The 56,608-nt window shown below is 69.3% G+C and carries 56 protein-coding genes (1 of these 56 cut by a window edge); 32 read left to right on the top strand and 24 right to left on the bottom strand.

What is annotated here, in order from left to right; translation table 11 throughout:
• From IEY87_RS00280 to IEY87_RS00265, 4 genes are all read left to right on the top strand, one after another.
• Positions 1–3,281 carry the 3' portion of a multifunctional oxoglutarate decarboxylase/oxoglutarate dehydrogenase thiamine pyrophosphate-binding subunit/dihydrolipoyllysine-residue succinyltransferase subunit gene (locus IEY87_RS00280; protein ID WP_189136414.1) on the top strand. The gene continues 388 nt to the left of window position 1, outside the view, so only the last 3,281 of its 3,669 coding nucleotides appear in the window; the start codon falls outside the window, past its left edge; its stop codon occupies positions 3,279–3,281.
• Positions 3,282–3,512: 231 nt separating this feature from the next.
• A complete protein-coding gene (locus IEY87_RS00275; protein ID WP_189136413.1) occupies positions 3,513–3,692 on the top strand; it encodes a DUF6104 family protein in 180 nt (59 codons plus the stop codon).
• A 139-nt stretch (positions 3,693–3,831) separates the two neighbouring features.
• Positions 3,832–4,587, top strand: a complete 756-nt coding sequence (locus tag IEY87_RS00270) for a DUF4097 family beta strand repeat-containing protein (protein WP_225276874.1) — start codon at positions 3,832–3,834, stop codon at positions 4,585–4,587.
• Positions 4,584–5,300: a PadR family transcriptional regulator gene (locus IEY87_RS00265; RefSeq protein ID WP_189136411.1), complete on the top strand. Its 717-nt coding sequence runs from the start codon at positions 4,584–4,586 to the stop codon at positions 5,298–5,300. Before IEY87_RS00270 ends, IEY87_RS00265 begins: the two co-directional genes overlap by 4 nt.
• Positions 5,301–5,573: 273 nt before the next feature.
• On the opposite strand, the gene IEY87_RS00260 is transcribed toward IEY87_RS00265, so the two are convergent.
• The 5 genes from IEY87_RS00260 to IEY87_RS00240 form a co-directional block, all read right to left on the bottom strand.
• Complete coding sequence (locus IEY87_RS00260; RefSeq protein ID WP_189136410.1) at positions 5,574–6,530, bottom strand: zinc-binding dehydrogenase; 957 nt, start codon at positions 6,528–6,530, stop codon at positions 5,574–5,576.
• 162 nt (positions 6,531–6,692) lie between these two features.
• Entirely contained in the window at positions 6,693–7,655 is a 963-nt protein-coding gene (locus IEY87_RS00255; RefSeq protein ID WP_189136409.1) for a hypothetical protein, read from the bottom strand.
• A gap of 42 nt (positions 7,656–7,697) precedes the next feature.
• Positions 7,698–8,123, bottom strand: a complete 426-nt coding sequence (locus IEY87_RS00250) for a type II toxin-antitoxin system VapC family toxin (protein WP_189136408.1) — start codon at positions 8,121–8,123, stop codon at positions 7,698–7,700.
• Entirely contained in the window at positions 8,110–8,367 is a 258-nt protein-coding gene (locus IEY87_RS00245; RefSeq protein ID WP_189136407.1) for a hypothetical protein, read from the bottom strand. Before IEY87_RS00245 ends, IEY87_RS00250 begins: the two co-directional genes overlap by 14 nt.
• 99 nt (positions 8,368–8,466) lie before the next feature.
• Positions 8,467–9,906 carry a TLP1 C-terminal extension domain-containing protein gene (locus IEY87_RS00240; RefSeq protein ID WP_189136406.1) on the bottom strand — a complete coding sequence of 480 codons (1,440 nt, stop codon included), beginning with the start codon at positions 9,904–9,906 and terminating at the stop codon, positions 8,467–8,469.
• 324 nt (positions 9,907–10,230) lie between these two features.
• Here IEY87_RS00240 and IEY87_RS00235 point away from each other — a divergent pair, with 324 nt between their 5' ends.
• The 5 genes from IEY87_RS00235 to IEY87_RS00215 all read left to right on the top strand — a co-directional run bounded on the left by IEY87_RS00235 (position 10,231) and on the right by IEY87_RS00215 (position 18,279).
• On the top strand, positions 10,231–11,322 hold the full coding sequence (locus IEY87_RS00235; protein ID WP_189136405.1) for a trypsin-like serine peptidase: 1,092 nt from the start codon (positions 10,231–10,233) through the stop codon (positions 11,320–11,322).
• A gap of 203 nt (positions 11,323–11,525) precedes the next feature.
• Positions 11,526–12,689 carry a trypsin-like serine peptidase gene (locus tag IEY87_RS00230; protein WP_189136404.1) on the top strand — a complete coding sequence of 388 codons (1,164 nt, stop codon included), beginning with the start codon at positions 11,526–11,528 and terminating at the stop codon, positions 12,687–12,689.
• A gap of 407 nt (positions 12,690–13,096) precedes the next feature.
• Complete coding sequence (locus IEY87_RS00225; protein ID WP_189136403.1) at positions 13,097–14,632, top strand: trypsin-like serine peptidase; 1,536 nt, start codon at positions 13,097–13,099, stop codon at positions 14,630–14,632.
• Positions 14,633–15,063: 431 nt separating this feature from the next.
• Positions 15,064–16,605, top strand: a complete 1,542-nt coding sequence (locus tag IEY87_RS00220) for a trypsin-like serine peptidase (protein WP_189136402.1) — start codon at positions 15,064–15,066, stop codon at positions 16,603–16,605.
• Positions 16,606–16,785: 180 nt separating this feature from the next.
• On the top strand, positions 16,786–18,279 hold the full coding sequence (locus IEY87_RS00215) for a trypsin-like serine peptidase (protein ID WP_189136401.1): 1,494 nt from the start codon (positions 16,786–16,788) through the stop codon (positions 18,277–18,279).
• Between the two features lie 49 nt (positions 18,280–18,328).
• Here IEY87_RS00215 and IEY87_RS00210 read toward each other — a convergent pair whose 3' ends face one another.
• Positions 18,329–19,681 (bottom strand): NsdA family TPR-like regulatory protein, encoded by a 1,353-nt coding sequence (locus tag IEY87_RS00210; RefSeq protein WP_189136400.1) that lies wholly within the window; start codon positions 19,679–19,681, stop codon positions 18,329–18,331.
• A 154-nt stretch (positions 19,682–19,835) separates the two neighbouring features.
• Positions 19,836–21,008 (bottom strand): NAD(P)-dependent malic enzyme, encoded by a 1,173-nt coding sequence (locus IEY87_RS00205; protein ID WP_189136399.1) that lies wholly within the window; start codon positions 21,006–21,008, stop codon positions 19,836–19,838.
• Positions 21,009–21,292: 284 nt separating this feature from the next.
• Here IEY87_RS00205 and IEY87_RS00200 point away from each other — a divergent pair, with 284 nt between their 5' ends.
• From IEY87_RS00200 to IEY87_RS00185, 4 genes are all read left to right on the top strand, one after another.
• A complete protein-coding gene (locus IEY87_RS00200) occupies positions 21,293–22,144 on the top strand; it encodes an ABC transporter substrate-binding protein (RefSeq protein WP_189136398.1) in 852 nt (283 codons plus the stop codon).
• A 3-nt stretch (positions 22,145–22,147) separates the two neighbouring features.
• Complete coding sequence (locus tag IEY87_RS00195) at positions 22,148–22,975, top strand: amino acid ABC transporter permease (protein ID WP_189136397.1); 828 nt, start codon at positions 22,148–22,150, stop codon at positions 22,973–22,975.
• Positions 22,972–23,718: an amino acid ABC transporter ATP-binding protein gene (locus tag IEY87_RS00190; RefSeq protein ID WP_189136396.1), complete on the top strand. Its 747-nt coding sequence runs from the start codon at positions 22,972–22,974 to the stop codon at positions 23,716–23,718. Before IEY87_RS00195 ends, IEY87_RS00190 begins: the two co-directional genes overlap by 4 nt.
• Positions 23,719–23,847: 129 nt before the next feature.
• Positions 23,848–24,261 (top strand): CGNR zinc finger domain-containing protein, encoded by a 414-nt coding sequence (locus tag IEY87_RS00185; protein ID WP_189136395.1) that lies wholly within the window; start codon positions 23,848–23,850, stop codon positions 24,259–24,261.
• Here IEY87_RS00185 and IEY87_RS00180 read toward each other — a convergent pair.
• Positions 24,237–24,572: a S24 family peptidase gene (locus IEY87_RS00180; protein ID WP_189136394.1), complete on the bottom strand. Its 336-nt coding sequence runs from the start codon at positions 24,570–24,572 to the stop codon at positions 24,237–24,239. The genes IEY87_RS00185 and IEY87_RS00180 overlap by 25 nt on opposite strands.
• 89 nt (positions 24,573–24,661) lie before the next feature.
• Here IEY87_RS00180 and sodN point away from each other — a divergent pair, with 89 nt between their 5' ends.
• The 3 genes from sodN (at position 24,662) to IEY87_RS00165 (ending at position 26,414) form a co-directional block, all read left to right on the top strand.
• On the top strand, positions 24,662–25,063 hold the full coding sequence (gene sodN / locus IEY87_RS00175) for a superoxide dismutase, Ni (protein ID WP_225276875.1): 402 nt from the start codon (positions 24,662–24,664) through the stop codon (positions 25,061–25,063).
• Between the two features lie 128 nt (positions 25,064–25,191).
• The gene (locus IEY87_RS00170) at positions 25,192–25,617 is read left to right on the top strand and encodes an ATP-binding protein (RefSeq protein WP_189136393.1); all 426 of its coding nucleotides are present in this window, start codon (positions 25,192–25,194) and stop codon (positions 25,615–25,617) included.
• A 17-nt stretch (positions 25,618–25,634) separates the two neighbouring features.
• Positions 25,635–26,414: an RNA polymerase sigma factor SigF gene (locus tag IEY87_RS00165; RefSeq protein WP_189136392.1), complete on the top strand. Its 780-nt coding sequence runs from the start codon at positions 25,635–25,637 to the stop codon at positions 26,412–26,414.
• Here the strand turns inward: IEY87_RS00165 and IEY87_RS00160 are convergent.
• Complete coding sequence (locus IEY87_RS00160; protein ID WP_189136391.1) at positions 26,411–26,797, bottom strand: hypothetical protein; 387 nt, start codon at positions 26,795–26,797, stop codon at positions 26,411–26,413. The genes IEY87_RS00165 and IEY87_RS00160 overlap by 4 nt on opposite strands.
• Before the next feature lie 111 nt (positions 26,798–26,908).
• On the opposite strand from IEY87_RS00160, the gene IEY87_RS00155 reads away from it, so the two are divergent.
• Both IEY87_RS00155 and IEY87_RS00150 read left to right on the top strand, forming a co-directional pair.
• Positions 26,909–27,874 (top strand): diacylglycerol/lipid kinase family protein, encoded by a 966-nt coding sequence (locus IEY87_RS00155; protein WP_189136390.1) that lies wholly within the window; start codon positions 26,909–26,911, stop codon positions 27,872–27,874.
• 265 nt (positions 27,875–28,139) lie between these two features.
• Positions 28,140–28,394 (top strand): WhiB family transcriptional regulator, encoded by a 255-nt coding sequence (locus tag IEY87_RS00150; protein WP_189136389.1) that lies wholly within the window; start codon positions 28,140–28,142, stop codon positions 28,392–28,394.
• Positions 28,395–28,582: 188 nt separating this feature from the next.
• Here IEY87_RS00150 and IEY87_RS00145 read toward each other — a convergent pair whose 3' ends face one another.
• Positions 28,583–30,052: a PAS domain-containing sensor histidine kinase gene (locus tag IEY87_RS00145; protein WP_189136388.1), complete on the bottom strand. Its 1,470-nt coding sequence runs from the start codon at positions 30,050–30,052 to the stop codon at positions 28,583–28,585.
• A gap of 582 nt (positions 30,053–30,634) precedes the next feature.
• On the opposite strand from IEY87_RS00145, the gene IEY87_RS00140 reads away from it, so the two are divergent.
• From IEY87_RS00140 to IEY87_RS00110, 7 genes are all read left to right on the top strand, one after another.
• Positions 30,635–31,354 (top strand): GntR family transcriptional regulator, encoded by a 720-nt coding sequence (locus IEY87_RS00140; protein WP_189136387.1) that lies wholly within the window; start codon positions 30,635–30,637, stop codon positions 31,352–31,354.
• 30 nt (positions 31,355–31,384) lie between these two features.
• On the top strand, positions 31,385–32,107 hold the full coding sequence (gene bioD, locus IEY87_RS00135; RefSeq protein ID WP_189136386.1) for a dethiobiotin synthase: 723 nt from the start codon (positions 31,385–31,387) through the stop codon (positions 32,105–32,107).
• A 61-nt stretch (positions 32,108–32,168) separates the two neighbouring features.
• Positions 32,169–32,750, top strand: a complete 582-nt coding sequence (locus IEY87_RS00130) for a helix-turn-helix domain-containing protein (RefSeq protein WP_189136385.1) — start codon at positions 32,169–32,171, stop codon at positions 32,748–32,750.
• A gap of 119 nt (positions 32,751–32,869) precedes the next feature.
• On the top strand, positions 32,870–34,030 hold the full coding sequence (locus IEY87_RS00125; RefSeq protein ID WP_189136384.1) for a sensor histidine kinase: 1,161 nt from the start codon (positions 32,870–32,872) through the stop codon (positions 34,028–34,030).
• Positions 34,021–34,674 (top strand): response regulator transcription factor, encoded by a 654-nt coding sequence (locus IEY87_RS00120; RefSeq protein WP_189136383.1) that lies wholly within the window; start codon positions 34,021–34,023, stop codon positions 34,672–34,674. The genes IEY87_RS00125 and IEY87_RS00120 overlap by 10 nt, the downstream gene beginning before the upstream one ends.
• Complete coding sequence (locus IEY87_RS00115) at positions 34,671–35,438, top strand: DUF4097 family beta strand repeat-containing protein (protein ID WP_189136382.1); 768 nt, start codon at positions 34,671–34,673, stop codon at positions 35,436–35,438. The genes IEY87_RS00120 and IEY87_RS00115 overlap by 4 nt, the downstream gene beginning before the upstream one ends.
• A gap of 52 nt (positions 35,439–35,490) precedes the next feature.
• Entirely contained in the window at positions 35,491–37,137 is a 1,647-nt protein-coding gene (locus IEY87_RS00110; protein ID WP_189136381.1) for an acetolactate synthase, read from the top strand.
• Between the two features lie 6 nt (positions 37,138–37,143).
• Here the strand turns inward: IEY87_RS00110 and IEY87_RS00105 are convergent, their stop codons facing one another.
• Complete coding sequence (locus IEY87_RS00105; protein ID WP_189136380.1) at positions 37,144–38,730, bottom strand: serine/threonine-protein kinase; 1,587 nt, start codon at positions 38,728–38,730, stop codon at positions 37,144–37,146.
• Positions 38,731–39,002: 272 nt separating this feature from the next.
• On the opposite strand from IEY87_RS00105, the gene IEY87_RS00100 reads away from it, so the two are divergent.
• The gene (locus tag IEY87_RS00100; RefSeq protein WP_189136379.1) at positions 39,003–39,383 is read left to right on the top strand and encodes a thioesterase family protein; all 381 of its coding nucleotides are present in this window, start codon (positions 39,003–39,005) and stop codon (positions 39,381–39,383) included.
• 100 nt (positions 39,384–39,483) lie between these two features.
• Here IEY87_RS00100 and IEY87_RS00095 read toward each other — a convergent pair whose 3' ends face one another.
• From IEY87_RS00095 to IEY87_RS00070, 6 genes are all read right to left on the bottom strand, one after another.
• Positions 39,484–39,696: a biotin/lipoyl-binding carrier protein gene (locus tag IEY87_RS00095; protein WP_189136378.1), complete on the bottom strand. Its 213-nt coding sequence runs from the start codon at positions 39,694–39,696 to the stop codon at positions 39,484–39,486.
• A 91-nt stretch (positions 39,697–39,787) separates the two neighbouring features.
• Complete coding sequence (locus IEY87_RS00090) at positions 39,788–41,047, bottom strand: HD-GYP domain-containing protein (protein WP_189136377.1); 1,260 nt, start codon at positions 41,045–41,047, stop codon at positions 39,788–39,790.
• Positions 41,044–42,399 (bottom strand): HD-GYP domain-containing protein, encoded by a 1,356-nt coding sequence (locus IEY87_RS00085; RefSeq protein WP_189136376.1) that lies wholly within the window; start codon positions 42,397–42,399, stop codon positions 41,044–41,046. The genes IEY87_RS00090 and IEY87_RS00085 overlap by 4 nt, the downstream gene beginning before the upstream one ends.
• Before the next feature lie 222 nt (positions 42,400–42,621).
• Positions 42,622–43,560, bottom strand: coding sequence for an NAD-dependent epimerase/dehydratase family protein (locus IEY87_RS00080; protein WP_189136375.1), 939 nt, complete (start codon positions 43,558–43,560; stop codon positions 42,622–42,624).
• Positions 43,561–43,569: 9 nt separating this feature from the next.
• A complete protein-coding gene (gene rsrA / locus IEY87_RS00075; protein WP_189136374.1) occupies positions 43,570–43,836 on the bottom strand; it encodes a mycothiol system anti-sigma-R factor in 267 nt (88 codons plus the stop codon).
• Entirely contained in the window at positions 43,833–44,438 is a 606-nt protein-coding gene (locus IEY87_RS00070; protein WP_189136373.1) for a sigma-70 family RNA polymerase sigma factor, read from the bottom strand. The genes rsrA and IEY87_RS00070 overlap by 4 nt, the downstream gene beginning before the upstream one ends.
• Before the next feature lie 232 nt (positions 44,439–44,670).
• On the opposite strand from IEY87_RS00070, the gene IEY87_RS00065 reads away from it, so the two are divergent.
• On the top strand, positions 44,671–45,411 hold the full coding sequence (locus IEY87_RS00065; protein ID WP_189136372.1) for a class I SAM-dependent methyltransferase: 741 nt from the start codon (positions 44,671–44,673) through the stop codon (positions 45,409–45,411).
• A 46-nt stretch (positions 45,412–45,457) separates the two neighbouring features.
• Here the strand turns inward: IEY87_RS00065 and IEY87_RS00060 are convergent, their stop codons facing one another.
• Entirely contained in the window at positions 45,458–45,790 is a 333-nt protein-coding gene (locus IEY87_RS00060) for a TraR/DksA family transcriptional regulator (protein WP_189136371.1), read from the bottom strand.
• A gap of 151 nt (positions 45,791–45,941) precedes the next feature.
• Positions 45,942–46,688 (bottom strand): SOS response-associated peptidase, encoded by a 747-nt coding sequence (locus IEY87_RS00055; protein WP_189136370.1) that lies wholly within the window; start codon positions 46,686–46,688, stop codon positions 45,942–45,944.
• Between the two features lie 82 nt (positions 46,689–46,770).
• On the opposite strand from IEY87_RS00055, the gene aroA reads away from it, so the two are divergent.
• Entirely contained in the window at positions 46,771–48,051 is a 1,281-nt protein-coding gene (gene aroA / locus IEY87_RS00050; RefSeq protein WP_189136369.1) for a 3-phosphoshikimate 1-carboxyvinyltransferase, read from the top strand.
• A 34-nt stretch (positions 48,052–48,085) separates the two neighbouring features.
• Positions 48,086–49,120, top strand: coding sequence for a ribosome small subunit-dependent GTPase A (gene rsgA, locus IEY87_RS00045; RefSeq protein ID WP_189137243.1), 1,035 nt, complete (start codon positions 48,086–48,088; stop codon positions 49,118–49,120).
• Positions 49,121–49,265: 145 nt separating this feature from the next.
• Here rsgA and IEY87_RS00040 read toward each other — a convergent pair whose 3' ends face one another.
• Positions 49,266–49,721: a DUF4442 domain-containing protein gene (locus IEY87_RS00040; protein WP_189136368.1), complete on the bottom strand. Its 456-nt coding sequence runs from the start codon at positions 49,719–49,721 to the stop codon at positions 49,266–49,268.
• A 100-nt stretch (positions 49,722–49,821) separates the two neighbouring features.
• On the opposite strand from IEY87_RS00040, the gene hisN reads away from it, so the two are divergent.
• Complete coding sequence (hisN, locus tag IEY87_RS00035; RefSeq protein ID WP_189136367.1) at positions 49,822–50,616, top strand: histidinol-phosphatase; 795 nt, start codon at positions 49,822–49,824, stop codon at positions 50,614–50,616.
• Here the strand turns inward: hisN and IEY87_RS00030 are convergent.
• The 4 genes from IEY87_RS00030 to IEY87_RS00015 are packed head-to-tail and all read right to left on the bottom strand — an operon-like array spanning position 50,594 to position 53,733.
• Complete coding sequence (locus IEY87_RS00030; protein WP_189136366.1) at positions 50,594–51,379, bottom strand: fructosamine kinase family protein; 786 nt, start codon at positions 51,377–51,379, stop codon at positions 50,594–50,596. The two genes, hisN and IEY87_RS00030, sit on opposite strands and share 23 nt — an antisense overlap.
• Positions 51,376–51,861, bottom strand: a complete 486-nt coding sequence (locus IEY87_RS00025; RefSeq protein ID WP_225276876.1) for a low molecular weight protein-tyrosine-phosphatase — start codon at positions 51,859–51,861, stop codon at positions 51,376–51,378. Before IEY87_RS00025 ends, IEY87_RS00030 begins: the two co-directional genes overlap by 4 nt.
• 18 nt (positions 51,862–51,879) lie before the next feature.
• A complete protein-coding gene (locus IEY87_RS00020) occupies positions 51,880–52,812 on the bottom strand; it encodes a serine hydrolase (protein WP_225276877.1) in 933 nt (310 codons plus the stop codon).
• Positions 52,813–52,845: 33 nt separating this feature from the next.
• A complete protein-coding gene (locus IEY87_RS00015) occupies positions 52,846–53,733 on the bottom strand; it encodes a phenylalanine 4-monooxygenase (protein ID WP_189136365.1) in 888 nt (295 codons plus the stop codon).
• A gap of 127 nt (positions 53,734–53,860) precedes the next feature.
• On the opposite strand from IEY87_RS00015, the gene IEY87_RS00010 reads away from it, so the two are divergent.
• Complete coding sequence (locus tag IEY87_RS00010; RefSeq protein ID WP_225276878.1) at positions 53,861–54,313, top strand: Lrp/AsnC family transcriptional regulator; 453 nt, start codon at positions 53,861–53,863, stop codon at positions 54,311–54,313.
• 573 nt (positions 54,314–54,886) lie between these two features.
• The gene (locus tag IEY87_RS00005) at positions 54,887–56,281 is read left to right on the top strand and encodes an outer membrane protein assembly factor BamB family protein (RefSeq protein WP_189136363.1); all 1,395 of its coding nucleotides are present in this window, start codon (positions 54,887–54,889) and stop codon (positions 56,279–56,281) included.
• Positions 56,282–56,608: the final 327 nt, after the last annotated feature.

The raw sequence follows: 56,608 nt of genomic DNA, 5'->3' as shown, positions 1-56,608 counted from the left end.
CGACCAGTGTCCGGGCCATCCCGGCCAAGTTGCTCATCGACAACCGCATTGTGATCAACAACCACCTCAAGCGGGGTCGCGGCGGCAAGGTCTCCTTCACCCACCTGATCGGTTACGCGATCGTCCGGGCGCTGCGGACCATGCCGGAGATGAACTTCTCCTTCACCGAGGTCGACGGCAAGCCGACCCTGGTCAAGCCCGAGCACGTCGGTCTGGGCCTGGCCATCGACGTGCAGAAGAGCAACGGCGAGCGCCAGCTGCTCGTGCCCTCCATCAAGGGCGCGGAGGAGATGGACTTCCGGCAGTTCTGGATGGCCTATGAGGAAGTGGTCCGCAAGGCGCGCTCCGGCAAGCTCGGCGTCGACGACTTCACCTCCACCACGATCTCGCTGACCAACCCCGGCACCATCGGCACCGTGCACAGCGTGCCGCGCCTGATGCCCGGTCAGGGCACGATCATCGGCGTGGGCGCGATGGAATACCCCGCCGAATACCAGGGCGCCTCCCCCGACACGCTCTCGCGCCTGGCCGTCTCCAAGGTCATGACGCTGACCAGCACCTACGATCACCGGATCATCCAGGGCGCCCAGTCGGGCGACTTCCTGCGCACGATCCACCGGCTGCTGCTCGGCGAGGACGGCTTCTACGACGAGATCTTCGAGGCGCTGCGGATCCCGTACGAGCCGGTCCGCTGGGTGCGGGACATCTCCGCCTCGCACGACGAGGACGTCGCCAAGTCGGCGCGCGTCATCGAGCTGATCCACGCCTATCGGGTACGCGGCCACCTCATGGCCGAGACCGACCCGCTGGAATACAAGCAGCGCAAGCACCCCGACCTCGACATCCAGTCGCACGGCCTGACGCTGTGGGACCTGGAGCGCGAGTTCGCCACCGGCGGTTTCGGCGGCCGGGCGCTGATGAAGCTCCGCGAGATCCTGGGTGTGCTCCGTGACTCCTACTGCCGCACCGTCGGCATCGAGTACATGCACATCCAGAACCCCGAGGAGCGGGCTTGGATCCAGGCACGGGTGGAGAAGCCCTACTCTCCCCCCGCCCGTGACGAGCAGCTCAACATCCTGAGCAGGCTCAACACCGCCGAGGCGTTCGAGACGTTCCTGCAGACGAAGTTCGTCGGCCAGAAGCGCTTCTCGCTGGAGGGCGGCGAGTCCCTGATCCCGCTGCTCGACTCGGTGATCAGCGACGCGGCGGACGAGGACCTCGACGAGGTCGTCATCGGCATGGCCCACCGCGGCCGGCTCAACGTGCTCGCCAACATCGTGGGCAAGTCCTACGCCCAGATCTTCGGCGAGTTCGAGGGCAATCTCGACCCGCGGACCGCGCACGGCTCCGGCGACGTCAAATACCACCTCGGCGCCAGCGGCACCTTCACCGCGCCCAGCGGCAAGACCATCAGCGCCTCGGTGGTGGCCAACCCCTCGCACCTCGAGGCGGTCAACCCGGTGCTGGAGGGCGTCGTCCGCGCCAAGCAGGACCTGCTGGAGCGCGGCGAGGAGGGCTTCACCGTCCTGCCGGTCCTCATCCACGGCGACGCGGCCTTCGCGGGCCAGGGCGTCGTGGCCGAGACGCTCAACCTGTCGCAGCTGCGCGGCTACCGCACCGGCGGCACCGTGCACGTGGTGGTCAACAACCAGGTGGGCTTCACCACCTCGCCGGCCTCCTCCAGGTCCTCGGTCTACGCGACCGACGTGGCCCGGATGATCCAGGCGCCGATCTTCCACGTCAACGGCGACGACCCCGAGGCCGTGGTGCGCGTGGGCGAGCTCGCCTACGAATACCGCAGGACGTTCCGCAAGGACGTGGTCATCGACCTGATCTGCTACCGCCGCCGCGGCCACAACGAGGGCGACAACCCCGCCTTCACCCAGCCGCTGATGTACGACCTGATCGACGCCAAGCGCTCGACCCGCAAGCTCTACACCGAGGCGCTGATCGGCCGGGGCGACATCACGGTCGAAGAGGCCGAGTCGGCGCTGCGCGACTATCAGGCCAAGCTGGAGCAGGCCTTCACCGAGACCCGCGAGGCGGCGAAGAAGCCGCTTGAGGCGGGCGCGATGCGGGTGCCGCCGACCGAGGTGGTCAAGTGGTCGCACGACGACACGCCCACCGCGATCAGCGACGAGACGCTCAAGCGCATCGTCGACACCCAGCTCAACCTGCCCGAGGGCTTCACGCCGCACCCGCGCCTGGCGCCGGTGCTGCAGCGCCGCGGTCAGATGGTGGAGCAGGACACGATCGACTGGAGCATGGGCGAGACGCTCGCGTTCGGGGCACTGCTGATCGACGGGCACCCGGTCCGCCTGGTCGGCCAGGACTCCCGGCGCGGCACGTTCACCCAGCGGCACGCCGTGCTGGTGGACCGGGTCACGGGGGCTGAGCACACGCCGCTCAAGACCTTCAACGAGGGCACCACGAAGTTCTACGTCTACGACTCGCTGCTCAGCGAGTTCGCGGCGCTCGGCTTCGAGTACGGCTACAGCGTGGAGCGTCCCGACGCCCTGGTGGCGTGGGAGGCGCAGTTCGGCGACTTCGTCAACGGCGCCCAGACGATCATCGACGAGTTCATCTCGTCCGGTGAGCAGAAGTGGGGCCAGCGTTCGGGGGTCGTGCTGCTGCTGCCGCACGGCTACGAGGGTCAGGGTCCCGACCACTCCTCGGCCCGCATCGAGCGCTTCCTGCAGGTCTGCGCGCTGGACAACATGACCGTCGCGCAGCCCACCACGCCCGCCAACCACTTCCACCTGCTGCGCTGGCAGGTGGAGTCCGGCAGGCACAAGCCGTTGGTGGTCTTCACGCCCAAGTCGCTGCTGCGGCACAAGAAGGCGACCTCGAAGGCGGCGGACTTCACCTCCGGCACCTTCCAGCCGGTGATCAGCGACACCACGGTCGACCCCGGCAAGGTCACCAGGGTGGTGCTGTGCTCCGGCAAGGTCTACTACGACCTGCTCGCCGGGCGCGAGGCCTCGGGCCGGGACGATGTCGCCCTTGTCCGTATCGAGCGGCTCTACCCCTACCCGGCGGAGGAGCTCAACGCCGAGCTCGCCCGCTACGGGGCTCAGGTCGAGCTGATCTGGGCACAGGACGAGCCGATCAACATGGGGCCGTGGCCTTACCTGGCGCTCAAGCTGGCGGAGGACCCGCAACTGCTGGACGGCCGCCCGCTGCGGCGCGTCTCCAGGCCCGCCAACAGCTCGCCCGCGGCCGGCTCGCACGCCGCCCACGACGCCGAGCTGGGGGAGATCCTGAAGCAGATCTTCGGCTGATCCGAGCACGACCCCGGTGAGCCCTCGCCTTCTGGCGGGGGCTCACCGCTTTCCCACCCGACGGACCGTACGGGATGGTGGCGTTCACCACCCCGCGGACCCGTACGGGATGGTGGCTTTCACCACCCCGCGGACCTGTACGGATCCACCCGGCGGACCCGTACTGGGTGGTGGCTAGAGTTTTGGGGTGGGCGCGTTGACGTCCCGCTGGATGATGATGAATGGAGCACGATGTACTTCACCGATCGGGGGATCGAGGAGCTGGTCGAGCGGCGGGGCCAGGAGGAGGTCAGCCTGCTGTGGCTGGGCGAGCGGCTGCGCGAGTTCGTCGACCTGAATCCTGAGTTCGAGACCCCGGTCGAGCGGCTGGCCACCTGGCTCGCCCGGCTCGACGACGAAGACGAGGACTGATCTCCGCCCATAGACGCGATACATCTTGAGTTTTCGACAGACGCGACATATCGTGTCTTACGTCGGGATATATCGCCGGAAGGGCGGAAACATGCAGCAATGGACGATCGAGGGGCCCGAACAGCTCACGTTCGGACCCGTGGATGCCCTTGACGTGCGGATCGTGGCCGGGAAACTGGCCGTGCTGGCCAGTGACGGCCCACCGACACTCGAAGTCGCCGAGTTCGACTCCGCCACCCCGCTCCTGGTGACCTACGACGAGGACTCCAGGGAGCTCAGCGTCACCTACAAGGATCTCACCTGGGACGGCCTGCTCGGCTGGCTGCGCCGCGACCGCCGCAAGACCGTGGCGACCCTCGCCGTCCCCCGGCACTGCACGGTCAACGCCGGAGTCGTCACCGCCTCCGCCGTGGTCGCCGGGTTCGAGCGGATGACCCAGGTCAGGAGCGTCTCCGGGGAGATCGTGCTCGACGGCGTGAGCGGCGAGGTAAGCGCCACGACCGCCTCCGGCGACGTAGAGACCCGGGCGATGGAGGGCGACCTGTCGTTCAAGAGCGTCTCCGGCGAGCTCACGGTCGCCGGCGGCAGCCCACGCAGGCTGCGCGGCAACACCGTCTCCGGGCGCATCACCGCGGACCTGCAACTCAAGCCCACCGGCCATGTGACCCTCAACACCGTCTCCGGAGCCATCATGGTCCGGCTGCCGGAGAACACCCAGGCGGACGTGGCGGTCAGATCCACCTCCGGCCGGCTGGTCAGTTCGTTCGACGAAGTGTCCAAATCAAGCGGTCCCGCCATGAGATCGATGACGGGCCGGCTGGGTGGCGGCATGGCGTCCCTGACGGCCACGACCGTCTCCGGCGACGTCACCCTGCTCAAGGGGGAGAAGCAATGAGCCCTGTCTTCGGTCACGGCCGGCTCCGGCTTTATCTGCTCAAGCTGCTGGAGGAGAGCCCTCGCCACGGCTACGAAGTGATCCGCCTGCTGCAGGACCGCTTCCTCGGCGTCTACTCCCCCTCCCCCGGCACCATCTACCCGCGCCTGGCGCGGCTGGAGGAGGAGGGCCTGGTCACCCACGAGGTGATCGACGGCAAGAAGGTCTTCTCCATCACCGACAAGGGCCGCGCCGAGCTGAACGCCCGCCTCGACGAGCTCGACGACCTGGAGGAGGAGATCTCCGCCTCTGTCCGCGACATCGCCCGCGAGGTCAAGGAGGACGTACGCGACACCGTCAAGTCGCTCCGCGAGGAGCTGACCCGGATGGCCAAGGACGTCCGCACCGGCGGCCGCGACCAGAAGCAGGACTTCAAACGGCTCAAGGACGAGCAGAAGCGTCAGTGGAGCGAGCACGCCCAGCAGTGGCAGGGTCAGGGCGAGCGGCTCAGCGGGGAGTGGCGCAGGATCTGGGCCGAGGTCTGGAGCACGGTGGGCGGGGCGCCCGCGAACCGGGCGGACCTCGACAACGAGCTGGGTGAGGCGCTGGCCGACTTCGTCGCCCGGGTGCGCGCGGAGGCGTCGGATTCCCGCATCACCCGCGAGAAGCTCGACGAGCTGCGCGCCACGCTCGACGAGGCCGCCGCCCGGCTCAGCGACACCCTCCGATCATGATCCGGTACGGCCTGCGCCCTCCGGTGCAGCGCCTGGTCCCCCGGCGGCGGAACCAGGCGGCCACACCCGAGCCGGCCGCACCCGAACCATCCGGCGACCACGACCGACGATCGCCCCGCCCCACACCCGCGCCCCGCCGGGACGGGATGACCTGCGCGCTCCCGCCCCCGGCCCGGGTGCAGCCACTCACGGGAGGCACTCGTACCTCTGTGGTCAGTTCGGGAGGCGCTCGTACCTCTGGGCTTAGTTCGGGAGGCGCTCGTACCTCTGGGCTCAGTTCGTGAAGACGATCTTGCCGAAGATGTCGCCCTCGTGCAGCGCCGCGAAGCCGTCGCGGGCCTCGGTCAGCGGCAGGGTCCTGTCGACGACCGGCCGCAGCCCGGTCTGTTCCAGGAAGACCGCCAGGCGCTGGAGCTGGTCGCGGGTCCCCATCGTGGAGCCGACCACGGACAGCTGCAGGAAGAAGACCCGGTTCAGGTCGGCGGCCGGGGCCGGGCCGCTGGTGGCGCCGCAGACCACGATGCGACCGCCCGGTTTGAGTGACTTGAGGGAGTGGTCCCAGGTGGCCTGGCCGACGCTCTCCATGACCGCGTCCACCCGCTCCGGCAGCCGCGCGCCCGGCTCGAAGACCTGGTCCGCGCCCAGCTCCTTGGCCCGCTCCCGCTTGGCCTCCGACCGGCTGGTCGCCCAGACCCGGTAGCCGGCCGCCCGGCCGAGCGCGATCACCGCGGTCGCGACCCCGCCGCCCGCCCCCTGGACGAGCACCGTCGAGCCCGGCTCCAGTCCGGCCTTGTCGAAAAGCATCCGGTAGGCCGTCAGCCAGGCCGTGGGCAGGCAGGCGGCGTGCTCGAAGCTCAGCGCGGCCGGCTTGGGCACCAGGTTGCGGCGCGGCACGGCCACCCGTTCGGCGAACGTGCCGTCGTGCAGTTCCGACAGCAGCGACCGCTTCGGATCCAGGGTCTCGTCGGCGCCCGTGCCGATCACGCCGTGCACGATGACCTCGTTGCCGTCCTCGTCCACCCCGGCCGCGTCGCAGCCGAGCACGATCGGCAGCCGGTCCTGCCTGATGCCCACGCCTTTGAGCGTCCACAGGTCGTGATGGTTGAGCGCGGCTGCCCGCACCGAGACGGTCGTCCATCCGTCGGGAACCTTCGGCTCCGGACGCTCGCCGAGCGTCAGCCCGGCGAGAGGGTTGTCGGGATCGGTCTGTGTGACGGTAACGGCGAACATGGCCGCACCCTACTTCAGCGACTTCCGGCCCCCTCACCTCGACCCGGCGGCGCCCCCACCCCCCGGACCGCCTGCGCGACGCACTTCCACTCGACGCGTCCCGCTCATCCGGGCCGCCTGCGGCACCCCGACGCGCCGCGCCCTCTGGACCGCCTGCGCGGCTCACTTCAGCTTGACGCGGATCCCGTCGAGTGCGGTGGTGACGAAGCGCTCGTCGCCCGTGGCTCCGATGCGCATGCCGCCCCGGCACACGTCCCTGACCGCACGTCCTTGCCATCGGCCCGGGCGCGGCGGCGTCCTGGGCTCTTTGCAGTCGGGGGTCGGGATCAGCATCACCATGCCGTCCGTGCCGCCGCCGAACCAGAGCTGCGGCCCGACCGGATCCCCCATCGCGATCTCGCCCGGCCGCGCCATCCGGATCTCGACCGGACCCGCGCCGGGACCGGTGTCCGTGGCCGACTCGACACCCCCGGCGTCCTTCACGGACAGGGTCAGGTAGCCGTCGCCGGTCACCTTCCCGCGTAACCGCTGGGCCAGCGCCACCCGGTCGGTGAAGTCCAGCCCCTGCCAGCGGTCGTACATCGCCACCCGCCACGGCCCGAACGCGAACAACAGCACCTGCCCGTACGAGGCGCTGCCGGACTGACGCGGCCAGAGCGTGACGTTGGGGGCGAACTCCCTGATCGGCTTCCCGCCCTTGGTCACCTCGGCCTCGCCGTTGTAGGGAGCGACGAGTTGACGGTAACGGCCGTCCACCCACACGCTGTGGAACGGCCGCGACCCCAGCCGGTCGAGGTTCAGTTTCGCCGGGTAGCGAACCTCGGCCCGCTGCCCGTCAGGGAAGACGACGTCCAGGACCTCCATGTCGCCGTCGTCGGCCGCCCGTGCGTGCAGCGCGTTCGGCGCGTTCAGCACCCTGTTCAGTCCGCCGCTGGGGCTCGGCGCGCTGTCCGCGCTGGTGCGAGAAGAGCCGGGAGTCGGCTCGGACGCGGGCTCGGCCATCGGGTCGCGGCTGCTGAGCAGCCCGACGACCGGCACTCCCACCAGCACCAGGACCACCGCCAGCCCGATCCACCGGCGAGGCCGCCGGCCGCCCGTCTCGATGACATCGAATAGCTCGGTCACTACCAACCTCGCCAGTTATGGGGCTTATGCCGTGATCCCAGTTCAGTTGAGCGGGGACCGCCAGCGCAACCCCTCGAACCTGGCGAAGTCCTTGTCACAGGTCACGAATTCACAACCATGCTCGATGGCGAGCGCCGCCAGATAGGCATCAGGGATCAGATTGCCCGTCGCCCCGGACTGGCGGCAGAGCCTGGTGAAGATCTCCCAGTGCCGCTCGCCTGCGTGAACCAGCACGGCATGCGGCTGGTTTCGGACACTGTCGGCGAACCGCCTGGCTATCTCGAAGGTCGTGGAGCCTGGGATCCGGCGGTTGGTGACGATGCGTACGAAGCCATTGATGACGAAGTCGCTCACCGCATACGCCTCATCACCGCCGAGCAGCTCTTTGACGGTGGCGAGACACGGCTCGTGGTGCTCGACATCCATCCGCTGAGCGCTGACCAGCATGTTGACGTCAAGCATCCGCATGCCGCACCTCCCCGAGGACGCGCTCGATGTCCTCGAGCTCCATCATTTCCTTGATCTCTGCCCACGTGAGCTTCGGCCCTGTGGCGTCGCCGGACAGGGGAAGATCGATCGGGGGGCGCTCCGCCATTTCGGTGGAGCGGTTCATGAGTTGTCTCAAGGCATCCTCCATCACTGAGTTGAGACTGCGTCCGTTGCGTGCTGCGTACGCCTTCGCCTCGTTGAGGAGCGTTTCGTCGATGCGCACCGTGGTCCTCCGCATGACTCCAGCGTCCGCCGCCGACATAAAAATGTCAACAGCAGATAGTAGTCACACGGTCACAGATTTTACAGCTCCTTTGCCACGTCACCAGCTCGCCACATTGACCTCCCCGTCGGTCACCACTTCCACCGGCTGCCCGACCAGCTCGCGGGACTCGGCGTCGGCCATCAGCTCCTGCCGGGTCACCTGGGCGTACGCGCGTCCGCCCGCCGGCAGGTCGACGACGAGGATGCCCTTCCGGGGCGCCCCGTCCCGGTCGTGCGCGACCGTGTAGCCGGCCACTACCGCGGGCCCCGCGTAGGCCGCGACGATCGGCACCGGCTCGGCGGTGAAGACCGGCTCGCCGTCGCCCAGCGTGCCGCCGGGCTCGGTGGACCAGACGGCGTAGGCGTGCTTGGTCAGGTGCATGCCGACCCCGGTGACCAGGCCGTGGCCTGGCCGGGCGAGCAGCCGGGCGGCCATCGTGGCGGTGGAGTGCAGCACGTAGTCGCTGGCCGGACCGCCCGCGTACGGCAGGCCACCGGTGACGGTGAGCCCGCGCCGGTCCAGCGGGTCGAGCCCGATGGCGTCACAGGCCTGGCGCAGCGCGATGGCGAAGCAGCTGTAGAGGTCGAGCTCGTCCATGTCGTCCAGCCCCAGCCCGGCTCGCGCGAACGCCGCCGTGGCCGCCCTGGCGATGGCCCGCGACGAGCCGAGCGCGGGCCGGGCCGCGACTTCCCAGGTGTCCTCGGCGTACGCCCAGCCGCGCAGGTAGACGCGCTGGTCGTGCGGGACGCCGAGCCGGTCGGCCAGCTCGGTGCTGGCCAGGATGACGGCGGCCGCCTGGTCGACCTCCAGCACGGCCACGGTGTTCCTGGTGTACGGCCAGCCGACGAACCGGTTGCCCGTCACCAGCTCCTCGGGCGTGCGAGGGGTGCGCCGCCAGGAGTGCGGGTTGGCGGCGGCCACCTCGGTCATCGGCGCCATCATGCGCCCCCGGTCGAGCATCTCCTGTTCGAGGGAGAGGCCGAGCGCCGCCCGCCGGGCCGTCTCCATGATCGCGTAGGTGTGCACCGGCAGGAACAGCTCGTGCGCGAGCTCGGCGGGGTGTGGCGGCCGTTCCCAGCCGTAGGGCGGTTTGGGGGTGGCGGCATGGCTCCACGGCACCCGTTCGCCGGCTTGCCGGTAGGCGCGGCGGGTGGCGAGCGCCTCGGCTCCGGCGACCAGGGCCGAGTCAAGCTCCCCCGCCGCGATCCTGGCCGCGGCCTCACCGATGAGCAGGTGCGGGGCCGTACCGCTGACCTTGGAGTAGGTGCGGTGGCGCGGGGTCGCGCCGAGCCGCTCGGCGAGCCTGCCGGTCGGGGAGTCGTACTGCCAGGAGTCGGTGTGGACGATCTGGATCGAGTCGAGGCGCGCCACGGGGAGCCGGGCCGCACGGGCGGCGGCGCGGGCCGTCTCCTCCCACAGGTCGAGCGGTTCGGGGCCGGGCTGCTTGCGGACCGTGCGCTGGGCGGCGCCGATGAGGCAGGGCGTGCGTGGATCCATTCCGCCATCTAACCAGAACAATGTTCGGTCAATGGGGAGTAGACTCCTAGTATTCATGATCGCGAATGGCGATCAAGATCCGTTCGAGCCGCGTACCGCCACGAAAGCCACATCAGAAACAACCGTCTATCGACACCCCCCACGGGGTCCGTGACCTGCGGCGACGTCCGTCCTATAGGATCATTGACCGATGGGCGCGCAACACGCTTGACGCGATCCTTATAGACCGCGGTCCACGCTGGCCAGATAACAAATGCCTATCCCAGCTGCAATTGACCAGTTGATCTGGAAAAATCCACCGTTACGACCCCAGAAAGGCAATTCATGATCCCCCGGGCCAGGCACCTGGCAGCGGCCGCGCTCAGCGGCGCGCTGCTGATGCTGCCTGCCTTCGCGGGGGTGTCGGATGCCTCGGCGGCCTCCAAGGTCTACAAGGTGGCGCTGACCAAGACGCGGGCGGACGTGCAGCGGGTCGCCAACTACTGGAAGCCGGAGCAGCTCAAGAAGGCCGACAGCTACAGTCCCGCCACGCCGAGTTCGCAGCCCGCGCCGGCGGCCAAGGCCGCCTCGGGCGGTTCCGTCAACGCGCCGATCGGCGCGTCCACCTCGGCGCTGCGGACGTCCCAGGCCGTGACTCCCGCCCCGCCGACCAAGGGCGCCGCCAGGACCATGGGCAAGGTCTACTTCCGCTTCGGCGACAAGGAATACTGGTGCTCGGCCAGCTCCGTCGCGGCCAAGAACCACAGCGTGGTCGCCACGGCCGCGCACTGCGCCTACGACGCGCGGCAGGGCAACGCCGCCGCATACTGGATCTTCGTTCCCAATCCGGGCAGCAACGGCGAGACGCCCGACGGCATCTACGTCGGCTCCTCGATCAGCATGCACGAGGACTGGCCGGGCAAGAACGACTACGACTACGACTACGCGTTCGTCACCGTGCACCGCGGCTTCACCTGGCAGAAGCAGGGCGACAAATACGTCGCCAAGGACGTCGGCCAACTGCAGGACAACGTCGGCGGCCTGGGCCTGGAGCTCAGCAGAAGGTCCCCCCTCAGCGACATCCACGCCTTCGGCTACGCGGCCGGTCCGCAGCCCGACGGCAGCCGCCCGTTCAACGGCCTGTCGCTGCAGCCCTGCGTGGGCAGCACCCGCAAGGCCGTGGCCCCCGGCCTCGACCTCAACTTCGGGGTCCAGCTCGCCCCCTGCAACTTCAGCAAGGGCGCCAGCGGCGGGCCCTGGGTGTACGGCTGGCAGGCGGACAAGAAGCTCGGCAATCTGGTCGGCGTCAACAGCCTGACCTGGAACACCGACGCGAAGGGCGAGTTCGACGCGGTCTCGTCGCCGTACTTCAGCATCGTCACCGGAGAGGCCTACCGGCACGCCGCTGCGCAGACAACTCCGACAAATGTGATGTAGCTCATACGTCACCCCCCGGTCACGCGCCGTGATCAGGAGGGATCCACATCTCGGAACGATCACGACGACACTCCCGCCGTTGACCTGCGCTGGAGCGCAACCACACGGTCGCTGTCAGCGCTGTACGGTTCCGGCTGTCCGTTCGCTGACCTTCGGGGCGCACGAAGGCGCCGCGTCAGCTAAAGGAAAAGCCTGGAGATGTTGTGAAGCGAATCCTCCTTCCCGTTGGTGGCGCCGTCCTGGCGACCGGCCTGCTCACGACCGGTCTGACCGGTGCCGTACAAGCCGCAGGCGATGTGGCGACCGACCCGATGGCCAGGAACACCAGCCAGGCCGCCTCCGTCGTATCGTTCTGGCTCGCCTCCAACGGCGCGGCGCTCCGCCAGGCCACGGCCTACACCTGGGATTCCAACCAGGTGCGGAAAGTCGTCTCCAAGGGCGGTTACAGCCCTGACGGCCGGCCCGGCAGCACCGCCCCCGGCGGCGCCGAGCGGTCCTCCTCCAACTCCCAGAACGTGAACCTGCCGAAGACCGTCGGCAAGGTGTTCTTCGTGGACGGATCCGGCAAGTTCCGCTGGTGCTCGGCCTCGTCGATCCAGTCGAACTACCGCAACCTGGTCGCCACGGCCGCGCACTGCGTGTACGACACCGACAGCAACTCCGCACTGCTGGACAACTGGGTCTTTGTCCCGGGCTATTACCAGGGCAAGACCCCGTGGGGCATCTACGTCGGCAAGCAGGCGTTCACCCACCACGACTTCGACGTCTACGAGGACTACGACCGCGACTACGCGTTCGTCACCGTCTACAACGGCATCCAGTTCGACGGCGTCAAGCGGGTGAGCAAGCGCGACTACAAGCGCTTCAGCGGTCCCAAGCGCTCCTGGGGTGGCAGCCACTACATCCTGCTGTCCAAGGACGCGGGCCGCCTCGGCGACAACGTCGGCGGCCAGGGCTTCGCCTGGAACCAGGCCTCCAACCGGACGGTCCGCACCTTCGGCTACCCCGCGGCGCCGCACCCCGACGGCAACAAGCCCTACAGCGGCGTCACGCCGAAGCACTGCTACGGCCGGACGACCGCGAAGACGGTCGGCGCCTCCTGGCTCAAGATCCAGGAGCACATCGGCCTCAAGTGCGCCGTGACCCCCGGCTTCGACGGTGCCCCCTGGCTGACCCAGTACAACAACGGCAAGCGGCTCGGTTACGTCAACGGCGTCGCCAGCACCTTCGCCGACCAGGACGGCAACGACCGCATCGACTACATCACCTCGCCGTACTTCGACGGCGAGACCGCGGCGGTCTACCAGGCCGCCAGGAACGTGTGGTCCGGCAAGATCGTCGGCCCGAAGGGCGAGCTGTACAAGTAGCGGCATCACGAAGGGGGCCCGGCTTCGGCCGGGCCCCCTTTTTTCGTGCTTGCGACCCCAACCTGAACGTTCCCTGTGAAGATCGAGCCAACTTAGACGGAACAGCGGCAAATCTGGTTCCTGTGATCTAAGTCACATTTCTCCAGTCAACGACCCGCGCGAGGGGACTAACGGCACTTTCGTCCCGCCCGCAACAGCCCCCGCATACCCTGCACAGACGCACCCGAACGATCACTCAACGCATTCACCCCTGACATATAACGAAAAGGTCACGACGGTTGGGGTTCGTGCCGAAGCCTCCACAACGGCTTTCACCTGCGGAGATCACCGCGCTATGTTCCTTGCTATCCCTTTACTGACGCATGGGCCGCATGTTGCGGCCCACGACAGACCAAGGAGCAGTTCCCTTGAAGCGCATCCTCATTCCCGCCGGTGGAGCCATCCTCGCCACCGGCATGCTGGCCGCCGGCCTCGCCGGCACGGCCACTGCCACGGCCACCTCCGACATCGCCAAGGACCCGATGGCGACGAGCGCGGCCAACGCGAAGGCCATCGCCGACTACTGGGCGGCTTCCAACGGTGCTGCCCTGAAGGCCGCGAAGGAGTCCAACGTCTGGAGCGCGAAGGACGTCGCCAAGCTCCAGAGCAAGGGCGGCTACAGCTCCGACACCAAGCCGGGCAGCACCAAGCCCATCGGCGAGGAGAAGAAGAGCTCCGCCAAGTCGCAGAACGTCAACATGCCGAAGACCATCGGCAAGGTGTTCTTCGTCAACAAGAAGGGCGAGCGCAAGTGGTGCTCCGCCACGTCGATCCAGTCCAAGTACCGCAACCTGGTGGCCACCGCCGGCCACTGTGTGTACGACACCTCCGGTAACACGGACGTCATGGACAAGTGGGTCTTCGTCCCGGGCTACTACCAGGGCAAGACCCCGTGGGGCATCTACGTCGGTAAGACCGCTTACACGCACTACGACTTCGATGTGTACGAGGACTACGACCGCGACTACGCGTTCGTGGCCGTCTACAACGGCGTCCAGATCGGCGCGGGCACCCCGAAGAAGGTGACCAAGGCCGAGTTCGACAAGCACACGGGCATCAAGGAAGCCAAGGACATCGAGATCCAGCGGTCGGAGTTCCGGGCGTGCAAGCTCGACCCCACCTCGACCGTGGCCTGCTGGGTCAAGCGTGGCGAGAAGGCTCAGCCCACCGGCCCTGACTTCCCGAACGCCGAGGTCGCCAAGGTCGAGGTCGCCGAGGAGACGTACAAGAAGGCCCGGATCGGCAAGGGCAACGGCCGCAAGTTCGGCGAGCCCGTCGTCGAGATCGTGACCGACCACGACGCCAAGGTCTACCAGGCCCGGCAGAAGAAGAACCCGAAGAAGTACCCGGCCAAGGTCGTGAAGGACCGGCGCGGGAACTGGACCATCACCCACTTCTTCGTGCAGCAGTGGTACAAGCCGGGCTCGGACACGAAGTTCTACAAGACGGACTTCTACATCATCGAGGGCCACGTCAAGGACGCGGGCCGTCTCGGTGACAACGTCGGCGGCCAGGGCTTCGCCTGGAACCAGCCGACCCAGAAGATCGTCCGCGTGTTCGGCTACCCCTCCGGACCGCACCCCGACGGCCACAAGAACTACACCGGCATCACGCCGAAGTGGTGCTACGGCAAGACCACGAAGAAGCTGGTGGGCTCGGCCGCCAAGAAGATCCAGGAGCACGTCGCGCTCAAGTGTGCGATGACCGAGGGCGCCGACGGTGGCCCCTGGCTGCTCAACTACAGCAACAACAAGCGTCTCGGCTACGTGAACGGTGTCACCAGCACCTTCAACGACCAGGACGGCAACGACCGCGTGGACTACATCTCCTCGCCGTACTTCGACGGTGAGACCAACACGATCTACAAGGCCGCCGCCAACGTGTGGTCCGGCAAGATCGTTTAGTCACACCCGGCGATCGATTCTCACGCATCGTCACTGTTCGACCCGAAGGGTCCGGCATCGCCGGGCCCTTCGGCCGTTTCCGGAGCGGAATGTGAAGGCGTTTGGACGCATGGGAGCCCCAGACGGTGCCATCAAGCCACTGTGATCTGCGTCACACCGCTCACGCGGGTGGAGTCGGCGGGACACTGCCGACCCTGTCGCCCCACTGACAACACGCTCATGTTGATCTGCGGAGATGCACCGTCAGTCCCGTTCGCCCGCCTCATCCGCATCGGCCGGCTAAACATCACGGAACGGTTACGCCCGCCATGTCCCATCTTTTCCTGGCAAAGCGGCTACCCGACTTCAAGATCCACACTGTATGTTCCTGGCTATCCCTTTACTGACGCATGGGGCGCACAAAGCGTTCCACGACAGACCAAGGAGTTACCTTGAAGCGCATCCTCCTCCCCGCCGGTGGCGCCATTCTGGCCACCGGACTGCTGGCCGCCGGCCTGGCCGGTACCGCTAACGCCAACGCGGTTCCCGACTGGGCATCCGACACCCTGGCCAAGGACGCCCCTGCCGCTGCGCAGGTCGTCGAGTTCTGGACCAAGGTCAACGGCGCCACGAACAACCTCGCCAAGGCCAAGCCCTACACCTGGGAGACCAAGGCCACCTCGAAGCTCAAGGTCAGCGGCGGCTATACGCCCGACACCAAGGCTTCGACGGTCCAGCCGATTGGCGAGGAGAAGAAGACCGCCTCGAAGACCAAGAACATCAACCTGCCGAAGACCATCGGCAAGGTGTTCTTCGTGGACTCCGAGGGCGAGCTGAAGTGGTGCTCCGGCACCTCGATCCAGGGCAAGTACAAGAACCTGGTCGCCACCGCGGGTCACTGCGTCTACGACGACAACAAGAACGCCAGCGTCATGGAGCAGTGGGTCTTCGTCCCCGGTTACTACCAGGGCAAGACTCCCTTCGGCATCTACGTCGGTAAGACGGCGTACACGCACTACGACTACTCGGTGTACAACGACCGCGACCGCGACTACGCGTTCGTGACCGTGTACAACGGCTTCCAGCCGGGTGCGGGTGCGGCCACCAAGGTCACGCCCGAGGAGTACAAGAAGTACGAGGGCAAGAAGGAGCCGAAGAAGGTTTCGGTCTCCAAGGAGGAGTTCCGCAAGGGAATCCACGACCCGGCGACCGCTGACTACTACGGCTTCGACTGGGGCACCAGGGACAAGGCCACTGGCCCCGACTTCCCCGGCGCCGAGGTCACCAAGGTTGAGGTCTCCGAGAACACGTACAAGCGCTCTGGCTTCGGCAAGGGCAACGGGAAGCGTTTCGGCGAGCCCATCGTCGAGAACGTGACCTACGAGGACGCGTTCGCGTACTACAAGAACCAGCAGAAGAACGCCGACAAGTTCCCCGGCACCATCAAGCTGGACAAGCGCGGCAACTCCACCATCACGCACTACTACGTGCAGCAGTGGTTCAAGCCGGGCACGAGTGGCTCCTACTACCGCATTGACTTCTACATCTTCAAGGACGTCAACAAGGACCTGGGCGCCCTCGGCAACAACGTCGGTGGCCAGGGTGTCGCCTGGAACCAGAAGACCGGTGGCAAGGTCTTCGTCTTCGGTTACCCGGCTGACGCTCACAAGGACGGCCACAAGGCCTACACCGGTGTCACGCCGAAGTGGTGCTACGGCGCCACCTCCGGCAAGACCTACGCCTCCGCCGCTTACAAGGCTGAGGAGCACGTGGCCCTGAAGTGCGCGATGACCCCGGGCGCCGACGGCTCCCCGTGGCTCGTCAAGTACAGCAACGCCAAGCGTCTCGGCTACGTGAACGGTGTCACCAGCCTGTTCCACGACCAGGACGGCAACGACCGTTACGACTACAGCTCCTCGCCGTACTTCGACGGTGAGACCGCTACGGTCTACAACCAGGCCGCCAACGCCTGGTCGGGCTCGGTTCCCAAGTAATTCGGAATCAGCCGCGAGCGCGAGGGTCCAAACCTCGTACTCACCTAGTTCCACCCGAAGGGCTCGGCTTCTGCCGGGCCCTTCGGCCATTTCCAGGGATGTCCAGAGAGCTCTTAGCCCTGTGACCAGAGTGACGATAGGGTTCTAACGCCCGTTATGTAAATATTGTGGAGATCTCCAGTGAAGCGCCTGCTCATCCCCCTCACCGCCACCGCCCTGAGCGTCGCAGCTCTCACCGTGCCCGCCAGCGCAGCCGCCCCCGCCTGGGCGTCTGACCCCCTCGCCGCCTCCCCCGCCGACGGCTACAGCAACGTCTACTTCTGGCTCAGCGCCAACGGCGCCGCCCTGCGCAAGGCCACCCAGTACCACTGGGACTCCAAGGCCGTGCAGAAGGTCAAGATCGCCAAGGCCAGTGACCAGCCGGACGACGGCAAGCCCGGCTCGACCGCCCCCGCCACCAAGGCGCCGGCCGGCACCAAGGTCAAGAACGTCAACCTGCCGCGCACCATCGGCAAGGTGTTCTTCGTCGACAACAAGGGCGAGCACCACTGGTGCTCCGCCACCTCCATCCAGTCCCGGCACCGGAACCTGGTCGCCACCGCGGGCCACTGCGTCTTCGAGAACGGCAAGGACGACGTCTACGAGAAGTGGGTGTTCGTCCCCGGCTACTACCAGGGCAAGGCCCCCTGGGGCATCTACGCGGGCGCCTACGCCTTCACGGCCTACGACCTGGACACCTACGACGACTACGACGGCGACTTCGCCTTCGTCGCGGTGCACAACGGCTTCCAGTTCGCCGGCTCGAAGGAAGTCAGCAAGGCCGACTACGACAAGTGGACGGGCGACAAGTGGGTCAAGGCCCGCGAGATCACCCGCGAGGAGTTCGTCAAGTGCCGGCTGAACCTCGGCACGTGCTGGTCCCAGGGCAGAACGGACAGTGAGCTCGTCGGCCCCGACTTCCCCGGCGCCGTCGTCGAGCGGGTCGAGGTCAAGGACACGGCCTACAAGGCGGCCAAGCTCGGCAAGGGCCAGGGCTACAAGTTCGGCGAGCCGACCGTCGAGCACGTCACCAGGTCCCAGTGGGACGCCTACAAGGGTCTCGGCACGAAGTCCAAGGACAAGGCCGGCAACTACCTGATCACCCACTACTACACGCAGAAGTGGGTCAAGCCCGGCACCGACCGCAAGTACTTCACCGCCGCGTACACCATCGGCATCGGCAAGGACCTGGGCCCCCTGGGCGAGGCCGTCGGCGGCCAGGGCATCGCCTGGAACCAGCCCCTGGGCCAGAAGGTCACGGTCTTCGGCTACCCGGGCGAGCCGCACCCCGACGGCCACAAGGCCTTCACCGGTGTGACGCCCAAGTGGTGCTACGGCAAGACCGGCACCAAGACGTACCAGGCCAACACCTTCCGGGTCGAGACGCACCAGGTGCTCAAGTGCTCGATGACCGGCGGCGCGGACGGCGGCCCCTGGCTGCTGCGCTACAGCAACGGCAAGCGCACCGGTTACCTCAACGGCGTGACGAGCATGTTCCACGACCAGGACGGCAACGACCGGGTGGACCTCATCAGCTCCCCCTACTTCGACGGTGAGGTGGCCGACGTGTACAACAAGGCCAACTACGCCGAGACGAAGCCGGTCGTCGGCCCGAACGGCGAGCTGCTCAAGTAACGACAGCACCGGAGCCCGTCACCGCGCAGGTGGCGGGCTTCACGCATGCTCAGACCAGCTCCCGCGTCCGCTCGTGCAGCGCCACCACCGCAGGCTCCTTCTTGTACGGCTCCAGCCGCCTGCGCAGGTCGGCCACGTAGGACCGGGACCGGGCGGACTGCAGCTCGCCGGCCAGCGTCCACGCCGCCACCCCCACCGTGCAGGCCTCCTCCAGCTCGCCGCACTGCAGCAGCCCCGCCGCCAGCAGCGACAGGTTGAACATCCGGCCCCGCACATACCGCCCGTCCATGTCGAGGGAGCGCCGGGCCTGCCGTACGGCGCGCTCGCCTTCGCCGAGGTCGCGGAAGCAGTGCGCGAACTTCGCGGCCAGGTAGGCCTCGTCGAAGTACCTCAGCCAGCGCGGCTCGTCGGCGGGGCTGCGGGCGTCGAAGGCGCGTTCGGCCTCGTGCAGTGAGCCGGCGCAGGAGCGGGCGTCGCCGAGCCCCGCGTGGGCGTGCGCCTCCAGGACGTGGCTGGAGGCGAGCAGGGTGGGCACGCCGGCCCGGCGGGCGGCGAGCTGGGCGGCCCGCGCCAGGTCGAGCGCGTGGGACAGCTGGCCCATGTAGACGGCCTGGTGGGCCATGCCGGCCAGGATCTCGCCGCCCAGGGCGTGGTCGTCGGCGCCTCTGGCCAGGCGCAGGGCCTGGATGAGATAGCGCTGGGCGAGGCCGTGCTGCTCCAGGTCGTACGCCATCCAGCCGGCGAGCCGGGTGAGCTCGGCCGCGGCGGCGGCGAGCCGGCGGCCGGTGCTGTCGCCGTAGGAGCCGTCCTTGAGCAGCGGGGTCACCGCGGTGTCGAGGTATTTGACGACCGAGGAGCGAACCCGCCCGCTGCCGAACCGGTTGTCGAGCTCGCCGAAGGAGCGGGTGACCTCGTGCATGGCGGCGATGTCGGCCCTGCCCACGCGGCGCGCGCCCGTACTGCTGGGCCGTCCTTCGGGCGGGGAGGTGAGCCAGCGCACGGCCCCCACGGAGCCCGCGCCGATCGCGAACGTCGAGTCGATGAGGAACCGCCGCCGCTCCACGTCGGCCCGCCACAGCGCGGTCACGGTCGTGACCCCCTCCTGCCACGTGTGCGTGAACTCCTGCCCGAGATCGAGGGGGGTGGTGATGGCGGACATGCCCAGCTCCGCCGCCGTCACGGGCCGGCCGAGGCGCAGGGCGAAGATCTCGGTGAGGAGGCTGGGCACCGGATCTCTCGGCCGCTGGCCGCCGATCCAGCGCAGCACGGAGCTGTGGTCGTATTTCAGGCCGGGGGTGCCACGTGCGGTCGCGAGGTCGTTGATGCGCCTGGCCAGTCCCTTGTGGGAGAAGCCCGCCTCCGCGATGAGCTGCCGCAGCAGTCGGTTGGGCTCGCGTTCCATCGCTCTCCTCATGGCAGGAGTCGGGGCGCCCGCATCCTTACAGAGAGCTCTTTTTATAGCACGGAGAGTCAGGAACATTGAGGGAATCCTGGTGCCGGCTTGAGCCGTGCTCGGGGATGCGGGAGCCGCGTTCTCCTGCCCGGGGAGCGGCTGCTCAGTCCTTCTTGCGGGCCACGCCGTCGGCCCTGGCCTGAGCGGCGACGGCCGCCGTGACCGCGGGGGCGACGCGCTCGTCGAAGGGGCTCGGGATGACGTACTCGGCCGTGAGGTCGTCACCCACGACGGCGGCGAGCGCGTTGGCGGCGGCCACCTTCATGTTCTCGGTGATCGTGGTGGCTCTGACGTCCAGCGCGCCCCGGAACACGCCGGGGAAGGCCAGCACGTTGTTGATCTGGTTGGGGAAGTCGGAGCGGCCGGTGGCGACCACCGCGGCGTGCCGGGCGGCCACCTCGGGGAGGACTTCGGGCGTCGGGTTGGACAGGGCGAAGACGATGGAGTCGGCGGCCATGGCGGCGATGGCCTGCTCGGTGACGGTCGAGCCGGACAGCCCCACGAACACGTCGGCGCCCACCAGGGCCTCTTCGGTGGAGCCGGTGTGACCCGCCTTGTTGGTGTCGCGCGCCAGGGCCTGCTTGACGGAGTTGAGGCCCTCCCTGCCGTCGTAGATCAGGCCCTTGGAGTCCGCCACCGCGATGTCGCCGATGCCGGCCTCCAGCAGGATGCGGGTGACCGCGACGCCCGCCGCGCCGGCGCCGGCCACCACCGCGCGCAGGTCGCCCAGGGTGCGGCCGGTGAGCCGCGCGGCGTTGCGCAGCGCGGCGAGCACCACGATGGCGGTGCCGTGCTGGTCGTCGTGGAAGACCGGGATGTCGAGCAGGTCGCGCAGCCTGTCCTCGATCTCGAAGCAGCGCGGCGCGCTGATGTCCTCCAGGTTGATGCCGCCGAAGGAGGGCGCGAGCCGGGCCACGGTCTCCACCAGCTCGTCGACGTCGGTGCAGGCCAGGCAGAGCGGGATGGCGTTGACGCCGCCGAACTCCTTGAACAGCAGGGCCTTGCCCTCCATGACCGGCATGGCGGCGGCGGGGCCGATGTCGCCGAGACCGAGGACGGCGGTGCCGTCGGTGATGACGGCCACCACGTTGGAGGTCCAGGTGTAGTCGTCGGCCAGCGACGGCGTCTCGGCGATCGCGGTGCAGACGCGGGCCACCCCGGGGGTGTAGGCGAGCGACAGGTCACCGGCGTCGCGGACCGGGACGGTGGAGCGGACTTCGAGCTTGCCCCCGCGGTGCAGGGCGAAGGCGGGATCTTGATCGTAAGCGGGCGTCATGGACACAGAACCCCAGAAGTTCAGCGGACGGAAGAGACCTTCGGAAGACACTCGAGAGGCCTGGCTTCGGTAGCCGCCAGGGTCCCCTCGTCGATCGTCTCGTTGAGGGGGTTACGGGGGTCACCCGTTCCCTCATGATGCCACATGCTGAGACGGCCTCTGGTATCGCGCCCGTCGCTGATCCGTTGACGCATTGTTAATCAGCAGAGTGCGGAGCTCTGCATAACCCCATCTAAACTGCATGAAACTCATCTTTCGTGGCATATCACTTGAGGAGGCCTCTCATGGCCCTCTGGCCCTTGACACGCCGCGGCTCCGCCGCCGGCGCACTCGCCTTGACCGCCGCTCTGGCCCTGACCGCCTGCGGCAGCGACACCGGAGGCACGGGTACGGCCACCACCAGCGCCTCGGCCGCCGGTGGCGCGCAGTTGGTGAAGCCCGGCAAGCTCACCGTTTGCACGAACATCCCGTATGAGCCGTTCCAGTTCAAGGACGCCAGCGGCAAGGTCGTCGGGTTCGACGTGGACATCGTCGATCTAGCCGCCAAGAAGCTCGGCGTTGAGCAGGAGATCGTCGACATCGACTTCGCCGTCATCAAGAGCGGCGCGGCCATGGCCGCCAAGAAGTGCGACGTGGCCGCCGCCGGCATGACGATCACCCCCGAGCGTCAGCAGAACATCGACTTCTCGGTCCCCTACTTCGACGCCACGCAGGCCCTGCTGGCCAAGAAGGGCACCGGCGCCACCTCCCTGGAGGACGTCAAGGCGAAGAACCTCAAGCTCGGCGCGCAGGCCAGCACCACCGGCCTCGACTACGTCAAGAAGCAGGGCTTCGACCCGACCGAGTACGCCGACTCGCCCAAGGAGCTCCTGGCCCTGCAGGCCGGTCAGGCCGACGTGATCGTCCAGGACCTCCCGGTGGTGCTCACCTGGCTGAAGAAGCCGGATGTCGCGGAGAAGTTCGAGCTGATCGCCAGCCTCGACACCGGCGAGCAGTACGGCGTCGGCCTCAAGAAGGGCGCCGACCCCGTCCTCCTCAAGACGATCAACGACGAGATCACCAAGGCCAAGTCCGACGGGACCTACGAGGAGATCTTCGTCAAGTGGTTCGGTAAGAAGCCCGGCGAGCTGGGCTGATCCATGGCGGAACTGCCGAGAACGGCTGAGCCGGCGCGAGCCCGGCTCAGCCCCCGCAAGAAACAGCGCATCAGCCGCGGCATCCAGTACGCCGTCCTGATCGCCGCCCTGGTCGGGTTCGTCTTCTACGCCGACTGGCCGAGCCTGGCGCAGAACTTCGCCAAGCCCGACGTGGCGGCGCACGCCCTGCCCGACCTGTTCACGATCGCCCTGCGCAACACGATCATCTACACGGTCGGCGGCTTCGTCCTGTCGGCCGTGTTCGGGCTGCTGCTCGCGCTGATGCGGCTGTCGACGGTGCGTCCGTACCGGTGGATCTCGGCGATCTACATCGAGATCTTCCGCGGCCTGCCGGCCCTGCTGATCTTCCTGATGATCACCTTCCTGCCGCTGGCGCTGCCCGGCTTCGAGGTGCCCTTCGGCACCTACGGACAGGGCATCCTCGGGCTCGGCCTGGTCGGCGCGGCCTACCAGGCGGAGATCTTCAGGGCGGGCCTGCAGGCCGTGCCCCGGGGGCAGATCGAGGCGGCCAGGTCACTGGGCATGTCGGCGGCCAGGTCGCAGGTCACCGTGGTGATCCCGCAGGCCATCCGGATCGTCATCCCGCCGACCACCAACCAGTTCGTGGCCCTGCTGAAGGACTCCTCCCTGGTCCTGTTCCTGGGCGTCTCCGGTCAGTACGTGGAGCTGGCCAAGTTCGGCAACGACCTGGCCTCCCAGTACGCCAACGCCACGCCCATCATGGTCGCCGGCATCACGTACCTGATCGTCACCATCCCGCTGGGCTACCTCGCGGGACGGCTGGAGAAGCTCAAGGGGACGGGCCGATGACCCACGCCATCGAGATCAAGGACCTGCACAAGCACTTCGGCGCCAACAAGGTGCTCGTGGGCATCGACATGCTGGTCGAGCCCGGCCAGGTGGTGTGCGTGATCGGGCCCTCGGGCTCCGGCAAGTCGACGCTGCTGCGCTGCGTGAACCTGCTGGAGGAGCCGACCAAGGGGCACGTCCACGTCGAGGGCATCGAGGTCACCGACCCCGACGTGGACATCGACGCGGTCAGGCGCCGCATCGGCATGGTGTTCCAGCAGTTCAACCTCTTCCCGCACATGACGGCCCTGCAGAACGTGATGATCGCCCAGCAGCGGGTGCTGAAGCGGTCCAAGCGGGACGCCGAGGTCGTCGCCAGGGAGAACCTGGAGAAGGTCGGCGTCGGCGACAAGTGCGACTCCTTCCCCGCCCAGCTCTCCGGCGGTCAGCAGCAGCGGGTGGCCATCGCCAGGGCGCTGGCGATGAACCCCGACCTGATGCTGTTCGACGAGCCCACCTCGGCGCTCGACCCGGAGCTGGTCGGCGACGTGCTCGCCGTCATGCGCAAGCTGGCGGAGGAGGGCATGACCATGCTCGTGGTCACCCATGAGATGGGCTTCGCCCGCGAGGTGGCCGACCGGGTGGTCTTCATGGACGGCGGCGTCATCGTCGAGGACGGCCCGCCCAGCCAGGTGATCGGCGACCCCCAGCACGAACGCACCCGCTCCTTCCTCGCCCGGGTCCTGCACCCCGAAGGGGGATGACGGCCAGGGGCGTCCCGTTCCGGGGCGCCCCTCGCGGCGTACCAGGGGCGTCCCCTTTCGAGGCGCCCCTCGCGGCGCATCAGAGGCGTCCCGTTTCGGGGCACCCTTCGCGGCGTGTAATACTCCGGCATGGACCTGACCTCTTACGCCGAGTGGGCGGTCCGCCTGGTCAACGATCCCGCCGCACCGCCCGAGCTCCAGCCGCTGCGCGCGGAGCTGGCCGCGGTGTTCGACGCCGGCGACGGCGCGACGGTGGCCGGCCTGCTCAACGCCCTCCTGTCCCGCTATCCCGTACGCCCTCAGCTGACGGACCACGACGGGCACTGGCATCTGCACCTGGCGGACCAGAGCGGCGCCGCGGCCGTCATGGGGCTGGCCGCGGTCGTCGCCGAGCTGGGCGCCGAGCGACTGGGCCGCTGCCTGGACCCCCGGTGCTCGAACGCCTTCCTCGACACCTCCTCCAACCGCTCCCGCCGCTACTGCTCGGCACGCTGCGCCAGCCGGGCCAACGTGGCCGCCTACCGGGCGCGCCGCCGCCAGTAGCGCAGTGGCCGGTGGCGCAGTGGCCGGTAGCGCGGCGGCCAGTAGCGCAGCACGACCCGCCCGACCAGCTCGGGGACCGCCCCGAAGTCCCAGCTGTCGCGGCGGCCCGAGGCGCGCTGGTTGTCGCTCTCCAGCCACCAGCCGTCCGCGCCGTGCCAGGCGACCCGCTTGACGATCAGCCGGTCCGGCTCGCCGGGCAACCTGGCCACCACGAGGTCGCCGGGGCGTACCCGGGCGCCGCGCCGTACCAGAAGCCAGTCCCCGGGCAGCAGCGCCGGACGCATCGAGTCACCCTCGACACGCACTCTCATGGGCCTGACCCCCTCATCCGAAGGCATTTGAACACGAGTAAGGTCGGTACTTGGACCAAGCTGATTCGGCATCAAGGAAGGATTTTCTGATGCTCGCACGACTGCTACGACCCAAGCATGTCGCTTCCGCCCACTGCGACCTGCCCTGCGGTGTCTACGACCCCGCTCAGGCCCGGATCGAGGCGGAGTCGGTCAAGGCGATCATGGAGAAGTACGCGGGCAACGAGGACCCGGTCTTCCGCGCTCGCGCGATCACCATCAAGGAGGAGCGGGCCGAGCTGGTCAAGCACCACCTGTGGGTGCTCTGGACCGACTACTTCAAGCCTCCGCACCTGGAGACCTACCCCCAGCTCCACCAGCTCTTCTGGGACGCCACGAAGCTGGCCGGCGCGGCGGGCGGCAAGGGGACGGTCGACGTCGCCAAGGCCGATGCGCTGCTCGGCAAGATCGACGAGATCTCCAAGATCTTCTGGGAGACCAAGGCCGCCTAAACCGGCGCAAAAGGCTCTGTGCGGCTCCAGACCGCACAGAGCCTTTTCCGTTGATGGCGAGTCTGAATCCGCCAAGCACGTCCCGGGGGCGGTAAGTTGCAGTAGGCGTCTTATACGCGAGGAGGATCGTGACCGAGGAAACCGAGACGCGCACGACAGGCGAGGCAGCCATCCGCGACGTGGTGAGCATCAGGCTCCCCGCCGCCAGCGCTTATCTGTCGGTGTTGCGTACGGCCACGGCCGGGCTGGCCGCCCGGCTGGATTTCACGCTGGACGAGATCGAGGATCTGCGGATCGCGGTCGACGAAGCGTGCGCCATGCTGCTGAGCGAAGCGGTGCCAGGCACTGACCTGACCGCCGAGTTCGAGCTCACGGGCCAGGAGATGCAGGTCCGCGTCGAAGTCGCGACCGTGGGGAGCTCTGCGCCGAAACGCGATGATTTCGCCTGGATGGTGCTGACCGCGCTGGCAGACGACGTCGACGCGGTGACCGACTCCCCCGACCGCATGGCGATCGTCCTGCGTAAGCGCCGAGGCGTGGCGAGGTCGGCGTGACGGAAGGGACTGGAGCCATGGCCACCAGCGAACACGCCGTGCCCGACCGGGTGCGTGCTCGCATGCTCTTCGCCGAGCTGTCCGAGCTGAGTCCCGAGGAGCCGCGCCGCCAGCGCATCAGGGACGAGCTGGTCGAGCTTCACCTTCCCCTGGTCGAATATCTGGCCCGTCGCTTCCGCAACCGGGGCGAGTGGCTCGACGACCTCACGCAGGTCGCCACCATCGGTCTGATCAAGTCCATCGACCGGTTCGACCTCAACCGCGGCGTCGAGTTCTCCACCTACGCCACTCCCACGATCGTCGGCGAGATCAAGCGCCACTTCCGTGACAAGGGCTGGGCGGTCCGGGTGCCGCGCCGGCTGCAGGAGCTCAAGCTCTCGCTCACCAAGGCGATCAGCGAGCTGTCGCAGCGCGAAGGCCGGGCGCCCACGGTGGCCGAGCTGGCGACCTTCCTCAAGATGACCGAGGAGGAGGTGCTCGAGGGGCTCGAGTCGGCCAACGCCTATTCGACCGTGTCCCTGGACGCGCCCGACTCCGGCGACGACGACGCGCCGGCCGTCTCCGACTCGCTCGGCATCGTCGACGAGTCGCTGGAGGGGGTCGAATATCGCGAGTCGCTCAAGCCGCTGCTTGAGCGGCTGCCGCCGCGCGAGAAGCGCATTCTGCTGCTGCGTTTCTTCGGCAACATGACCCAGTCGCAGATCGCCACCGAGCTCGGCATCTCGCAGATGCACGTGTCCCGGCTGCTCGCCCGCACCCTCGCCCAGCTTCGCGAGGGCCTTACGGCCGACGACTAGGTCTCGTCCCCATAGAGGGCGTGGGTGGTGGGAGGCGCCAGCAGCGTGCCGAGCCCGATCAGGGCGACCACGATCAACGGGATCCCGATGAGTGGCTGGTCCGACTGGATGAGCGTGACCGCCACAGGGATCATGAAGATCTGGGTCAGCACGCTGGGCGCTCTCCCCCACCGCTCGGCCGCCAGCAGTCCGCCCCAGGCCACCCAGAGCAGTCCGGCGCCGATCAGCAGGCCGAACGCCGCCTCGGCCAGCGCGGCCGTCAGGTCGTCGGCTCCGCCGCGCACCGTCTCCACCAGGACGTAGATGCCCAGCCCGGACGCGACCAGCCCTTCGAGGGCGACGACGAGGGCGGCGGTGATCAGGCTCCATGGACGCTTCGACACATCCGAACCCTACCTACGCGTACGCCCGCCGCAGAATCCCGCTCCGGCGAAACCTCACAAAATGGGATTTTCTCCACAAGGTAGACATCGACCAGCGGATACGCTGGCCCCATGCGCACGATGCTCTTGGTGAACCCCAAGGCCACCACCACGAACGCCCGGACACGCGACGTGCTCATCCGCGCGCTGGGCGCCGCCGTCGATCTGACCGTCGAGCAGACGGCCTACCGCGGCCACGCGGCCACCCTGGCCGCCAACGCCCGCGCCAAGGGCTACGACGTGGTGGCCGTGCTGGGCGGTGACGGGACCATCAACGAGACGGTCAACGGACTGCTCAACCCGGTCAACGGCGGCACACCCCCCGGCGGCGACGACCCGAGCGCGGGGCGGCCGGGCCTGATCGTCATCCCGGGCGGCAGCGCCAACGTCTTCGCCAGGGCCCTCGGCCTGCCCAACGAGCCCGTCGAGGCCACCGGCGCCGTGCTGGAGGCGCTGCGCGAGGGCCGGCGGCGCACCGTCGGGCTGGGGCAGGCCCTCTGGGAGGGCGAGAGCCGCTACTTCACCTTCTGCTCGGGCATGGGCTACGACGCGGAGGTCATCAGAGCCGTCGAGGGGCTGCGGGGAGCCGGGCGCAAGGCAACCCCCACCCGGTATGTCAACACCGCCCTGCGGCACTATCTGGCGACGGACAAGCAGCATCCCGCGATGCGCCTGACCGGTCCCGGCATCCCGTCCGCCGCCGGCGTCTACATGGCGATCATCAGCAACACCTCGCCCTGGTCCTACATCGGGAGCAAGCCCGTCCTCCCCACACCGTGGGCGGCCTTCGAGACCGGGCTCGACATGCTGGCTCTGCGGCGGATCGGGCCGCTGGCGATGGCGCCGGTGGTCCGGCACATCCTCACCGAGAGTGACAGCCTGCCGTCCGGCAGGCACCTGGTCCAGTTGCACGACGAGGCGGAGTTCACCCTGACCGCCAACCGCCCGGTGGCCTTCCAACTGGACGGGGACTACCTCGGCGAGCGCGAGTACGTCACATTCCGGGCTACCCCGAACGCATTACAAGTTCTGGTCTAGCACGTTACATTCGGTGATTGTGTGACGCATCCGACATCCCAAACGGCCAAAACTTCGGTCAGACCCTCTTGCGTGCACTCTCCGTGGCTGAAAAGCTCAATTCACGACGTCGGAACGTAGGACCTTTAACACCCCAAAGATCCTCCGACGGCGAACATCTCCCGGCCCACACGATCCGGGACCTCGTTCGCACGCCTTAGTGAAATCATTCACAAAGTAGCCGCGCGGAGCCGACCTAAGGCTCCATCGACTAAGGAGTGGACGCATGGACTGGCGCCACGTAGCTGCCTGCCGTGACGTGGACCCCGAGCTGTTCTTCCCGATCGGCAACACCGGACCGGCACTCATGCAGATCGAGGAGGCCAAGCAAGTATGTCATTCCTGCTCGGCCATGGATGCCTGCCTGAAGTGGGCGCTGGAGTCCGGACAGGACGCCGGCGTCTGGGGCGGCCTCAGCGAGGACGAGCGTAGGGCGCTCAAGCGCCGCAGCGCCCGGGCCCGCGCCCGCGCCACCGCCTGAAACAATCCGGAGAAGTACAGCGTGGCAAAGGAGCCCCGTCTGAACGCCGCAGCCCATCACCCAGCCTGGTGCGACCACGTTTCCACCAGGACCACGCCGCGTCCCTGACACAGGGGCGCGGCGTTCAGGCTTTCTGGGGGAATCCGTTCAGGCTTTCTGACGGAATCGGCCCCTTCAGGCGGCGCGCATCAGGCGGCGGGCAGCGGGATTGAGAGCGTGACCTCCGTGCCGCCACCCTCCCGCGGCTTCACCGCCAGCCTGCCCGACAGCTCCCCCTCGACGAGGGTGCGGACGATCTGCAGGCCGAGGCTGGTGGAACTGTCGAGGTCGAACCCCTCGGGCAACCCCTGACCGTCGTCCCAGACGAGCACGTTGAGCCGCTCGGGGCCCGGCTCGACCACCACCTGCAGCCGCTGAGGCCGGCCGTGCTGGAGCGCGTTCTGCAGCAACTCGGTCAGCGCCATCGCGAGCGGGGTGGCGATCAGCGAGGGCAGCACCCCGAAGCCGCCCACCCGCCGCGGCATGACGGCCGCCTCCGCCGCCGAGACCTCCCCCGCCATCGCGATCACCCGGTCGGCGATGTCGTCGAAGTCCACGAACTCCTCCGGCGCGTGCGAGAGCGTCTCGTGCACGATCGCGATCGACCCGACCCGCCGTACGGCCTCCTCCAGCGCCTCGCGGCCCTCCGGCACCTGCAGCCGCCTGGCCTGGAGCCGGAGCAGCGCGGCCACGGTCTGCAGGTTGTTCTTGACCCGGTGGTGGATCTCGCGGATGGTGGCGTCCTTGGTCATCAGCTCGCGCTCACGCCGCCGCAGCTCGGTCACGTCCCGGATGAGCACCAGCGCGCCGATCCGGCCGCCGCCGACGATCAACGGGATCGCCCGGAGCTGCACGATCGTGCCGCCCGACTCCACCTCGGTCTCCTTGGCGGCCCGCCCGCTGGCCACGATCATGAGATCTTCGTTGATGGGCTCGTCGGAGTAGCACAGCGTCGCGGTCACCCTGCCGAGCTCGGCGCCCACCAGGTCGGCGTGCAGCCCGAGCCGCCGGTAGGCCGACAGCGCGTTGGGCGAGGCGTAGGTGACCCGGCCCGCCCGGTCCAGTCGCAGCAGGCCGTCGCCGACCCGGGGCGAGCGGACCAGGATCGGCTCGTCGCCGGAGAAGGGGAAGCGCCCCTCGGCCACCATCTGCGCCAGGTCCGAGGCGCTCTGCAGGTAGGTGAGCTCCAGCCGGGACGGGGTGCGGGCCGAGGACAGGTTGGTGGAGCGCTGGATGATCGCCAGGAAGCGCGCCTCGCCCTCCGGGACCGCGCGCCGCACCGGGATGGTCTCCTCCCGGACCGGCACGCCGGTCGACCAGTCGGGGTCGCCCTCCCGGCAGATGCGCCGCTCGTTCCAGGCGGTGTCGATCAGCGGGCGCTCGCCCTTGGCGGCCACGGAGCCGACGATGTCGTCGTGATACACGGTCGGCCCGGTGGTGGGCCGCATCTGGGCGATCGCGATCCAGCCGCCCTCACCCAGCAGGGGCGCCCACAGGATGAGATCGGCGAACGACAGGTCGGCCAGCAGCTGCCAGTCGGAGACCAGCGAGTGCAGCCAGTCGAGGTCCTCCGCGTTCAGCGCGGTGTGGCGGACGACGAGGTCGCTGAGAGTCGGCACGAGTGCATCATGCGTGCTCGACCGCCTAACAGCCAAACCGGCGCCCTGGTTGAATGCGCACATGGGGCTGTACGCGCACACCGGCTGCCGCCTCGGCCGCAGCGGCGAGGCCTGGTCCGGCCAAGACGCAACGTCTCGGCATACGAGACGCGAAAGTGCCTTTTTACCCGCCCTTTTCATCAAATCTCACATTGTGAGAACCATCACACTGCGCAGGCTCTTCCGCCACCATGACCCGCGCTTCCTGGGCCGGTTTCCCAAGATCGGCACGCTTCCTGCCGCACCCCGCAGGGCCTTCGCACCGACCTCGGTTGCGGCCACGCCCACCCCTGCGGTTATCCTTCACCATCAGCCTGAGCTGCCCGGATTGGCGTGCGACAGGGCGAGCGAGCCGCCCGGCCTCGCCCTCCCGGATCCTGCCACCCGTGCGGAGCCGCAACCGCGGGCAGGAGGCTGCCGGCCGCCCTCCGTGCCGGCGGGCCGCCTTCACCCATGGTTGACCGCTCGGGCCGAAGTGAGTTCCGATGATCTCGCGGTGACCAGACACGCCCTCACCGCCGTGGCAGAAGTGAAGGTGAGAGCGTGACAGACGACGGCCCTCGCGTACCGAAGTACTACGACGTGAAACGGAGCCTGCTCGAGCTCACCAAGTCGCTCTCGGCGGGCACCGCGCTGCCGCCCGAGCGGACGCTGGCCGTACGCTTCGAGACCTCGCGCACGACCGTCAGGCAGGCGCTGACCGAGCTCGTCGTGGAGGGGCGGCTGCTGCGCATCCAGGGCAAGGGCACGTTCGTCGCGCAGCCCAAGGTCGCCCAGGTACTGCAGCTGACCTCCTACATCGGCGACCTGCGCACCGCCGGGCTGGAGCCCGACACCAAGATCCTGGAGATCGGCTACCTCACCGCGGACGAGCCGCTGGCCAGGCGGCTGGCCATCAACCCGGGCGGGCGCGTGCTGCGCATCCACCGGCTCCGGCTGGCCAACGGCGAGCCCGTCTCGGTCGACACCACCCACCTGTCCGCGCGCCGCTTCCCCCGGCTGCGGCGCGAGCTGGAAGTGCACTCCTCCCTGTACGAGACGCTGCACAACGCCTACAACGTACGGCTGACGGACGCTGAGGAGATCATCGAGACCGTGCTCGCCACCCCGTACGACGCGAAGCTGCTCGGCGTGGACGTGGGCCTGCCCATGCTGCTGCTGACCCGGCACGCCTTCGACGCCGACGGCAACCCGGTGGAGTGGGCGCAGTCGCTCTACCGGGGAGACCGCTACAAGTTCGTCACCCGGTTGCGCCGCCCGTAGTCTCCGCCGCCGGCGCTCTACGCTGGCCTGATGAGTGTGATCGTCGTCTGCGGGACCGACGCCGGCGTGGGGAAGACCGTCGTGTGCGCGGCGCTGGCGACGCTGGCGCGGGGCCGGGGGTCGAGCGTGGCCGTGGTCAAGCCCGCCCAGACGGGGGCGGCGCCCGGCGAGAGAGCCGATGTCGACGAGGTCATCCGGCTGTCCGGCGTGACGACCACGTTCGAGCTGGCCCGGTTCGAGGCGCCGCTGTCGCCGGCCGCCGCCGCGCGGCTGGCGAGAGAGCCCGCGGTGTCGATGCCCGCGGCGGCGGGCCTGGTCCGGGAGCTGACCGAGACCGTCCGACTGGTGGTCGTGGAGGGCACGGGCGGGCTGCTGGTGCGCTTCGACGACGACGGCGCGACCATCGCCGACCTGGCCAGGCTGCTCGGGGCGCAGGTGCTCGTGGTGACCCGCGCCGGGCCGGGCACGCTCAACCACACCGCGCTGACGCTGGAGGCGCTGGCTCACCGGGGACTCGACCTGGCCGGGTTGGTGATCGGGGCCTGGCCCCGCAGTCCGGGCCTGGCCGAGCGGAGCAACGTGGCCGACCTGGAGATGCTGGCGGCGCGGCCCCTGGCGGGGGTGCTGCCCGAGGGCGCCGCCGGGCTCGGCCGCGAGGAGTTCGCCGCCGTGTCGCGGCGCGGCCTGGCCGGCACGCTGGGCGGCTCGTTCGACCCGGCGGTGTTCAGGGAGACCTGCGCGCTGGGTCCGTGAGCTTGCGCTCATGCCCCCGTTGTGGCAGCTTTTCATGCTGTTTCCGGGAATGAGAGATGCCATGGAGAACTCTGCGGCGATCAACGGGGTCCTGGCGAAGGTGGGCCCCCGGCTCAAGGGACTGCGTGCCGAGCGCGGCCTGACCCTGTCCGCGCTCACCCAGGCCACCGGGATCTCCACCAGCACCCTGTCGCGCCTGGAGTCCGGCCGGCGCCGCCCCAGCCTGGAGCTGCTGCTGCCCATCGCCCAGGCCTACCGGGTGCCCCTGGAGGAGCTCGTGGGCGCGCCGGAGGTCGGCGACCCGCGCATCCAGCTCTCCCCCCGCCGGCTGAACCGCATGACCGTGCTGCCGCTGACCAGACAGCCGGGCAGCCCGCAGGCGTACAAGATCATTATTGAGCCGGACCGCCCCCGGACGGAGCCGCAGACGCACGAGGGCTACGAGTGGCTGTACGTGCTGTCCGGACGGCTGCGGCTGCTGCTGGCCGAGCGTGATCTGGTGCTGCGCGCGGGCGAGGCCGCCGAGTTCGACACCCGGGTGCCGCACTGGTTCGGCTGCGCCGACGACCAGCCGGTCGAGATCCTCATCCTGTTCGGCTCCCAGGGCGAACGCATGCACGTCCGCGCGCGGCCGCAAGCCTGATCTCCCCCATTTCACGACTTAGCGGGATAATCCCGTTGTAAGGGTGGGGCTATCTCCACCCTGGATGGACACAGCAGGGCCATGTCGCGCATGGTGCCGCGATCAATACCGTTGGAGACATGAAAGCCATCCGCCCCTGGTCGGCGAGGGCCTGGCTGGCGACGGCGCACGTCATGACCGGGCCGCCCGTCGCGTTCGTGCTCGCCGGGCTCACCCTCGTGCTGGCCGTGGTCCCGCCCGCGCTGCGCGTCGGCATGCCCTGGCTCACCCGGGTGCAGCGCTCCAGGTTCGAGGCCTTCCTCGGCGTACGCATCCCGCCGGTGCCGGCCGCGCCGACCCTGCGCACCAGCAGCCTGTGGCGGCAGATCGGCTACCACCTGCTCTCCCCGCTGGTGGCCGTGGTGAGCGCGGTCATGGTCGCGCTCGTGTGGGCAGGGGGCCTGGTGGGGGTGAGCGCCTTCCTGCCCCCGCTCGTCCAGCCGCCGCCCCTGATCTTCCCCATCGATCTGCGCGACCCCGTGGTGCTGGCCGTCTACATCGCCCTCGGCCTCCTCCTGCTGTTCCTGGCGCCCATCCTGGCGCGGGCGATGGCCATGCTCGACCTGTCGATCGCCCGCACCCTGCTCGGCCCCAGCCACCAGGAGCTGGGCCAGCGGATCGAGACGCTGACCGAGAGCCGGGCCGGCGTGATCGACGCGGCCGACGCCGAGCGCCGCCGCATCGAGCGCGACCTGCACGACGGAGCCCAGCAGCGGCTGGTGTCGCTGGCGATGAACCTCGGGCTGGCCCGCGCGACGCTGCGCGACCTGCCCGAGCCGGCCCGCGAGGCGATCGAGCGCGCGCACGAGGAGTCCAAGCAGGCGCTCAAGGAGCTGCGCGACCTCGTCCGCGGCCTGCATCCCGCGGTGCTCAACGACCAGGGCCTGGACGCGGCGCTCTCCGGCGTGGCCGCCCGGGCCCCCATCCCGGTACGGCTGCGCGTCGACATCGAGCGCCGCACCACCCCCACGATCGAGGCGGTGGCCTTCTTCATCGTGTCCGAAGCACTCACCAACATCGCCAAGCACGCCGCGGCCACCAGGGCCGAGGTGACGGTGCGCCGCGAGCGGGATCGGCTGCACGTCCTGGTCTACGACGACGGCTGCGGCGGCGCCCGGCTCGACGGCGGCACCGGGCTGCGCGGCCTCGGCCAGCGAATCGACTCCGTGGACGGCACCCTGCGCCTGCACAGCCCGCTGGGCGGGCCTACGACGATCGAGGTGGATCTACCGTGCGAGTAGTGCTGGCCGAGGACTCCGTGCTGCTGCGCGAGGGGCTGATCCGGCTTCTGGAGGCCGCCGGCATGCGGGTGGTGGCCGCCGTCGGCGACGCCGAGCAGTTACTGCGCGCGGCCGCGGAGCACCGCCCCGATCTGGTGCTCACGGATGTGCGCATGCCGCCCACGCACACCGACGAGGGCCTGCGCGCCTCGCTGGTGCTGCGCCGGGCGCAACCCTCGCCGGCGGTCCTGGTGCTGTCCCAGTACGTCGAGGAGCGCTACGCCGCCCAGCTGCTCGCCTCCGCCACCGGCGGCGTCGGCTACCTGCTCAAGGACCGCGTGGCGGACGTGGACGAGTTCATCGACGCGCTGCGCAGGGTGGCGGCGGGTGGCACCGCGCTGGACCCCGAGGTGGTCGCCCAGCTCTTGCTGCGCGGCCACAGCGACCCGCTGGACCGGCTGACGCCCCGGGAGGGCGAGGTGCTCCAGCTGATGGCCGAGGGCCGCTCCAACGCGGGCATCGGCCGGCAGCTCGTGCTCAGCGAGGGAGCGGTGGGCAAGCACATCGGCAACATCTTCACCAAGCTCGACCTGTCCCCCGCCGAGGGTGACCACCGGCGGGTGCTCGCCGTCCTGCAGTTTCTCAAGATCAGGAGCCTGCCATGAGAGCGGCCTGGTTGATCACCGGCGCTCTGGTGACCGTGCTGACCCTGGTCATCACCACCGTGGCCCTCTCCCGGGGGATGGCCATGGCGCAGGCGCCGAGCGAGCACACCGCCCGGACCATCCCCCTCCCGGGCAACGCGCAGCTCAGGATCGAGGCGAACGGAGGCCACGTACGACTCACCGTGCACGCGGGCGAGGCCGGGGTGATCGTCGTCGACCGGCAACTGAAGTGGACGCGGGACAAGCCGTCCGTCTCCGAGGACTGGAACGGCCGGACGCTGCGGCTGGACTCCTCCTGCACACCGGAATGGCAGCAGGAGGAGACCTGCGAGGCCAACTACCGGCTGTTCGTGCCTCAGGAGACCGACATCGAGATCATCAGCTCCACCGCCCCGGTCGGCGTCGACGGCGTGTACGGCGACGTGCGCGTCACCTCGGTCTCCGGTGACGTCTACGCCTACGACATCCCCGGCCCCCTGCACGTCAGAAGCGGCTCGGGCGATGTCAAGGGGGACGACCTCTTCGTGGACCGGGCCGACGTGGAGGTGGGCTCCGGGCGGGTGGAGATGGATTTCCGGGAGCCGCCGACCCGGGTGCGGGCGGTGGTCAGGACCTCCGGCGACATCGACCTGAACCTGCCGGAGGCTCGCTATGACGTGTCGGTGGACGCCCCGGACGCCTCCGTCTCCACCGACCGCTCCGCCACGTCGCCGCGGAAGATCACCGCGTCCACTCCGCAGGGCGAGGTGGACATCTGCTGCTGAACGGGAGCCCATGGACTGTTTACTCTTGTGGCTCATTGGTAAGTTCCCGGGCATGAAGTCTGCGAAGCACGCCGGTGACGCCGCCGTCGCCGTGTCCAAGGCCTACGGTGTCGAGACCATGTTCACCCTCTCGGGCGGGCATGTCTTCCCCCTCTACGACGGCGCGCAGCACGAGGGCGTACGCATCCTCGACGTGCGCCACGAGCAGAGCGCGGTCTTCGCCGCCGAGGCCACGGCCCGGCTCACCAGGACACCCGGCCTGGCGGTGCTGACGGCCGGGCCCGGCATCACCAACGGCGTCAGCGGCGTGGCCACCGCGCATGCCAACGGCTCGCCGGTGGTCATCATGGGCGGCCGCGCCCCGCAGTCGCGCTGGGGCAGCGGAGCGCTGCAGGAGATGGACCATCCGCCGCTGCTCGCCCCGATCACCAAGCTGGCCTTCACCGCCTCCGGCGCCGACTCGGTGAGCCAGGACGTCGAGATGGCCTTCCGCACCGCGGTCGCGCCGCACCGTGGCCCGGTCTTCCTCGACTTCCACATGGACCACCTGTTCTCGCCCTCCCCCGTGCACGAGACGGAGACGCAGTCGCCCTCGCCGCTGGAGCCCGACCGGGACGACCTGCGCGCCATCGCCAAGCTGCTGGCCGAGGCCGAGCGGCCGGTGCTGGTCTACGGCTCGGACGTGTGGATGGACCGGGCCGAGGAGGCCGCCCGCGACTTCGCGGAGACCTGGCGGCTGCCGGTCATCCCCAACGGCCAGGGCCGTGGCATCCTGCCCGCCGGTCACGAGCTGCTCGTCACCCGCGCCCGCGGCGACGCCTTCGCCCAGGCCGACCTGGTCGTCGTCATCGGCACCCCGCTCGACTTCCGCCTCGGCTACGGCTGGTTCGGCGGCAAGGACGGCGCGCCGCTGGCCAAGGTGGTGCACATCGCCGACGCGCCGTCCCACCTGACCACGCACATGCGGCCGGTCGCCTCGGCCGCGGGCGACCTGTCCGTGGTGCTCTGGAGCCTCGGGGACGCCTGCGGCGAGGCGGGCGTCAAGCCGACCCGCTACGCCGACTGGGTGACGAAGCTGGCCGACAAGGCCGCCGCCGCCATCGCCGGCGACGCGGGCCTGCTGGCCGCCGACTCCGACCCGATCCACCCCATGCGCGTCTACGGCGAGCTGGGCAAGGTGCTGGCCGAGGACGCCGTGGTGATCGGCGACGGCGGCGACTTCGTCTCCTACGCGGGCAAGTACGTCGAGCCCAGGCAGCCGGGCAACTGGCTCGACCCGGGCCCCTACGGCTGCCTCGGCACCGGGCTCGGCTACGCCATCGCCGCCCGCCTGGCCCGCCCCTCCTCGCAGGTGGTCCTCCTGCTGGGCGACGGCGCCGCGGGCTTCTCCCTGATGGACGTCGACACCCTGGTACGGCACCGCCTGCCGGTCGTCATGATCTGCGGCAACAACGGCATCTGGGGCCTGGAGAAGCACCCGATGCAGCTGCTCTACGGCTACGACGTGGCCGCGGAGCTGCAGCCGCAGTGCCGCTACGACCAGGTCGTCACGGCGCTCGGCGGCGGCGGGGAGCTGGTCACCAAGCCATCGGAGATCGGTCCCGCCCTCCGCCGCGCGTTCGACTCCGGCATCCCGTACATGGTGAACATCGCCACGGACCCGGCGATCGCCTACCCGCGCAACACGACCGGCGTGTGAGGCGCGCTACTGCTTGACGTTGGTGGTCACCGTCACGCTCGGGGTGGGCGCGCTGCACGGCACCATCGGAATGAGGACGACCCGCACCGTCTTGCCCATCTCGAGCATCTCGCCGCCGTCCGGCCAGCTCTGGCCGATCTTGAGGCAGGACTGCTCCACCTCGCCGAAGGTCTGGTCATCGGCGTCGAGCTTGAACCCGGCCTTCGCGATCATCGACCGGGCCTGCAAGTAGGGCACGTCGACCACGTAAGGCACCTCCCGCTTCGGCTTCGGCTTCTGCGTCGGAGTCGGCGTCGGGGTGGGCGTCTTGGAGGGCTTGGGGGTGGGAGAGGTGGTCGCGTCGTCCTTGGGCTCGTCCTCCGAGGGAGTCGGCGTCGTCCTGTTGCCGACCGGCTCGCGGGTGGGCGCGGGGCGGGTCGGCGGCCTCTTGGTCGGCTCCCGCGTCGGCTCTTCGGGCTCGGCGGTGTCCTTCGGTCCGCCGGACACCGACGCGGACACCGACGAATCCGCGCCCGCATCGACGCTCTGGACGCCTTCCGCGCTCATCTCGGTCAGCGCGACCGCGCCCGCGCCCAGGCCGAGCACCACCGCGGCGGCCAGGCCCGCGATCAGCCCGCCCCGACGGGGGGCCTTGCTCGCGCGCCGGCTGCCCTGCCGCGGCCCGGCCACCGTGGTGACCTCGGGCGCCGCCTGCATCGCACCGGTCTGGTAGGCCGCCTGCGGCGGCGGTGCCATCGTGGCGCCCGTCGCCGACGGGAGGGCGACCTCCACCGAGGGGTCACCGGCGGCCACCCTGCGAGCCGTGTCGCTCATCGCCGAGGCACTCGGGAAGCGCCTGGCCGGGTCCTTGGACAGCGCGCGCTCCACCAGCGCCCGCACCGGCGGCGGGATGTCGCCCGGCAGCGCCGGGGGCGCCTCGCGGATGTGCTTGAGCGCGATGGTGACAGGGCTGTCACCATCGAACGGCCGCTGCCCCGCCAGGCACTCGTAGGCCACCACGCCCAGCGCGTAGATGTCCACGGCGGGCGTGACCGGCGCGCCCTCGGCCTGCTCGGGCGCGCAGTAGGCGGCGGTGCCGAGCACCATGCCGGCGTCGGTGAGCCGGTTGGCCAGATCGGACCTGGCGATGCCGAAGTCGGTGATGACCAGAGTGCCGTCGCGCTGCACCAGCAGGTTGCCCGGCTTCACGTCGCGGTGCACGATCCCCTGGTCGTGCACGGCCTGCAGGGCCGAGGCCGCCTGCGCGATCAACTCCATCGCGGGCTGCGGCGAGATCCTGCCGAGACGGGTCAATAACCGGTCGAGCGGCTCCCCGTCGACGAACTTCATCACCAGGTAGACGGTGTCGCCGCTGACGCCGTAGTCGTAGACGTCCACCACACCGGGGTGGTTGATCGTCGCCATCGCTCTGGCTTCCGCCTGGAAGCGCGCGAGGAACCCCGGGTCCTGCATGCGCCCCGGGAGCAGCACCTTGACGGCGACGGTCCGCGCGAGGACCGTGTCCTCTCCGCGCCAGACCTCGCCCATGCCACCGGCGCCGATGCGGGTATCCAGGCGATACCGCCCCGCCAGCGTCGTCCCTTGGGCCACCATGACTTCCCCCGCTACCCCTCTACCTCTAGAACCTCTCCCACCCCAGGGTTCTCCAACCAAGCGGACTTGTGTCGCGGTGAGATAACACAGAGGTCACGGAACTCCGAGAGTGTACGGCCCACTGTCCTCACATGCCACACAATTGCCACAAGCCGTACAAACCCTATCCTGCGGCCTGGCGACCACACTTGTCCCGGTTTTCTGTGAGATCACAGCACCGTACCGGGTGCGCGCCACGCGGCCGACCCCGGTACCCGCACTAGGCTGACGTCATGACGCTCGCGCCGGGTCTTCGTGCCAAGCTGCTCATCATGGTGGAGCGGGAGGACACGGCCGAGAAGATCGGCAGCGGCGATGTCCCGGTGCTGGCCACGCCCCGGCTGCTGGCGCTGGCCGAGCAGGCCACCGTGCGGGCCCTCGGCCAGGTCCTGGCGCCGGGTGAGACCTCGGTCGGCACCCGGATCGAGCTCGAACACCTGGCCGCCAGCCCGATCGGCACCCACGTGGAGATCGGCGCCGAGCTCACCGGAGTCGACGGCAGACGGCTGACCTTCGCCTTCCAGGCCCAGGACACGCACGCCGTCGTCGCCCGCGGCACGATCGAACGGATCGTGGTGAACCGCGACCGCTTCCTCACCCGCGCCACCCGATGACAGCGACCGCTTTTTCACCCGCGCCACCCGATGACCGCGACCGGTTCCTCGCCCGCGCCACCCGATGACAGCGATCAGGTGACCCTCCTGGAGCACCTCACTACTCGATGACCGCGATCAGGTGACCCTCCTGGATCACCTCGCCCTCGGTCACCTTGAGCTGGACCACCACGCCGGCGTCCTCGGCGAGCACCGGGATCTCCATCTTCATCGACTCGAGAATGACCAGCGTGTCGCCTTCGGAGACCTCGTCACCCTCCTGGACGACGACCTTCCACACGTTCGCCACCATCTCGGCGTGGACCTCAGCCATCCCGACTCCCTTGGGTACTGATCCGACCGTCTCTTCCGTGGCGATCGTGCCAGGGATCCACGGCCCTGCACAGGGGCCCGCGGCGCCGCCTCTAGCGCCGGTGCGACGGGCGGTCGGCGACCCGGGCCAGGGCCTCGATGGCGACGGGATCGTAGGCCGTGCCCGCGCCCAGCCTGAGCCGCTCCAGCGCGGCCCCCGCCCGGTCGCGGTCGGTCGAGCCGCCGAGCAGGTCGTCGTAGGCGTTGGCGACCTTGATGATGCGGCTCGACTGCGGCGGGTCATCGCTCATCTCGTCGCACTGGCGGCTGACCAGATCGGCGACCCGGTCGAGCACTCCCGTCTGCCTGATCACCTCGGCGCCCAGCTCGGCGATGCGGCGAGCCTGCTCCGGGTCGGTCAGCACGGTCGCGCCGCCGGGAATCGGGTCGCGCAGCGAGAGCTGGCCGATGTCGTGCATGAGCGCGGCGTACTCCAGCTCCAGGAGCTCCGGCTCGGCCATGCCCTGCTCCCTGCCGATCGCCACCGCCAGGCGGCTGACCCGGCGCGAGTGGCCTGGCTCGACGTAGCCGCCGACCTCGGTGACCCGGGACAGGGCGCGAACCGTCTGCAGGTAGGTGGCGCGGATGCCGGCGTACTTGCGGAAGGCCACCTGGGTGACGAGCAGCGGGGCCGCGAAGACCAGCAGGGCCACCAGGTCCATGCTGTGCGTGGCCAGGGCCAGCAGCATGCCCGAGGAGGCGACGGCGGCGCCGAGCGGGAAGGCGACGTTGAGCTCGTCACGCACCGCCACCCTGAAGGCGGTGCGCAGTTGCTCGGCCCGGAGCAGGGCGGCGATGAGCACGTCGATCAGCAGGGTAAGGCTGATGAGCACCACCATCACCCCGAGCGCCGGCCACCAGGTGCCCAGCTGCCCCTGTGTGGCCTTGTAGAGGGGATCGGCGAGCGGGCGGAAGGCGAAGGCGAGCAGGGCGCCGGTGAGCAGGCGGCGGGCCATCGCGTCCAGCCGGGGCGGGCGGCCGACCGCCAGGTGCGGCAGCGCGCCGGCGAACATCCCGACGGCGATCACGGCCACCACCTGGAGCGCCGAGTGCCGCAGCGGGGCCTGACTGAGGTCGAGCAGCAGGGTGTAGCCGAGCGCCGCGGCGGCGCCGACGGGCGCCACCTCCCGGTTGCCCGGCATCGTCAGCCTGGCGAGCTCCCCGGCCGCGATGAGCGCGCCGAACCCGACGGCGATCTCCGGCCGGTCCAGGCCCACGGCGCAGGTGTAGGCGATCCCGGCCGTGGCGATCAGGGCGGCCGCGCAGATGAGCAGCAGTTGTGCGGCCCCGAACCGCTGGTAGGAGCGCGTCACGGCCCCGTCACCACTTCGATGGGCATGGTCGGGTCGTCGTGGTCCTTGGTGAGGGTGTCAGGGCCCTCGGGAGGCGGCGGCTCGACGCGGCGCGGCGGCTGCCACGGCTCGCGCTCCAGCGCCCGCATGAACGCCTCGACCATCACCGGGTCGAAGTGCGTGCCCGCGCCCTTGCGCAACTCCTCGACGGCCACCTCGATGGGCCGGGCGCCACGGTAGGCGCGGTCGGAGGTCATCGAGTCGAACGCGTCGGCCACGGCGATGATCCGGGCGAACTCCGGGATCTCGTCGGCGGCCAGCCCCATCGGGTAGCCCCTGCCGTCGTGCCGCTCGTGATGGTGCATGATCCCGGCGAACGCCTCATCCAGGAAGTCGATCCCCTGCACGATCTCCAGCCCGCGCATCGGGTGGAGCTGGATCGCGGCGAACTCCTCCTCGGTCAGCGGCCCGTCCTTCTGCAGCACCTTGGTGGGCACGCCGAGCTTGCCCACGTCGTGCAGCATGCCGGCGTAGCGGATGGCCCGCAGCCGCTCCATCCCCATGCCCACCTCGTGCGCGATCATGGAGGAGCCGAGCGAGACGCGGGTGCAGTGACCCCTGGTGTAGTAGTCCTTGGTCTCCACCGCCTGGCACAGCGCCGCGATGGTGGCGTCGTAGGAGCGCTGCTGCGCGTGATACTGGCCGAACGCCCAGCGGGCCACGAACAGCGGCAACAGCACGAGCACCGCCGAGATGGACTGCACGGTCGCCCAGAGCCCGGCCACCAGCAGCCCGAACGTCCCGTAGCCCAGATAGGACAGCAGGAACTGGGCCAGCCCGCGCAGCGGCACCTCCAGGGCGCTGACGTTGGCGGCCAGCCTGATCATGGTGAGCGTGAGCAGGATGTTGAGCGGCACGAACACGGCGGTGGCCGCGGCGTAGGGGCCGATGAGATCGTCGAAGGCGTTGACCTTCGGCACGCCGACGGCGCCACCGAGCCAGACATAGACGCCACCGGCCGCGTAGCCGCAGATGGCGAACTGCGCGCCGTTGAACACCCGTTTGATGAGCGGCAGCCCAGGGCGCACGCTCAGCACCGCCGTCAGGCCCACCAGCGCCGCCCCATCCGGCCCGATGAGCACCACCGCGGCCAGCGCCGCCGAGAAGCTGACCGACACCGCGAACTGCTCCACGTTGAGCAGGGTCGGCATCGACTCGCACACCAGGAACAGCAGGACGAGCACGAGCAGTACATCGAGATTCTCCGGCGCCACCAGGCTGCCGGAGGTGATCAGACTGCGCCCGATGAGGGCCGCCGCCGCGCCGATGACGGCGAGCAGGTAAACCCTCGCGGGCCACGGCAGATCACGCATTGCGGCCCCCCACCAGCACTCAGGTCCAGGAAACCCCGGGCGGTGCGGTCCCGCCCGCCAGCACCAGGATCACCGGGGTGATGAGCACGGCGGCCGTGAACAACCGGGCGATCATAGCCTTCAACATCCACGCCTCCACGTCTACTTCTGCGCTCACGCTACAGAAGAAGGCACGATCACATGGGCGGAGTCGAGAATCGCAAGCAAAGCGTAATCAACCAACTACCTGGGGCGACTCCGGGCCCATTCGGCGGTGAGCTTCACGCCGGTGGACAAGTCGACGCGCGGCTCCCAGCCGAGCCCTTCGTTGGCGGGCACCGGGTCGACCGCCATCGCCGGCAGGTCGCCCTCGCGCGGCTGGGCGAAGCCCGGCTTGTCGGGGGCGCCGGCGGCGTCGGCGATCAGCGAGTGCAGCCTGCGGTCGGTGGTCTGGATGCCGGTGCCGAGGTTGAACCTGCGGCCGTTGCCCTCGGACCCGCCGGCCCGGACGAGGCCGTCGACCACGTCGTCCACGTAGACGTAGTCGCGGGTCTGGGTGCCGTCGCCGTACAGGACCGTGGGGGTGCCGGCGAGCAGGGCGTCGGTGAAGATGGAGACCACGCCCGCCTCGCCGTCGGGCGACTGGCGCGGGCCGTAGACGTTGGACAGGACGAGGGTGGTGTACTCGATTCCGTGCAGGGCGCGGAACATCGCGAGGTAGGTCTCGGCGCTCAGTTTGGAGGCGGCGTACGGCGAGCGCGGGTCGGTGGGGGCGTCACCCGGCACCGGGATCGTGGTCGGCCTGCCGTAGGTGGCGACGGACGAGGCGAACACGACCTTGCGCGCGCTGCCCTCACAGGCGGCGACCAGCGTCGCGGCGGTGCCCTCGACGTTGATCCTGGCGTCGTGCACCGGATCGGCCACGCTCCTGCGCACGCTGATCTGCGCGGCGAGGTGGAAGACGACCTCGGGACGCAGCTCGGCGGTCAGCCGGATCAGCGCGGGATCGCGGATGTCCAGCTCATGCAGGGTGAACCGGTCGCTCCGCAGGGCTCCCGCCAGGTTGTCGCGGCTCCCGGAGGACAGATCGTCCACCGCCACGACCTCGTGCCCGTCGGCGAGCATGCGATCGACGAGATGAGACCCGATGAACCCGGCACCCCCGGTGACAAGCAAGCGCATGGGGGAATCCTAGTCGGCCAACTCCGACCTTACCCGCGCGATGCGGGCGAGCACTTTGGCGCGCAGGTCCTCGGGGACCGGATCGCAGCCGCACTTCTTGGCCACCAGCGCCTTGATCGCCTTGTCCAGGTCGTATTCCTGCAGGCACGGGCCGCACTCGTCGAGATGCACGCGGATGTGCGACACGTCGTGCTCGGTCAACTCGCCGTCGAGATAGGCGTAGACCTTGTCGAGGACCTCACGACAGTCGGTCTCGTGCGGCTTGCCACAGCTCATTTGGATCCCTCCGTCGGGACCAGGCCACGCTCCCGAGCGTAGTCCTCCAGGTGGCTGCGCAACTGCCTGCGCCCACGGTGCAGCCTCGACATCACGGTGCCGATGGGAGTCCCCATGATCTCGGCGATCTCCTTGTAAGGGAAGCCCTCGACGTCGGCGAGGTAGACCGCGATCCTGAACTCCTCAGGCAGTGCCGCGAGTGCTTCCTTGACGTCTCCGTCGGGCAGGTGGTCAAGTGCCTCGACCTCGGCGGACTTCAGGCCGCTCGAAGTGTGCGACTCAGCCCGCGCGAGCTGCCAGTCCTCGATCTCCTCGGTGCCGGACTGCTTGGGCTCACGCTGCTTCTTGCGATAGCTGTTGATGAAGGTGTTCGTCAGGATCCGGTAGAGCCAGGCCTTGAGATTGGTGCCTTCCTGGAACTGGTGGAACGACGCGAACGCCTTGGCGAAGGTCTCCTGCAGCAGGTCCTCCGCGTCAGCGGGGTTCCGGGTCATCCGGAGCGCCGCAGAGTAAAGCTGTTCGAGAAACGGCATGACGTCGCGCTCGAATCGGTCGCTCCGCTGCTCCAGAGTCTCCGCGCCTGTCGCGGGCACCGGACCCACCCCCCTAAGATCACCGGTGGCCGGCTGTGGCGGGACACCGTACTCAGGGGAGAATACCCGCTTGTCAGCGACCGCCCGGTCACTGGGGAGGTGTTCGAGCAATGTGAGCATGCTCGTCGCAACACGCCCGCGCCTTCGTCTGTTCCCGCAAGATAGAAGGTGACGAACAACCCGGTGCGGGGAAAACCATACGTACCGGCTGGTAGCCATTTCCGGAACCCAGGAGTCGCGCGTGCTGCCCATTCCGGCCGAGGAACTCAACGGCTCAGGGACGCTGGGGCCGTACTGGACCTTCTACCGCGCCGTCGTCGCCGAACAACTCAGCAGGTGGTTGCCCGGCACGCCGTCCGTCGTCCTCGACCTGTCCGGCGGCCGCGGGCACTGGTCGAGCCAGGCGGCACGGGCCGGGCACCGCGTGATCGAGGTGCTCGACTTCCGCCGCGCCGCCGAGGGGCCGAGCCGGTTGCACGACGCCGACCTGGTCCGCCACGTACGCGCCGACGACCTGTCGTTCCTGCCTGACGAGAGCGTCGACGCGGTGGTCGCCGAGGAGCGGGCGATGTCGATCGAGCTGATGGCCGAGTCGGCGATGAGCGACGTGGCCCGGGTGCTCAAGCCTGGCGGCCGGGCCCTGGTGTGCGTCGACTCCCTGGTGCTCGGCATGGCGATCCTGGCCGAGCAGGAGCAGTGGCAGCACCTGCGGCAGACGGGCGAGGTCATGCTGGTGCCCTGGCCCGACGGCAGCATCACCCGCTGCTTCAGCAGCGGGCAGCTGCGCGAGTTGCTGGCGGGCGCCGGGCTGGAGGTGGAGTGGATGCGGCCCCGTACGGTGCTGTCCCCCTCGACGGTCGATCACGTGCTCGGCTCCGACACCAGGACGATGTCCTATCTGGTCCGCACCGAGCTCGAGGCGCATCCGGACGACGACGACACGGTGGGCATCCACCTGGTGGCCAGCGCCCGCAAGAGCTGAACGCCCGCACGGACCGAGTGCCGTAGAAGCCGAACGCCCGCACGAGCTAGCGGCGGCGCTCCCGCTTGCCCTGGCACTGCACGCACCTGGCCGCCTCTGGCCGCGCCTCCAGGCGGCCCTCGGGCACCGGCCTGCAGCAGTCGACGCACTCGCCGTATGCGCCTTCCTCAAGGCGCTTGAGCGCGTCCAGCACGGCCCTGCGCTGGGTCGTCGCCACGACCAGCATGGCCTGGGCGCGGTCGGTGTCCGTCAGGTCGGAGCCCGCGTCGGCCGCCGACCGGTCACGGACCGAGACCGGGTCACCCTGGAGCACCCCGATCGATCGGTCCAGCTCAGAAAGCATGTCTGACAGCCGCTCGCGAGCGGTCGTGACGTCCACGAATCCGCACCTCCGGGAGGATGAGGGCAGCCCGCGGCGGAAGTCCCCGGTGATCCCGCCCGGCGCAAAGGGGGCATATATGGCGGTGACTCCGAGTGAACGGATGCACTGCTTTCCTCACCGGATGCCCACTTAGCGTGCCGTTTACACCTTAGAAAAGGCCGCTGTCGTCTTCCGGAGACAATGGTTTGATCAGGTCCGGGCCATTGTTCCGGACATTGTTGACGTCGGTGCTGACCGGGTCGGCGGTCAGCCTGCCGGGCTGCGCGGGCACCAGCAGCCCCGAGGCCAGCTTGGCGTCGGTGAGCTTCGGATCGAGCCACTCGGCCCACCGCTCCGGCTCGATCATCATCGGCATCCGGTCATGGATCCGCCCGAGATCGTCCTCCGCGTCCGTGGTGATCACCGTGCAGGTCACCAGCCACTTCAGCGGATCGTCCTCCTCGCGCCCGGGGTCCTTCCAGAACTCGTACAGCCCGGCCATCGCGAGCACCCCGCCGTCCGCCGGGTGGATGAAGTACGGCTGTTTCTTCTTCTTGTCGCCTTCGACCGGCATCCACTCGAAATAGCCGTCAGCCGGGAGCAGGCACCGCCGCTTGGCGAACGCCTGACGGTAGGAGGGCTTCTCCGCCACCGTCTCGATCCTGGCGTTGATCATGCGTGAACCGACCGACGGGTCCTTCGCCCAGGCCGGCACCAGCCCCCACTTCATCACCCTCAACTGCCGCACCGCCCGCTCGGCCTCCTTGGGCACGCGGCTGAGCACGGCGTAGACGTTCTTGGTCGGCGCCACGTTGTAGTCGGGGCCGAGCTCCTTGTCCGGGTCGCCGTCGAGCTCCACCTGGAACTCCTCGAGGAGCTGGTGCTTGTCACGCGCCGAGGCATATCTACCGCACATGGCACCACACTGCCATGTACGCCTTTCGCATGCGCGATCTCACCGTGACCCCCAGTCGCACCCTGGCCAGTAAACTTCGAGCATGTCCAACGAGCACTGGCCCGCCCCCGTCGCCACCGGACCGATCGTGGCATCCGTCTCGCTGCCCGGATCCAAGTCGGTGACCAACCGCGCGCTGCTGCTCGCCGCACTCGCCGACGGCCCTGGTGTCGTACGCCAGGCGCTGCGCAGCCGGGACGCCGATCTGATGGTCGCGGCGCTGCGCGCGCTGGGCACCACCCTCACGCCGCTGGCCGAGACCAGCTCCAGCGTCGACTGGCAGGTGCGGCCGGGCGAGATCCGCGGCGGCGCGGCCGTCGACGCCGGCCTGGCCGGCACGGTGATGCGCTTCGTCCCGCCGATGGCCGCGCTGGCCGACGGCCCGGTCTCCTTCGACGGTGACCCGCACGCCCGCAAGCGCCCGATGGGCCCCATTCTGGACGCCCTGCGCGCGCTGGGCGCCCGGGTCGACGGCGACGCCCTGCCGTTCACCGTGCACGGCCCGCTCACCGGCGGCGAGGTCACCCTCGACGCCTCGGCCTCCTCGCAGTTCGTCTCGGGCCTGCTGCTGACGGCCGCCCGGTTCGCCAAGGGCGTCACGATCCGCCACGTCGGCCCGCCCGTCCCGTCCCAGCCGCACATCAGGATGACGATCCACATGCTGCGCACGGCCGGGGTCGCGGTCGACGACACCGAGCCGGACGTCTGGCGGGTCGAGCCCGGCCCGATAGCCGCCAGGGACTGGGTGGTCGAGCCCGACCTGTCCAACGCCGCCCCCTTCCTGGCCGCCGCCCTGGTCACGGGCGGCACGGTCACCGTCCCCGACTGGCCGCCGGCGACCACCCAGGCGGGTGACGCCCTGCGCGGCCTGCTCACCGACATGGGCGCCACGGTCGGCCGGGCCGACGGGACGGCCGACCTCGTGGTCAGCGGCACCGGCGAGATCGCCGGGATCGACGCCGACCTGCACGAGGTCGGCGAGCTGACGCCGACGATCGCCGTGCTGGCCGCGCTGGCCGGCTCGCCGAGCCGGATCAGGGGCGTCGCCCACCTGCGCGGCCACGAGACCGACCGGCTGACCGCGCTCGTCACCGAGATCAACCGCCTCGGCGGCGACGCGGAGGAGACGGACGACGGCCTCCTCGTCCGGCCGCGTCCGCTGCACGGCGGCACCTTCCACAGCTACGACGACCACCGCATGGCCACCGCGGGCGCGGTGCTCGGCCTCGCGGTGCGCGGCATCGAGGTGGAGAACATCGCGACCACGGGTAAGACACTCCCGGAGTTCGCGGCGATGTGGGCGTCGATGCTGGCCGCCCGATGACCGGTCAGGGCTTTGAGTTCAGGGGAGCGGACCGCTGAGAAAGCGGGAGTACGACGAGGACGACGTACGGGTCAGGCCGGGCAAGGGCTCCAGGCCGCGGACCCGAATCCGGCCTGCGCATGAGGACGCCGTACAGGGGTTCGTGGTAGCGGTCGACCGCGGCCGCTACACCACGCTGATCGAGCCCGAGCGCGCCAAGGGCTCGGCCGCCAAGCGCAGGCAGCAGGAGCCCCGCCTGGTCGTCGCCATGAAGGCGCGCGAGCTGGGCCGCAAGGGCATCGTCGTGGGAGACCGGGTCGCCCTGGTCGGCGACGTCTCCGGCGAGCCGGACAGCCTGGCCAGGGTGGTCAGGGTGGAGCCGCGCACGTCGATGCTGCGCCGCTCCGCCGACGACACCGAGGACACCGACGGCATCGAGCGTCCCGTCGTGGCCAACGCCGACCAGTTGGTCATCGTGACCGCCCTGGCCGACCCGCAGCCGCGCCCGCGCATGATCGACCGGATCCTGGTGGCCGCCTTCGACGCCGAGATCGACGCGCTGCTCTGCCTCACCAAGTCCGACCTGGCCCCGCCCGACGACCTCGTGGCGCTCTACGAGCCACTCGGCGTCGAGCACGTCGTCGTGCACAAAGGCGGCACGCTGGACGAGCTGCGCGCCCACCTCACCGGCCGCATCAGCGTCCTGGTCGGCCATTCGGGCGTCGGCAAGTCGACCCTGGTCAACGCCCTGGTGCCGGACGCCAACCGGGCGGTCTCGCAGGTCAACGCGGTCACCGGCCGGGGTCGCCACACCTCCACCTCGGCCGTGGCGCTGGCGCTGCCCGAGGGCGGCTGGATCATCGACACACCGGGGGTGCGGAGCTTCGGCCTGGCACACGTGTCGGTGGAGACGGTCCTGGCGGGCTTCCCCGACCTGATCGAAGGCACGGTCCACTGCCCCAAGGGCTGCACCCACCTGGCCGCCGAATGCGCCCTCGACGACTGGGTACGCCAGGGCCACGCCGACCCCACCCGCCTGGAGTCCCTGCGCCGCCTGCTGGCCAGTCGCGACGGCACACCGGACGACTGACCCCCTGGGATCAGGCCCGGTCGTGACAGCACGCCAGACGACCGACCCCCTGGGATCAGACCCGGTCGTGACAGCACACCGGACGACCGACCCCCTGGGATCAGACCCGGTCGTGACAGCACGCCAGACGACCGACCCTCTGGGATCAGGCCCGGTTGGGCCGCAGGGTCCAGCCGACGGTGAGCGTGGCGACCACGACGCCGTCGGCGTTCCTGACCTCCACCTCCACGTCGAACTCCGGCCGCCCGCCCGCGTCCAGTTTCGCCACCACCTGCGCACGCTCCTCGCGCGAGGCCGGCAGCCGGGCCTCGGCCGTCAGCTCCCCCAGGGCGAGCTTGTGATAGCGGACGGTGGACGTGGTGGCGAGCGGCACCGCGCGGCTGAGCTGGTCGCCGAAGGCGGTGAGCATGGCGGCGCCCGAGGCGGACTCGGCCAGGGTGAACAGCGCGCCCGCGTGCGGCCCCGCCACATGGTTGTGCAGATCCGCCCGGTCAGGCAGCCGGCAGATGGCGCGGCCGTCGCCGGCCGAGTCGAAGACGATGCCGAGGGTGCGGGCGAAGGGCACGGTCTGGAGCAGGAGTTCTCCGGCGTCTAGGGACATGCCGTACATGCTACTGGGGAGTAACCGGAAGCGGACTTACCCGAAAAGACACGCCGGGCGACTGATGCTCGGCATACCCGGCACGGTAGCGTGACTGTTCGTGCACGGTTACACCGATGATCTACGCCTCGCGCATGTCATGGCGGATGCCGCCGATGATCTGACCATGCGGCGCTTCAAGGCGGTCGACCTCAAGGTCGAGACCAAGCCGGACCTGACGCCGGTCAGCGACGCGGACCGGGCCGTCGAGGAGACGATCCGGGGGACGCTGCGCCGTGCCAGGCCACGGGACGCGGTCGTCGGCGAGGAGTTCGGCAAGACCGGCTGGGGCGCCAGGTCGTGGGTCGTCGACCCCATCGACGGCACCAAGAACTACGTGCGCGGCGTGCCCGTCTGGGCGACGCTGATCGCGCTGATGGAGTACGGCAAGGTCGTCGTCGGCGTCGTGTCGGCCCCCGCGCTGGGGCGTCGCTGGTGGGCCTCCACAGAGGGCGGCGCGTGGACCGGCAGGAGCCTGACCAAGGCGACCCGGATGCGGGTCTCGTCGGTCTCCAGCCTGAGCGACGCCTCCTTCTCCTACTCCAGCTTCGGCGGCTGGGAGAAGACCGGCCGCCTGGACAACTTCCTGGACCTGAGCCGCGCCTGCTGGCGCACCCGGGCCTACGGCGACTTCTGGTCGCACATGATGGTGGCCGAGGGCTCGGTGGACCTGTCGGCAGAGCCGGAGCTGTCCCCGTGGGACATGGCGGCGCTCACCGTGATCGTCCAGGAGGCCGGCGGCACCTGGACCGACGTCGCGGGCGTCAACGGCCTGGAGGGCGGCAGCCTGGTCTGCACCAACGGCATCCTGCACGACGAGGTGCTCAGGCGGCTCACAGCGCCAGCACCCGAGTGACCGCGGCCATCAGGCTGTCCCGGTAGCTCGCACCGAAGAGCACTACGTGCACGAGCAGCGGATGCAACTGGTGCAGCGGCACCCGCTCCCGCCAGCCGTCCACGAGCGGCGCCTCCTGCCGGTAGGCGCCGAGTATGCGGTCCAGGTGCGGGGCGCCGAACAGCGCCAGCATGGCCAGATCCGTCTCACGGTGGCCGCCGTGCGCGGCCGGGTCGACGAGCACGCCGGTGCCGCCGGACCAGAGCAGGTTGCCGCTCCACAGGTCGCCGTGGATGCGGGCGGGCGGCTCCGGCTCCCCCGCCACCTCACCGAACCGCTCGACGGCCCGCTCGATCAGCTGAACGTCTCCGGCGGGCAGCCGCGCTCGCCGTACGAAAGGAAGAACGCGGCGGGAGGCGTAGAAGGTCGGCCAGTCCTCAGCGGGCGCGTTGCTCATCGGCAGGTCGGCGATGAAGCCCGGCCAGGGCGCGCCGTAGGCGGGCGCGCCGGCCCGGTGCAGGCGGGCCAGGTCGCGGCCGAAGCGTTCGGCCGCGGCGGCGGTTGGCGGCTCCTCACTCACCCACGACAGCACGAGCCGGTCCTCGGCGGCCTCGATCACCTCCGGCACGGCGATCGCCTCGCCGAGCCACCGCAGCCCGGCGGCCTCGGCGGCGAACACCGGCGAGTCCTCTCCGATCTTGGCGAAGACCTCGCGCCCGTCGGCGAGCACGCCCCGCCGCAGCCGCCGGCCGTGGGACGTACCGAGCTCATCGGTCCACTTCACCGGTCCAGCTCGTCGGCGATGTGTTCGGCCACGCCCTCGGCGGCGGTCTCGACCAGCGTGAGGACCTCCTCGAAGCCCTCGTCGCCGCCGTAGTAGGGGTCGGGCACCTCGGCACCGGCCGGCGCGTCCGGGTCGAAGGAGCGGAACAGCCGCACCTCCACCCCGGCGGGGGCCAGCCGGCGCAGGAACGCCTGGTTGTCGCGGTCCATGGCCAGAACCAGGTCGTAGCGGTCGAACCAGTCGGCGGTGAACTGCCTGGCGTTGTGCTCGGAGCCGTCATAGCCGTGCTCGGCCAGGATGCGCAGGGCCCGCTCGTCCATCGGCCCACCGATGTGCCAGCCACCGGTGCCGGCGCTCTCCACCGCGACCCGCGCGGCCAGCCCATGATCGGCGAGCACCTTGCGGAGCACCATCTCGGCCATGGGCGAGCGGCAGATGTTTCCCATGCACACGACGCATACGCGGTACGTCACAGAAGTCATGCCCTCCATCATGGGGTCTCACCTGGGACATTTCCGAAACGATCGCATGGCGCGCTCGGTGACGCCCTCGACGGTCGCGATGCCGGTCGCCACGTTCGCACTGCCTTCGGTCAGTACGGCGATCGCGAAGGCCTGGCCGTGCCCCCGGACCAGCCCGACACTGGCGACGGCCCAGCGCTTGTCGGACACACGCCTCAGCCACCCGTTCTTCAGCGCCACCCGGTCACCCGCGCACCTCGCGACACCGATGCCCCAGTCCTGCCCGTCGACCACCTTGCCCATCAGCCCCAGCACCCGCCGGCGAGCCTTGGCGGGCAGCGGGCTGCCGGGCGACACGAGCGCCCGCATGAGCCGGATCTGGTCCTGCGCGGAGGTCTTGGTGATGCCCCAGCAGTAGAGGTCCACGCAGGCACCCGGGACGCCGCGCGTGTGGCGCAGGCCCAGCTGCTCGCCCGTCTCGGTGAACCCGGGCGCGCCGCCGATCCGCAGCCAGAGCCGGTCGGCGGCGTGGTTGTCGCTGTAGCGGATCATCGACTCGGCGTCGCGCCTGACGGCCGCCGGGAGATCCCGCCACGGGGTCTTCAGCAGCAGGGCCATGAGAATCTGCGCCTTGGCGGCGCTGGCGGTGATCATCCGCTCATCGTCGTGATAGCGGTAGCTGCGGCTGGTCGTCAGATCCGTGACCATGGCGGTGACCCGTCCCGGACGGGTCGCGAGATAGCGGTCCAGGCGCTGGGTGATCTTCTTGGGGATGATCCGGGGGACGGCCCGCTCCGACGGGACACTCAGCCGAAGCCCCGCCAAAACGGGCGGGCCGAGCGCCTCGGCCGACGCGGGGACCCTGGTCGGGGGGATGGGTGGCCGCTCCGCGAGCGTGGACATGGCCAGGCACGACAGCACGGCGATGGCCATGGTCAAACGCCGCAACGCGCGGCCCCGACCCGCGATCATTCATGAATTATCACGAAAGATCACCACGCCTCGCTAGGGATGCGTGGCCATGAGTTCGGCGATCGAGTCGTCGTCGCAGGTGGCCCAGAAGTCGCCCACCACGTCTTCCAGATGCTGCAGCGAGTCGGCCCGGAACAGCACATCCTGATATTTCGTGATGTCGTAGTGAGTCGTCCCCATCATGGTCAGGTCCAGCGGCCGGATGTCCATGCTCCGGAACTCCTCGATCTCGCCGTACGACGACAGGATGCCCGCCCCGTACGCCCTCAGCTCGCCGCCGTCCAGCATCACCCCGAACTCCAGCGTGAACCAGAACACCTTGGAGACGAACTCCAGCGCCGCGTCCCCCTCCACCCGCCGCGCCGCCTCCCCCGCCAGCCGGTAGAGCGCGGCGTAACGGTCACTGGCCAGCGCGTTGGCATGCCCGATCACCTCGTGCACCACGTCGGGCTCCGGCGTATAGAACGGCACGGAATGGTGGCGGATGTACTGCGTCGAGTGGAAATACCCGTCGGCCAGCACCCCGTAGAAGTCCCGCAACGGCACCAGCCCCGCGGCCGGCAGATACCGGAACCCGGTCAGCGGCTCCAGCAGCTCGCTGACCTCCTGGAGCTGCGGGATGCGCGTCCGCGGCAGCCCGAGCCTGGCGACGCCGCCGAGGTACTCGGCCGTGGCGTAGGCGGCGTGCTTGGCCGCCAGCTCCTTGGTAACGAGCGCCCAGACCTCGTGCTCCCGCTCGGTGTACTCGGCGACCGGGATGGGTGTCCCGGGCCGATGGTTGACCGCCAGCCCCGCGATCGCGTTCCGCCGAGCCCGGTAGACCGGGTCCGCGAAGCCCGGATGGGACGTGGCCAGCTCGACCACCACCGACCCATCGTCCTGCGTAGCGATCGGGGCGAAGTACTGTGCTTCCTCGAACATGTCTCAGATGACAGCAACTCTCCCGATCCCTGGCAAGAGCGCGCACTTTCCCTGCACGATACGCTCATTTCCGTACGGCATACTCCCGCTTTCCTGTACGAATCGCACATCGCGAGAGAGGGGCACCGTGGACGATCTCGACGCTCGGTTGCTCGTGACCATGCGCGCCCATCCTCGCGTCGGGCTGACCGAGCTCGCCCGGCTGCTCGGCGTCGCCCGCGGCACCGTACAGGCTCGGGTCGACAAGCTCATGGCCGCCGGCGTGATCGAGGACTTCGGGCCGACCGTCTCCCCGGCCCGGGTCGGGTATCCGATCCAGGCGTTCGTCTGGCTGCAGATCGCCCAGGGGCGGCTGGCCGAGGCCGTGGAGGCACTGCGTGACGTACCGCAGATTCTGGAGGTGCACGGGACCAGCGGTCAGCACGATCTGCTCTGCCGGGTCGTCGCGCAGAGCACCGACCATCTGCAGGAGATCATCGCCCACATCCTGACCTCACCGGCGGTGCGGCGCACCGACTCCACGATCGCCCTGTCGACGCAGATCCCTTACCGAATCGAGCCCCTGCTGCTGGCCCGCTGATAGCATCCCCTCGATCATTTAACGGACTATTAGGGCATAGCGTGACGTCGGCCCGCCACCGGCGTCTCCATTGAAACCATGACTGACCACCCCCTCGGACCCCCGTCCAGTCCTGCGCCCGAGCCCCTTCCCGGGCCCGTCTCCACGCCTGCCCCCACCTGGGGCCCACCCCAGAACCACCAGCCGTGGACACCATCCGCCGCCCCCTACGGCCAAGCCCCCACCCCCCAGAGCGACATCCCGTACACCCCGCCCGCTCCCCCGCCGAGCAGAAACCCCTACGCCCCGACACAGGGCCCAGCCGAAACCCCGTACGGCCGGCCATCCCCACCGCCCTCGGCTGGACGCGACCTCTCACCCCCGACGGTCAACCCGTACGCTCCATCCGCCTCCTCCGGAAGCGACCCCCCATACGGCCCACCGGCCCCGACCGGAAGCGGCCCCTCGTACGGTCCACCGGTTGATACCGGAAGCGGCCCTCCGTACGGCCTATCGGTCCCGGCCGGAAACGGCCCCTCGTACGGACCGCCCGCCCCTGCCGGAAGCGGCCCTTCGTACAGCCCGGCGCAGCCGATGGGGAACCCGTACGGGCAGGGGGCGTGGCCTGCGGCGACGCCGCAGGCGCTCGGCGATGCCATCGCACCGCGGAAGGCGCGTGGGACGACCAAGATCGTGCTCATCGTCGCGCTCAGCCTGGTGGTCCTTCTGGCCGCCGGCCTCACCACGTGGTGGTTCGTCGCGCGACCGAGCATCTTGTCCCCCACCAACCTCCAGGCCGGCGAGCCGGAAACGCCGACGGCGTCCAACTGGTCGGTGCCCCTACTCGGGGCCGGCGGGACGGACTTCAGCACCGGTATGGCGTTCGCGAGCTGGCTGACGGACACGACCGTCATCAGGGCGCAGAAGGAAGGCGTGCTGGCGTACGAGCTCAAGTCCGGCGAACAGGCCTGGCGCACGCCCCCACCGGGTGAGCACGTATGCGGCGCCACCCCCGACCTGTTCGAGGGCAAGGGCGCGTTCGCGTACGGCACCGAGAAGGTGTGCGACCACCTGGCCGGCATCGACGCGGCCACCGGCAAGATCACCTGGCGGATCGAGATCCCAACCAGGAAGGCGAGCACCCAGGCCGGTCTCATGGTCCCCGGCCTGATGTCCACCAACGGCATGATCATCGTCGAGACGGACGACACCCTGACCGCCTACCGCCTCTCCGACGGCGGCCGGCAATGGGCCAAGCCCATGCCGAACAAGTGTCACCTCGATGACGCCAACGCCGGCCCCGGCCGCGTGGTCGCGCTCGTCAACTGCGGCTCCCCCAAGAAGAACAGCGTCCAGGTCATCCACCCGAGAACGGGCGACGTCGCCGGCAATTTCCCGATCGGCGAGCTCCCACTGCAGCGAGCCGTCCTGTCGGCCAAGCCGATCGTCATCCAACGCGAGATCAACGGCAAGAACGTCTTCACCCACTTCGCGGCCGCCGGCAAGGTGAGCGAGTTCACCACAGGCCGGGTGGACCTCCTCACCCAGAACGGCGTCGTCTTCGTCGAAGGCGTACTCGAACAGCGTCGCTACGCGGTCCACGGCGACCGCCTCTATCTGACCACCTCCTCCGAGAAAATGGCCAGAACCGGAGGCACCAAGAACACCGCACTCGCCTTCGACCTCAAGACCGGTCGGCGGCTCTGGGAGTCGTCGGCAACCCAGGACGTGATGCTCACCTACATTCGCGCCGACGACCAGGGCCTCCTGACCCTGGAAGCAGGCGAACGACACACCGTCGCACCCCGCCTGGTTCGTCTGGACGCTGCCACCGGCAAGGCCCATGAGGTGGCAAAGCTCCCACTGGAGTACGCCGGTGAGGGAAGACGAGCCAAGGTGTTCGAACGCGCCGGCACAGTGATCACCCTCCCATGGTCCGCAGCGTACGGCCACAAAGCAGTCAGCTACATCACCACCACCGCTTCCTGAACCCACCGGCCGGGCTCGCCCTAAGCCGAAGAACTGTTCACTCAGCCAGCCGCCAAGCATCCCCGATCGCCGCGTCTGGCTGTTCAGGGCGGGGTCCTATGTCTGTACAAGGCGCTACCAGCGCAGTACCCGCTGAGCCCATATAGCCGGGGCGCATTCGGCACCCCGTCACAACAACAAAAAAGGGGGTTCCCACACCGTCTTAGGCGTGAAAACCCCCTCCACAAGCCCCGCACACGTCAAACGTGGAACCCATCTAGAACTCCCAGAAATGCAGATAAGGCCCCGACAGCCAAAGTGTCGGGGCCCTACCTGAAAGATTGTCCG

This window comes from Nonomuraea glycinis (genome assembly GCF_014646515.1).
Lineage (GTDB): Bacteria > Actinomycetota > Actinomycetes > Streptosporangiales > Streptosporangiaceae > Nonomuraea > Nonomuraea glycinis.
Note: the sequence above shows the minus strand (reverse complement) of the source record. Positions and strands in the feature narration are given on the sequence as shown.

Coding starts and splice junctions, on each gene's coding strand:
- IEY87_RS00265 (WP_189136411.1), top strand. CDS start 4,584: ATGAGCCCTGTCTTCGGTCACGGCCGGCTCCGGCTTTATCTGCTCAAG.
- rsrA (WP_189136374.1), bottom strand. CDS start 43,836: ATGAGCTGTGGCAAGCCGCACGAGACCGACTGTCGTGAGGTCCTCGAC.
- IEY87_RS00005 (WP_189136363.1), top strand. CDS start 54,887: ATGGGGAACCCGTACGGGCAGGGGGCGTGGCCTGCGGCGACGCCGCAG.
- bioD (WP_189136386.1), top strand. CDS start 31,385: ATGAGTGTGATCGTCGTCTGCGGGACCGACGCCGGCGTGGGGAAGACC.
- IEY87_RS00020 (WP_225276877.1), bottom strand. CDS start 52,812: ATGATCGCGGGTCGGGGCCGCGCGTTGCGGCGTTTGACCATGGCCATC.
- IEY87_RS00210 (WP_189136400.1), bottom strand. CDS start 19,681: ATGGAACGCGAGCCCAACCGACTGCTGCGGCAGCTCATCGCGGAGGCG.
- IEY87_RS00015 (WP_189136365.1), bottom strand. CDS start 53,733: ATGTTCGAGGAAGCACAGTACTTCGCCCCGATCGCTACGCAGGACGAT.
- IEY87_RS00250 (WP_189136408.1), bottom strand. CDS start 8,123: ATGCGGATGCTTGACGTCAACATGCTGGTCAGCGCTCAGCGGATGGAT.
- IEY87_RS00205 (WP_189136399.1), bottom strand. CDS start 21,008: ATGACGCCCGCTTACGATCAAGATCCCGCCTTCGCCCTGCACCGCGGG.
- IEY87_RS00095 (WP_189136378.1), bottom strand. CDS start 39,696: ATGGCTGAGGTCCACGCCGAGATGGTGGCGAACGTGTGGAAGGTCGTC.
- IEY87_RS00180 (WP_189136394.1), bottom strand. CDS start 24,572: ATGAGAGTGCGTGTCGAGGGTGACTCGATGCGTCCGGCGCTGCTGCCC.
- IEY87_RS00110 (WP_189136381.1), top strand. CDS start 35,491: ATGAAGTCTGCGAAGCACGCCGGTGACGCCGCCGTCGCCGTGTCCAAG.
- IEY87_RS00085 (WP_189136376.1), bottom strand. CDS start 42,399: ATGCGTGATCTGCCGTGGCCCGCGAGGGTTTACCTGCTCGCCGTCATC.
- IEY87_RS00150 (WP_189136389.1), top strand. CDS start 28,140: ATGGACTGGCGCCACGTAGCTGCCTGCCGTGACGTGGACCCCGAGCTG.
- IEY87_RS00025 (WP_225276876.1), bottom strand. CDS start 51,861: ATGACTTCTGTGACGTACCGCGTATGCGTCGTGTGCATGGGAAACATC.
- IEY87_RS00275 (WP_189136413.1), top strand. CDS start 3,513: ATGTACTTCACCGATCGGGGGATCGAGGAGCTGGTCGAGCGGCGGGGC.
- IEY87_RS00165 (WP_189136392.1), top strand. CDS start 25,635: ATGGCCACCAGCGAACACGCCGTGCCCGACCGGGTGCGTGCTCGCATG.
- IEY87_RS00115 (WP_189136382.1), top strand. CDS start 34,671: ATGAGAGCGGCCTGGTTGATCACCGGCGCTCTGGTGACCGTGCTGACC.
- IEY87_RS00080 (WP_189136375.1), bottom strand. CDS start 43,560: ATGCGCTTGCTTGTCACCGGGGGTGCCGGGTTCATCGGGTCTCATCTC.
- IEY87_RS00100 (WP_189136379.1), top strand. CDS start 39,003: ATGACGCTCGCGCCGGGTCTTCGTGCCAAGCTGCTCATCATGGTGGAG.
- aroA (WP_189136369.1), top strand. CDS start 46,771: ATGTCCAACGAGCACTGGCCCGCCCCCGTCGCCACCGGACCGATCGTG.
- IEY87_RS00235 (WP_189136405.1), top strand. CDS start 10,231: ATGATCCCCCGGGCCAGGCACCTGGCAGCGGCCGCGCTCAGCGGCGCG.
- IEY87_RS00185 (WP_189136395.1), top strand. CDS start 23,848: ATGGACCTGACCTCTTACGCCGAGTGGGCGGTCCGCCTGGTCAACGAT.
- IEY87_RS00105 (WP_189136380.1), bottom strand. CDS start 38,730: ATGGTGGCCCAAGGGACGACGCTGGCGGGGCGGTATCGCCTGGATACC.
- sodN (WP_225276875.1), top strand. CDS start 24,662: ATGCTCGCACGACTGCTACGACCCAAGCATGTCGCTTCCGCCCACTGC.
- IEY87_RS00195 (WP_189136397.1), top strand. CDS start 22,148: ATGGCGGAACTGCCGAGAACGGCTGAGCCGGCGCGAGCCCGGCTCAGC.
- IEY87_RS00125 (WP_189136384.1), top strand. CDS start 32,870: ATGAAAGCCATCCGCCCCTGGTCGGCGAGGGCCTGGCTGGCGACGGCG.
- IEY87_RS00055 (WP_189136370.1), bottom strand. CDS start 46,688: ATGTGCGGTAGATATGCCTCGGCGCGTGACAAGCACCAGCTCCTCGAG.
- IEY87_RS00240 (WP_189136406.1), bottom strand. CDS start 9,906: ATGGATCCACGCACGCCCTGCCTCATCGGCGCCGCCCAGCGCACGGTC.
- IEY87_RS00200 (WP_189136398.1), top strand. CDS start 21,293: ATGGCCCTCTGGCCCTTGACACGCCGCGGCTCCGCCGCCGGCGCACTC.
- IEY87_RS00130 (WP_189136385.1), top strand. CDS start 32,169: ATGGAGAACTCTGCGGCGATCAACGGGGTCCTGGCGAAGGTGGGCCCC.
- IEY87_RS00040 (WP_189136368.1), bottom strand. CDS start 49,721: ATGTCCCTAGACGCCGGAGAACTCCTGCTCCAGACCGTGCCCTTCGCC.
- IEY87_RS00155 (WP_189136390.1), top strand. CDS start 26,909: ATGCGCACGATGCTCTTGGTGAACCCCAAGGCCACCACCACGAACGCC.
- IEY87_RS00260 (WP_189136410.1), bottom strand. CDS start 6,530: ATGTTCGCCGTTACCGTCACACAGACCGATCCCGACAACCCTCTCGCC.
- IEY87_RS00190 (WP_189136396.1), top strand. CDS start 22,972: ATGACCCACGCCATCGAGATCAAGGACCTGCACAAGCACTTCGGCGCC.